47 protein-coding genes and 1 riboswitch are annotated in these 57671 nt (G+C 38.1%); of the genes, 19 read left to right on the forward strand and 28 right to left on the reverse strand.

Annotated elements, in window-relative coordinates:
* The first annotated feature begins 32 nt into the window (after positions 1 to 32).
* Positions 33 to 356: a hypothetical protein gene (locus ACFCYJ_RS12865; RefSeq protein WP_376074331.1), complete on the forward strand. Its 324-nt coding sequence runs from the start codon at positions 33 to 35 to the stop codon at positions 354 to 356.
* 77 nt (positions 357 to 433) lie between these two features.
* Here ACFCYJ_RS12865 and nadD read toward each other — a convergent pair whose 3' ends face one another.
* The 4 genes from nadD to ACFCYJ_RS12885 all read right to left on the reverse strand — a co-directional run bounded on the left by nadD (position 434) and on the right by ACFCYJ_RS12885 (position 4000).
* On the reverse strand, positions 434 to 1048 hold the full coding sequence (gene nadD / locus ACFCYJ_RS12870; RefSeq protein WP_376074332.1) for a nicotinate-nucleotide adenylyltransferase: 615 nt from the start codon (positions 1046 to 1048) through the stop codon (positions 434 to 436).
* Between the two features lie 27 nt (positions 1049 to 1075).
* Positions 1076 to 2545 (reverse strand): nicotinate phosphoribosyltransferase, encoded by a 1470-nt coding sequence (locus ACFCYJ_RS12875; RefSeq protein WP_376074333.1) that lies wholly within the window; start codon positions 2543 to 2545, stop codon positions 1076 to 1078.
* Positions 2546 to 2560: 15 nt separating this feature from the next.
* The gene (locus ACFCYJ_RS12880; protein WP_376074334.1) at positions 2561 to 3112 is read right to left on the reverse strand and encodes a cysteine hydrolase family protein; all 552 of its coding nucleotides are present in this window, start codon (positions 3110 to 3112) and stop codon (positions 2561 to 2563) included.
* Between the two features lie 87 nt (positions 3113 to 3199).
* Complete coding sequence (locus tag ACFCYJ_RS12885) at positions 3200 to 4000, reverse strand: NUDIX domain-containing protein (protein ID WP_376074335.1); 801 nt, start codon at positions 3998 to 4000, stop codon at positions 3200 to 3202.
* 259 nt (positions 4001 to 4259) lie between these two features.
* On the opposite strand from ACFCYJ_RS12885, the gene ACFCYJ_RS12890 reads away from it, so the two are divergent.
* The gene (locus ACFCYJ_RS12890) at positions 4260 to 4505 is read left to right on the forward strand and encodes a hypothetical protein (protein ID WP_376074336.1); all 246 of its coding nucleotides are present in this window, start codon (positions 4260 to 4262) and stop codon (positions 4503 to 4505) included.
* Positions 4506 to 4630: 125 nt separating this feature from the next.
* On the opposite strand, the gene hutI is transcribed toward ACFCYJ_RS12890, so the two are convergent.
* The 4 genes from hutI to hutH all read right to left on the reverse strand — a co-directional run bounded on the left by hutI (position 4631) and on the right by hutH (position 10548).
* Positions 4631 to 5917 (reverse strand): imidazolonepropionase, encoded by a 1287-nt coding sequence (hutI, locus tag ACFCYJ_RS12895; protein ID WP_376074337.1) that lies wholly within the window; start codon positions 5915 to 5917, stop codon positions 4631 to 4633.
* A complete protein-coding gene (hutU, locus tag ACFCYJ_RS12900) occupies positions 5914 to 7584 on the reverse strand; it encodes a urocanate hydratase (RefSeq protein ID WP_376074338.1) in 1671 nt (556 codons plus the stop codon). Before hutU ends, hutI begins: the two co-directional genes overlap by 4 nt.
* A 15-nt stretch (positions 7585 to 7599) precedes the next feature.
* Entirely contained in the window at positions 7600 to 8928 is a 1329-nt protein-coding gene (locus ACFCYJ_RS12905; RefSeq protein ID WP_376074339.1) for a YjiH family protein, read from the reverse strand.
* Between the two features lie 105 nt (positions 8929 to 9033).
* Positions 9034 to 10548, reverse strand: a complete 1515-nt coding sequence (gene hutH / locus ACFCYJ_RS12910) for a histidine ammonia-lyase (protein ID WP_376074340.1) — start codon at positions 10546 to 10548, stop codon at positions 9034 to 9036.
* Between the two features lie 233 nt (positions 10549 to 10781).
* Between hutH and ACFCYJ_RS12915 the strand changes: the two genes are divergently transcribed.
* Positions 10782 to 12227, forward strand: coding sequence for a helix-turn-helix domain-containing protein (locus tag ACFCYJ_RS12915; RefSeq protein WP_376074341.1), 1446 nt, complete (start codon positions 10782 to 10784; stop codon positions 12225 to 12227).
* A 462-nt stretch (positions 12228 to 12689) separates the two neighbouring features.
* Positions 12690 to 14195 carry a catalase gene (locus tag ACFCYJ_RS12920; RefSeq protein WP_376074342.1) on the forward strand — a complete coding sequence of 502 codons (1506 nt, stop codon included), beginning with the start codon at positions 12690 to 12692 and terminating at the stop codon, positions 14193 to 14195.
* A gap of 126 nt (positions 14196 to 14321) precedes the next feature.
* On the opposite strand, the gene thiC is transcribed toward ACFCYJ_RS12920, so the two are convergent.
* The 3 genes from thiC to ACFCYJ_RS12935 form a co-directional block, all read right to left on the reverse strand.
* A complete protein-coding gene (gene thiC, locus ACFCYJ_RS12925) occupies positions 14322 to 16100 on the reverse strand; it encodes a phosphomethylpyrimidine synthase ThiC (RefSeq protein ID WP_376074343.1) in 1779 nt (592 codons plus the stop codon).
* A gap of 132 nt (positions 16101 to 16232) precedes the next feature.
* Positions 16233 to 16347: riboswitch (TPP riboswitch) on the reverse strand.
* Between the two features lie 56 nt (positions 16348 to 16403).
* Positions 16404 to 16667 (reverse strand): hypothetical protein, encoded by a 264-nt coding sequence (locus ACFCYJ_RS12930; protein WP_376074344.1) that lies wholly within the window; start codon positions 16665 to 16667, stop codon positions 16404 to 16406.
* Positions 16668 to 16814: 147 nt separating this feature from the next.
* A complete protein-coding gene (locus ACFCYJ_RS12935; protein ID WP_376074345.1) occupies positions 16815 to 17744 on the reverse strand; it encodes an AEC family transporter in 930 nt (309 codons plus the stop codon).
* A gap of 391 nt (positions 17745 to 18135) precedes the next feature.
* On the opposite strand from ACFCYJ_RS12935, the gene ACFCYJ_RS12940 reads away from it, so the two are divergent.
* Positions 18136 to 20040 carry an S-layer protein gene (locus ACFCYJ_RS12940; RefSeq protein WP_376074346.1) on the forward strand — a complete coding sequence of 635 codons (1905 nt, stop codon included), beginning with the start codon at positions 18136 to 18138 and terminating at the stop codon, positions 20038 to 20040.
* A 245-nt stretch (positions 20041 to 20285) separates the two neighbouring features.
* On the opposite strand, the gene hepT is transcribed toward ACFCYJ_RS12940, so the two are convergent.
* The gene (hepT, locus tag ACFCYJ_RS12945) at positions 20286 to 20663 is read right to left on the reverse strand and encodes a type VII toxin-antitoxin system HepT family RNase toxin (RefSeq protein WP_483869482.1); all 378 of its coding nucleotides are present in this window, start codon (positions 20661 to 20663) and stop codon (positions 20286 to 20288) included.
* 214 nt (positions 20664 to 20877) lie between these two features.
* Positions 20878 to 21282: a type VII toxin-antitoxin system MntA family adenylyltransferase antitoxin gene (gene mntA, locus ACFCYJ_RS12950; RefSeq protein WP_376074348.1), complete on the reverse strand. Its 405-nt coding sequence runs from the start codon at positions 21280 to 21282 to the stop codon at positions 20878 to 20880.
* Between the two features lie 410 nt (positions 21283 to 21692).
* Here mntA and ACFCYJ_RS12955 point away from each other — a divergent pair, with 410 nt between their 5' ends.
* From ACFCYJ_RS12955 to ACFCYJ_RS12970, 4 genes are all read left to right on the forward strand, one after another.
* Entirely contained in the window at positions 21693 to 22991 is a 1299-nt protein-coding gene (locus tag ACFCYJ_RS12955) for a hypothetical protein (RefSeq protein WP_376074349.1), read from the forward strand.
* Between the two features lie 412 nt (positions 22992 to 23403).
* A complete protein-coding gene (locus ACFCYJ_RS12960) occupies positions 23404 to 23661 on the forward strand; it encodes a FeoA family protein (RefSeq protein WP_079562812.1) in 258 nt (85 codons plus the stop codon).
* The gene (locus tag ACFCYJ_RS12965; protein WP_376074350.1) at positions 23658 to 24383 is read left to right on the forward strand and encodes a FeoB small GTPase domain-containing protein; all 726 of its coding nucleotides are present in this window, start codon (positions 23658 to 23660) and stop codon (positions 24381 to 24383) included. The genes ACFCYJ_RS12960 and ACFCYJ_RS12965 overlap by 4 nt, the downstream gene beginning before the upstream one ends.
* The gene (locus ACFCYJ_RS12970) at positions 24355 to 25749 is read left to right on the forward strand and encodes a nucleoside recognition domain-containing protein (protein ID WP_376074351.1); all 1395 of its coding nucleotides are present in this window, start codon (positions 24355 to 24357) and stop codon (positions 25747 to 25749) included. The genes ACFCYJ_RS12965 and ACFCYJ_RS12970 overlap by 29 nt, the downstream gene beginning before the upstream one ends.
* Positions 25750 to 25806: 57 nt before the next feature.
* On the opposite strand, the gene ACFCYJ_RS12975 is transcribed toward ACFCYJ_RS12970, so the two are convergent.
* Both ACFCYJ_RS12975 and ACFCYJ_RS12980 read right to left on the reverse strand, forming a co-directional pair.
* A complete protein-coding gene (locus ACFCYJ_RS12975) occupies positions 25807 to 26622 on the reverse strand; it encodes a DeoR/GlpR family DNA-binding transcription regulator (protein WP_376074352.1) in 816 nt (271 codons plus the stop codon).
* A 360-nt stretch (positions 26623 to 26982) separates the two neighbouring features.
* Positions 26983 to 28410: a rhamnulokinase gene (locus ACFCYJ_RS12980; RefSeq protein ID WP_376074353.1), complete on the reverse strand. Its 1428-nt coding sequence runs from the start codon at positions 28408 to 28410 to the stop codon at positions 26983 to 26985.
* 158 nt (positions 28411 to 28568) lie between these two features.
* On the opposite strand from ACFCYJ_RS12980, the gene ACFCYJ_RS12985 reads away from it, so the two are divergent.
* The 5 genes from ACFCYJ_RS12985 (at position 28569) to ACFCYJ_RS13005 (ending at position 34469) form a co-directional block, all read left to right on the forward strand.
* Positions 28569 to 29246, forward strand: coding sequence for a class II aldolase/adducin family protein (locus tag ACFCYJ_RS12985; RefSeq protein ID WP_376074354.1), 678 nt, complete (start codon positions 28569 to 28571; stop codon positions 29244 to 29246).
* A gap of 198 nt (positions 29247 to 29444) precedes the next feature.
* On the forward strand, positions 29445 to 30884 hold the full coding sequence (gene aldA / locus ACFCYJ_RS12990) for an aldehyde dehydrogenase (protein WP_376074355.1): 1440 nt from the start codon (positions 29445 to 29447) through the stop codon (positions 30882 to 30884).
* A gap of 58 nt (positions 30885 to 30942) precedes the next feature.
* A complete protein-coding gene (locus ACFCYJ_RS12995; protein ID WP_376074356.1) occupies positions 30943 to 32019 on the forward strand; it encodes an alcohol dehydrogenase catalytic domain-containing protein in 1077 nt (358 codons plus the stop codon).
* A 321-nt stretch (positions 32020 to 32340) separates the two neighbouring features.
* Entirely contained in the window at positions 32341 to 33630 is a 1290-nt protein-coding gene (locus ACFCYJ_RS13000) for an MFS transporter (RefSeq protein WP_376074357.1), read from the forward strand.
* Positions 33631 to 33689: 59 nt separating this feature from the next.
* Positions 33690 to 34469 carry an SDR family NAD(P)-dependent oxidoreductase gene (locus ACFCYJ_RS13005; protein ID WP_376074358.1) on the forward strand — a complete coding sequence of 260 codons (780 nt, stop codon included), beginning with the start codon at positions 33690 to 33692 and terminating at the stop codon, positions 34467 to 34469.
* A gap of 66 nt (positions 34470 to 34535) precedes the next feature.
* Here the strand turns inward: ACFCYJ_RS13005 and ACFCYJ_RS13010 are convergent, their stop codons facing one another.
* Positions 34536 to 38945: an S-layer homology domain-containing protein gene (locus tag ACFCYJ_RS13010; protein WP_376074359.1), complete on the reverse strand. Its 4410-nt coding sequence runs from the start codon at positions 38943 to 38945 to the stop codon at positions 34536 to 34538.
* 627 nt (positions 38946 to 39572) lie between these two features.
* The gene (locus tag ACFCYJ_RS13015) at positions 39573 to 41153 is read right to left on the reverse strand and encodes a sensor domain-containing diguanylate cyclase (RefSeq protein WP_376074360.1); all 1581 of its coding nucleotides are present in this window, start codon (positions 41151 to 41153) and stop codon (positions 39573 to 39575) included.
* Positions 41154 to 41367: 214 nt separating this feature from the next.
* Between ACFCYJ_RS13015 and ACFCYJ_RS13020 the strand changes: the two genes are divergently transcribed.
* Together ACFCYJ_RS13020 and ACFCYJ_RS13025 are read left to right on the forward strand one after the other, a co-directional pair.
* On the forward strand, positions 41368 to 41643 hold the full coding sequence (locus tag ACFCYJ_RS13020; RefSeq protein ID WP_376074361.1) for a hypothetical protein: 276 nt from the start codon (positions 41368 to 41370) through the stop codon (positions 41641 to 41643).
* Between the two features lie 107 nt (positions 41644 to 41750).
* Positions 41751 to 42662: a CAP domain-containing protein gene (locus ACFCYJ_RS13025; protein ID WP_376074362.1), complete on the forward strand. Its 912-nt coding sequence runs from the start codon at positions 41751 to 41753 to the stop codon at positions 42660 to 42662.
* Positions 42663 to 42799: 137 nt separating this feature from the next.
* On the opposite strand, the gene ACFCYJ_RS13030 is transcribed toward ACFCYJ_RS13025, so the two are convergent.
* Positions 42800 to 42988, reverse strand: a complete 189-nt coding sequence (locus tag ACFCYJ_RS13030; protein ID WP_376074363.1) for a hypothetical protein — start codon at positions 42986 to 42988, stop codon at positions 42800 to 42802.
* A gap of 349 nt (positions 42989 to 43337) precedes the next feature.
* Between ACFCYJ_RS13030 and ACFCYJ_RS13035 the strand changes: the two genes are divergently transcribed.
* Entirely contained in the window at positions 43338 to 44522 is a 1185-nt protein-coding gene (locus ACFCYJ_RS13035) for a CaiB/BaiF CoA transferase family protein (protein ID WP_376074364.1), read from the forward strand.
* A 118-nt stretch (positions 44523 to 44640) separates the two neighbouring features.
* Here ACFCYJ_RS13035 and ACFCYJ_RS13040 read toward each other — a convergent pair whose 3' ends face one another.
* The 7 genes from ACFCYJ_RS13040 to ACFCYJ_RS13070 all read right to left on the reverse strand — a co-directional run bounded on the left by ACFCYJ_RS13040 (position 44641) and on the right by ACFCYJ_RS13070 (position 51851).
* The gene (locus ACFCYJ_RS13040; protein ID WP_376074365.1) at positions 44641 to 46116 is read right to left on the reverse strand and encodes a hypothetical protein; all 1476 of its coding nucleotides are present in this window, start codon (positions 46114 to 46116) and stop codon (positions 44641 to 44643) included.
* 567 nt (positions 46117 to 46683) lie between these two features.
* Positions 46684 to 46908 (reverse strand): HPP family protein, encoded by a 225-nt coding sequence (locus tag ACFCYJ_RS13045; protein ID WP_376074366.1) that lies wholly within the window; start codon positions 46906 to 46908, stop codon positions 46684 to 46686.
* A 227-nt stretch (positions 46909 to 47135) separates the two neighbouring features.
* Complete coding sequence (locus ACFCYJ_RS13050; protein WP_376074367.1) at positions 47136 to 48494, reverse strand: acetamidase/formamidase family protein; 1359 nt, start codon at positions 48492 to 48494, stop codon at positions 47136 to 47138.
* Between the two features lie 152 nt (positions 48495 to 48646).
* On the reverse strand, positions 48647 to 48835 hold the full coding sequence (locus ACFCYJ_RS13055; RefSeq protein WP_376074368.1) for a hypothetical protein: 189 nt from the start codon (positions 48833 to 48835) through the stop codon (positions 48647 to 48649).
* A gap of 336 nt (positions 48836 to 49171) precedes the next feature.
* Positions 49172 to 49387, reverse strand: a complete 216-nt coding sequence (locus ACFCYJ_RS13060) for a hypothetical protein (protein WP_376074369.1) — start codon at positions 49385 to 49387, stop codon at positions 49172 to 49174.
* Positions 49388 to 50253: 866 nt separating this feature from the next.
* The gene (locus ACFCYJ_RS13065) at positions 50254 to 51288 is read right to left on the reverse strand and encodes a DUF4179 domain-containing protein (RefSeq protein ID WP_376074370.1); all 1035 of its coding nucleotides are present in this window, start codon (positions 51286 to 51288) and stop codon (positions 50254 to 50256) included.
* Positions 51285 to 51851, reverse strand: coding sequence for a sigma-70 family RNA polymerase sigma factor (locus tag ACFCYJ_RS13070; protein ID WP_376074371.1), 567 nt, complete (start codon positions 51849 to 51851; stop codon positions 51285 to 51287). Before ACFCYJ_RS13070 ends, ACFCYJ_RS13065 begins: the two co-directional genes overlap by 4 nt.
* 615 nt (positions 51852 to 52466) lie before the next feature.
* On the opposite strand from ACFCYJ_RS13070, the gene ACFCYJ_RS13075 reads away from it, so the two are divergent.
* The gene (locus ACFCYJ_RS13075) at positions 52467 to 53189 is read left to right on the forward strand and encodes a response regulator transcription factor (protein WP_376074372.1); all 723 of its coding nucleotides are present in this window, start codon (positions 52467 to 52469) and stop codon (positions 53187 to 53189) included.
* A complete protein-coding gene (locus tag ACFCYJ_RS13080; protein WP_376074373.1) occupies positions 53186 to 54577 on the forward strand; it encodes a sensor histidine kinase in 1392 nt (463 codons plus the stop codon). Before ACFCYJ_RS13075 ends, ACFCYJ_RS13080 begins: the two co-directional genes overlap by 4 nt.
* A gap of 27 nt (positions 54578 to 54604) precedes the next feature.
* Here the strand turns inward: ACFCYJ_RS13080 and ACFCYJ_RS13085 are convergent, their stop codons facing one another.
* From ACFCYJ_RS13085 to ACFCYJ_RS13095, 3 genes are read right to left on the reverse strand one after another with little or no spacing between them, the layout of a single operon-like run.
* Complete coding sequence (locus ACFCYJ_RS13085; RefSeq protein ID WP_376074374.1) at positions 54605 to 54967, reverse strand: YxeA family protein; 363 nt, start codon at positions 54965 to 54967, stop codon at positions 54605 to 54607.
* 1 nt (position 54968) lies between these two features.
* On the reverse strand, positions 54969 to 56837 hold the full coding sequence (locus tag ACFCYJ_RS13090; RefSeq protein WP_376074375.1) for an FtsX-like permease family protein: 1869 nt from the start codon (positions 56835 to 56837) through the stop codon (positions 54969 to 54971).
* Positions 56824 to 57591 carry an ABC transporter ATP-binding protein gene (locus ACFCYJ_RS13095; RefSeq protein WP_376074376.1) on the reverse strand — a complete coding sequence of 256 codons (768 nt, stop codon included), beginning with the start codon at positions 57589 to 57591 and terminating at the stop codon, positions 56824 to 56826. The genes ACFCYJ_RS13090 and ACFCYJ_RS13095 overlap by 14 nt, the downstream gene beginning before the upstream one ends.
* Positions 57592 to 57671: the final 80 nt, after the last annotated feature.

A 57671-nucleotide genomic window follows, 5' to 3' on the forward strand; every position in this document is an offset into this window, starting at 1 on the left:
TCGCGCAGAGCAAAGCTTCCTGGGGGCGTCCGATGAGCCGCTTGGGCCAACAGATGTTTTTTGCGCGAAAGCGTAGTGCTAACGCAGCGTCAGCAAAGTGTTTTTGTCTGTGCGAAAGCGTAGTGCAACGTAGCGACAGCAACAGCACCGATGTTGGTCACGAAGGCGTTATCACAGGACGTGATGGTTTTAGCCTTCGTTCCTCTATTGCTGATCCCCAAGGAGTCACCCAGCCTCCACTCCAATCAACTTATATAAGTAGAATGCGTTTTAACAATTGTTATCCCCAACTTTTGATGATAATCCCAATAAAAATAAGTATGGTATTGATCTACACCCCAACTTTTCGAACATGACGGGGTCTACCGATTAAATCACCAAATAATGTCGGTATTATGCTGCACTCCACTATCATGTATCGGCCTTACCTAGACTATTTTTGATAAAGATTATGCTCTTTAATATAGTCATAACAAGCATCAGGGAGTAGATATCTTGGTTCACCACCCATTGCAAATTCTTCTCGAATATAGGTAGAGCTAATTTCCATCGCTAACCCTTTGTCAATTAAGTGGAATCTTCCATCATCATGATTCCTCAAAATAGGGGAACGGCTAATTGTTGATAACATATCAATTCCATGCCTTGCCATTACAATAAATTTATTCTCAGCTACTAATGCATCTCCCTTTTTCCACAACCCTGCACCAATATCGACTAATAAATCAGCGCCCATAATAAAATGAATGTCATCGTTCGGGTGTTGTTCTCTAAAATATTTCATCGTATCATATGTGTAAATATTCCAGCCCTCTTGCTCCATTTCATATGAATCTGCAATAAAACGCTCATCCTTAGTAATAGCCAGCTGCAGCATATTCCATCGATGCGTATTCTTTGTTTTTATCTCCTTGTCTTTTCGTTTATTTGAGCAAGGTAAAAAAATCACTTTATCTAATTTGCAACGATGTGCGACTGTGCTTGCTGTCCAAAGGTGAACATTTGTAATTGGATCAAAGGATGATCCGTAAATCCCTATTTTCGCCATTCCCTATCCCTCCATTCCTCTTCTCTATTAGTTTCTCCCATTCATCATCTTCGTGACTTTTTCTTTAATTTCTTTAATTCTTGTCATTTTGTTATCCCAGCATGCTTGACTTAAATCGACGGGATACTCTTCTGGATTCATTGTTCGTTTATACTCACTCCATAGTAGATGTAAATTTTCTTCTACATATACTTGAATTTCTTGAAGTGTTGGTTCCTTATAAAGAATAGATCCATTTACTACAATGTCTTGATGTAGTTCTTTCGCTGTAAAACTCGTCACAAATTTACTGATATAAGTATGAACAGGGTGAAACATTTTCAAGCGCGTTTCCTCTTGCGGGTTTTCGTAGTCCAATGCAATATAATCCCCTTCAGCATGACCATTGTCTGTATTAATAATTCGATAGATACGCTTGCGGCCTGGAGTCGTTACTTTTTCAGGATTTCCGGAAATTTTGATGGTATCGACCATTTTCCCGTTTTCATCTTCAATAGATACTAATTTGTATACGCCCCCAAGAGCTGCTTGATCGTAGGCTGTAATAAGCTTAGTGCCGATTCCCCATGTATCAATTTTAGCCCCTTGTGATTTCAAATTTATAATCGTGTATTCATCCAAATCATTAGATGCTATAATTTTTGCATCCGTGAAGCCTGCTTCATCTAGCATTTTTCTCGCCTTTTTTGAAAGATATGCTAAGTCCCCACTGTCCAGTCGGATTCCTACAAAATTGATTTTATCTCCGAACTCCTTTGCGACCCGAATTGCAGTAGGGACACCAGAACGCAACGTATCATACGTATCTACTAAAAAAACGCAATCTCTATGCGTACTTGCATACTTTGTAAATGCAGTATATTCATCACGATATGCCTGTATCATGGCATGTGCATGAGTACCTGATACAGGGATGCCAAATAATTTTCCAGCTCTTACATTGCTAGTTGCAGAAAATCCACCAATATAAGCTGCACGTGTTCCCCAAATCGCTGCATCAAATTCATGCGCTCGACGCGTACCAAATTCCATCGCCACATCCTTACTAATCACTTGTTTAATGCGCGAAGCCTTCGTAGCAATAAGAGTTTGGTAATTAATGATATTCAATAAAGGTGTCTCCATTAATTGAGCTTCTGCCAATGGCGCTTCAATTCGTAAAATAGGTTCATTGGCAAATACCAATTCACCTTCCTTCATTGCAGAAATAGTGCCTGTAAATTTTAGACTTTGAAGGTATTTAAGAAATTCCTCTGAGTATTTTCCTCCCTCGCGTAAATATTGAATATCACTATTAGAAAAACCAAAGTTTTTAATAAACTCCATCATCTTTTTTAAGCCTGCAAATATCGCATAGCCATTCCCGAACGGAAGTTGTCGAAAGTACAATTCAAAAACCGCTGTTCGATTTTGAGTACCATCACTCCAGTAAGTTTCCACCATATTTATTTGATATAAATCCGTGTGCAACATGAAGCTATCGTCTGCATATTTCATACCCCGTTCCTCCGTTTACATAATAGTAGCTCCGAGAGAATGCTCGAAATGCCCTAACGCCCACTCATGCCCCGTTTGATTAAAAGACGCTACTGCATTTTTATGAATAACTATGTTAAATCCTTTATTATAGGCATCTACCGCTGTATGAAGAACGCAAATATCCGTACATACACCTATTAAATGCAGTTCTGTAATGCCTCTTTCGCGCAATTTAATCTCTAAATCCGTACCTGCAAAAGCAGAATATCTGGTTTTATCCAAGTAGTAGACATGCCCTAACTCTTTATTGCCTTCATATAGTTCTTTTAAAGAGCCATATAGTTCTCTCCCCCTTGTATCTCGAATATTGTGAGGAGGAAAAAGCTTTGTTTCTGGGTGATAGCTATCTTCTTTTTCATGAACATCAATAGCGAAAACTACAAAATCGCCGTTTGACATAAATCCCTTTGTTAATTGTGTATTTACCTCTTCCAATAGTTGCCCCGGTTTTCCGCAAGTTAGAGCTCCATCTGGTGCTACAAAATCCACTGTATAATCAATATTAATCAATGCACGTTTTGGCATTTCCATCACTCCATTTTCTTTTTAATTAGTAATTAAAGGATTACAAATTACTATATTGAAAAATTATCAGGAAAGACAGATGCTTTCCTAATGATAAATTGACTCTACAGTTTCGAAATCATTAAAAGAATATAATTGCGACGGTCTAAATGAATTTCTTTTCGTTTTCTTCGGTTTCCCTTCTTCATCTAAAACTTTTTCAATAAAAGGCAACTTGGGCGCTTTTGTAAAGAACACAGAATCATTTGAAATGCGTGGATCATCTCCCACTGTCAATAAAACCCTCTGTAGCTCAGATAACGTAAATTCTTCTGGTAAAAAGTTTTTAGCAACCGTTGTTTGTATCATATCTTTCTTAATAAATTCTAAAGCGTCTGAAATAATTTTTCGATGATCAAAGGCTAATTCGAGTTTGAACACTTCATTTATATCGAATAACTCCACTTCTGCGGCATCATCATTGGCTTGACGCTGGTCAATGTACACTTCCGGAACGATTGCATAAAAGGCATTTGAAATCATCCAGCCTCGAGGATCACGATCTATGTCATCGTAGACACCAAAGTGCTTAATGTGTAGACCGTCTACATTCGTTTCCTCCTTCAATTCTCTTTTAGCAGCCATATAAGCGGTTTCCCTTTTTGTCGCATCTACAAATCCACCTGGAAGCGCCCATTTCCCACCTTCGATATTCGGATTTCCTTCATGATCTTTTTCAGCCCGTTTAATCAACATGATTTTAAGCGTCATCATCGGAGGTGCTTTTTCCTCTACTTTTTCTGATGTTATTGTAAAAATTGCGATATCTGACGTATACCCATCAGGTGTTATATATTTAGAAGAATCATAATTCGCCAGAACTTCTTCTTGTGAACGATATTTTGTCATTTTAATAAAACTCCTTTGATACCATGTTTTGCAGGAATGATGATGAAGGTTTAGATAAAGCGTAATACTTCAACTATATACGACTCCATTAGAGAGCGAGTATTTGTTTTACTTCTTATGGTTTTCTCCTGCTCACACGGGTGTATAGGTAAAATTTTAGATCATCATCATAACCTGTGTGGTCGATTTCCGTTCCGGCTGGGCGCTTTGTTGCTGTCGCTTCGCTTTCGCACAGAGCAAAGCTTCCTGGGGGCGTCCGATGAGCCGCTTCACTCGCGGTGCTCGCTCCAGGGTCTCGGGCCAACATGATGTTGGTCACGAAGGCGTTATCACAGGACGTGATGGTTTTAGCCTTCGTTCCTCTATTGCTAATCCCCAAGGAGTCGCCCAGCCTTCACTCCAATCAACTTATATATGGCATATGTTTACCAAATGTCATCTGGAAATTTGGACACTACTACATTATATTTTCTATAAATCGCTATCAGTAATTTGCAATTCTTGAATTACTATTTAATAACATGATAACTTTTCCAGTTAACAATTTCAACTCTTTTAATAAAAAAAGAAAAAATTCATTAAAAAAGCATAAATAAAGCATCTCTGCCTTATTTATGCCTTTCGTATTATTTAATTTACTAGTTGATTTTTCAAAAGGATTCCATCCTGTACGACAACTCGCCCATTCTTAATGACAGTATTCGTATGATTCATGCCATAAAAATACTGTAATTGCTTGTAATTGGCAACATCCAATATAATGACGTCAGCTTGTTTGCCCGCTTCAAGGGAGCCAATTTGATGTCCGCGGTTAAGTGCATACGCTGCATTAACGGTTGTCGCCGTTAACACTTCCTCTAATGTCATACCCATATGCATACAAGCTAAATTCATGATAAATGGCAGACTCATCGTCGGGGATGAGCCAGGGTTAAAGTCAGTTGATATAGCTACAGGTACCCCTTCATCAATCATTAGACGTCCTCTCGCAAATGGTGCTCGTAAGAAGAATGCTGTTCCAGGTAGCAACACGGCAATCGTGCCAGCTTCAGCCATTTTTTGTATACCTTCATCAGAAGCAACTAGTAAGTGCTCCGCCGAAATGGCTCCTACTTCCGCAGCAAGTTCCGCTCCCTTATAAGGCTCAATTTCATCTGCATGAATTTTCGGTGTTAACCCCAATGCTTTTCCAGCCTCTAAAATGCGTTGTGATTGCTCTGGCGTAAATACTCCTTTTTCACAAAATACATCATTGAATTCTGCAAGGTTTAGCTCAGCTACTTTTGGCAGCATGTCATGAATGACTACATCCACAAATTCATCCTCACGTCCTTTATAGTCACGTGGCACCGCATGCGCCCCCATAAAGGTACTAACGACATCAATGTCATGTGTGGCTTGCAATTCCTTAGCTACTTCAAGCTGCTTCTTTTCAGTTTCCCAATCCAAACCATAGCCTGATTTTGCCTCAACCGTTGTGACACCATGCTTTAAAAACACATCTAAATGATTCATAGTTTTTCCATATAAATCACCAAAGCTAGTTTCTCGAGTCCGCTTTGTTGTGGCATGAATCCCGCCACCCGCATTCATAATTTCCATATATGTGGCACCGTTGAGTCGCATATTAAACTCCTGCTCACGTGTACCTCCATGAACTAAATGCGTATGACAATCAACGAGACCTGGCATAACAACCTTACCTGAGGCGTCAATAACCTCAGCCACCTTTATAAGATCAGGGAAATCCGCTTCTAGCTGGGCAATGGGCCCTACTGCTATAATGCTATTTCCCTCCATTAAAACACTGCCATTTTCCAGCACCGCAATGTCACGCATTTGTTCTTTTGTACGAGGACCTTGAACGGTACTTTTTAACGTGATCACTTCGTTGGCGTTTTTGATTAAAATAGTCACTTCACATCATCCTTTAGCATCGGTATATGCACACCTTTGTTCTTCGCTGTATTAATGGCAATTTCATAGCCAGCATCTGCGTGACGCACAACACCCATTCCTGGATCCGAAATTAACACTCGTGCAATCTTCTCAGCAGCTAGTTCAGAACCATCCGCTACTAGCACTTGGCCAGCATGTTGAGAATAACCCATGCCTACACCACCACCATGATGCACACTTACCCAACTTGCACCACTTGCTGTATTGACAAGTGCATTTAGAATTGGCCAATCTGATACTGCATCAGTGCCATCAAGCATGCCCTCTGTTTCACGGTTTGGTGATGCAACTGAACCTGAGTCTAGGTGATCTCGACCAAAGACGATCGGTGCCGATAGCTCCCCATTGGCAACCATTTCATTAACCTTCAATGCAAAACGATGACGATCACCATAGCCTAACCAGCAAATTCGTGCCGGTAACCCTTGCCATTTCACCATTTTTTGCGCCATATCAATCCAATTCACAAGACCTGCATCTTCAGCAAACATTTCTTTTGCAAGTGCATCTGTTTTATAAATGTCCTCAGGGTTACCTGAAAGTGCAGCCCAACGGAATGGCCCTTTCCCCTCACAGAATAATGGACGAATGTACGCCGGAACAAAGCCAGGGAAGTCAAAGGCATTCGTTACACCCATCTCTTTGGCATAAGCACGAATATTATTACCGTAATCAAATACTTCTGCACCTGCCTGTTGGAATTCAAGCATTGTTCGAACATGCTCAGCCATCGTCTCTTTTGCTCTTCGCTCATACGTTTTTACATCGCTTTTACGCAGTTCAAGCGCTTCCTCAAACGACATACCATTTGGTACATAGCCATTGATCGGATCATGAGCAGATGTTTGGTCCGTTACAAAATCAGGGATAATTCCACGGTTCAATAACTCACGATTCACGTCTGCACAGTTGCCGACAAGACCAATTGACGCAGACTCTTTTTTATCACGTAGTTTATCGACTAATTCAATCGCTTCATCTACTGTCTCTACAAGATAATCACAGTAGCCCTCATTAATTTTACGTTCAATTCGAGCACGTTCCACTTCGACTACTAAAATGACAGCGCCAGCCATTTTCCCAGCTAAAGGCTGTGCACCACTCATACCACCCATACCACCTGTAAGGATGAATTTGCCGCGTAAATCTGCCGTGCCAAATACTTTTTTGCCTGCCTCTACGAATGATAAATACGTTCCTTGTAAAATACCTTGTGCGCCAATATAAATCCAGCTACCAGCCGTCATTTGACCGTACATCATTAAATCGCGGTCCTCTAACTCATAAAAATGCTCCCAATTTGCCCATGCTGGCACTAAATTAGAATTTGCAATTAATACACGTGGCGCATGTTCATGTGTACGGAATACAGCTACCGGTTTTCCTGATTGAATAAGAAGTGTTTCATCATTCTCTAATTCTTTTAATGACGCAATAATTTGCTCATAGCTCTCCCAATTACGCGCTGCCTTCCCGATACCACCGTAAACGATTAGTTCATCTGGATTTTCTGCTACCTCAGGATCTAGATTGTTCATTAACATACGCATTGCAGCTTCCTGCGTCCAACCTTTACAAGATAATTCATTCCCACGTGGTGCACGGATATTTGTTTTGACTACCATAAAAAACACGCTCCTTTAAAATAGTAAAAATGCTATTGGTGTTACGATGATTAACGTTAATACGACACGTTCAAACCAAATGATTATAATTTGGCGCAATGTCACTGGAATTTCAGTTGATAAAATAAGTGGTATGACAGCCGAAAAGAACAAAATTGCTGAAATCGATACAACTGCCACAATAAATTTCGTCACAAGTGCTGCTTGTGTGACAACAAGTGCCGGTAAAAATACTTCTGCTAAAGATAATGACAGCGCTTTTGCCGCTAAAAATGGTTCTGGAATTTGCAGTACATATGTGAATGGTACAAAAATATACGAAAGCCAATCAAAAATTGGTGTATATGTTGCAAGTACAATCCCCAAAAGACCAACCGATAGAATCGATGGCATAACCCCCATCGTCATGATGAAGCCATCCTTTAGATTCGCCCATAAAATTTTAGACATAGGCGGATTCTGCTCAACCGCCTCCATCGCTTGACGCCACGCTTCTTTAAAATGCCCCTTCTTCACAATCTTTTCTGGCTGCGGCGTCGCGCCCTCGTAGTATTCATCCTTCATTGTACGAATTGGATAAATGCGCACTGTTAAGGCTGTGACCAAAAATGTTACAACGAGCGACACCCAAAAAAATGCATTCCAATGCTGCATCATATCCAGCGTACCGGCAATGACAACCATAAACGTTACAGATACAGTCGAGAAGCCTGTTCCAATAATCACAGCCTCCTTCGCTGTGTAGCGACCTTCCGTATAAAGACGGTTTGTTAACAGCAATCCAACCGAATAACTCCCGACAAATGAGGCTACTGCATCCACCGCTGAACGTCCTGATGTTTTAAAAACAGGTTTCATAAATGGCTGTGCTAAAACACCGATATATTCAAGCAATCCGTAGCTAACTAGAAGTGCTAAAAACAAAGACCCGATCGGAATTAGTATTCCCACTGGCTTAACAAGCTTCTCCAGTAAATACGGGCCAATGCTTTCATCCGCTAACCATGCAGGGGCTATATTGAAAATTAACAAAATCCCCGCAATCATACCGCCCACTTTAAGGATTGACATCACAATATTCACTGTCGACTTATTCCATTTCTTTGTCAGGAATGGATGAATCGCTCCACCTACAAGCATTATGAGTACATATGCAGTTACAAGCAGTGGCGCTTCGGTGCGAATAAAATTTACGATGTGATCAATTAAAATGGAATTCTTACCCCGCCATTCAAAAGATACGAAAAAACTGAATATTCCGACTATACTACAGATAAACATCTTAATAGCGGAGGAGATTCGAAATTGCGAATCTCGCTCCAGCTCTCGTTGATGATATGCCATATTACTCCCTCCGATGTAAGTGCTTTTTCTGAAAGAAATTTCGAGGTCATCCAAACAAGCTGAAAGATTTTTTGGATTTTCTCTAGGAAGCGATCGTCTTAAAGTTTACATATACTCATTTAATAGAACATCACTCGTTAATAAATACTCTGAAAGCGCTTCAATTTCATCGCCGATAGGTTGATCCGCTAACAGTGGCGGACAAAACTCACGCACTTTTTCTAAAAACTTTCGCGTTGTTGGAGATAACTGCTCCTCTGCCTTATCTAAATGGATAGCCTGCGATGCACAAATCATTTCTATTGCAATGACACGAGCGGCATTGTGTACGATTTGACGTACTTGACGGGCTGATGTTGTACCCATGCTCACATGATCTTCTTGGTTACCTGATGTCGGTATGGAATCCACACTTGAAGGATGTGCCAATACTTTATTTTCAGATACGATAGAGGCTGCTGTATATTGAGCAATCATCAGCCCACACTCAATACCAGGATTTGTCGCTAAAAACGGTGGCAAACCTTCATTAAGTTGTGGATTAACCATGCGTTCTGTACGTCTCTCCGAAATATTAGCCCATTCACATACGCCGACTTTTAAAAAGTCCATTGCTAATGCAATTGGTTGACCGTGGAAATGACCCCCAGACAATACTTCTCCATTTTCTAAAACAATTGGATTATCTGTCGTTGCATTCATTTCAATTTGCACGCGGTCCTCCGCATAGAAAAATGATTGCCATGAAGCACCATGTACTTGCGGAATGCAACGTAATGAATAGGCATCTTGCATACGGATTTCACCCTGCTTTGTCACACGTTTACTTCCATTAAGCCACTTGCGGATTCGTCCACCAACAAGCTCTAGTTCTGGGTGTGGTCTTACCGCCAAAAGTGCTGGATCAAATGCTGACGTAATGCCCTTCAGTGCCTCAAGTGTTAAACTTGCTGCCATATCTGCCGCTAGCCCCATACGCTCTGCCTCGTTCACTGTTAACACTCCGATACCCGTCATTGCTTGTGTACCATTTACAAGTGCTAGCCCTTCCTTAGCTTGTAGTCGGACAGGTTTTAGCCCAGCTTGCTGTAACGCCGCACTGCCACTCATCATCTCTCCATTAAACTCCGCCTTCCCTTCACCTATTAGCACTAAAGCCAAATGCGATAACGGCGCTAAATCTCCACTTGCTCCTACTGAACCTTGAGAAGGTACAATCGGATGGACTCCCTTATTTATAAGATTCAATAGCAGCTCCACTGTTTCCAGACGAATTCCTGAAAAACCTCGAGCTAAAGCATTGGCACGTAAAACCATCATGGCACGTACAACATCTGTCGGGAACGGTACACCAACACCTGTTGCATCTGAGCGTAATAAATTCAACTGTAAAAGCTCAATGTCTTCCTCTTCAATCTTTATATTACTTAGCTTTCCAAAGCCTGTATTCACACCATAAATGGTTTGACCCTCAGCTAAGCGTTTTTCAATTCGCTCCCTACTTAAACGGATACGCTCCACACTGTCTGCAGATAGCGAAACCGTAGCAAGGCCATTTACAATTCCCCCTATTTGCTGCCTTGTTAATGTCTTGCCATCAAGCTCGATAATAGACTTCATACTGCCATCCCCCTGTTTCCTTTATAACTATGTAAAAATGCTCTTAATCCATTTCGCTATCGCTACAAAAGATAAATAACAATTACTCTAACTACATTGTACTAACTACTTTTTTCAGAAAATAGGGAATTTTAAAAGAGAATACATGAATTATTTCAGATTTTTTGTTATTTTAACAATATAATCGTATTTTTTTACGAAACCAGATAATTTTAAGGGGTGGGTTTGTAGTTATGAAATTGTTATTAATTGATAGAGACTCCGCTGATCTTTCAGGTATTCGTTGGTTTTTACATACATATTTTCCTGGCGATGTAGCCATCGAAATAAGTACAACTATTAATGAGGCACTTCAAAGTATCCAGCAATTCGAGCCTGAAGTGATACTACTAAACATTGACCTATTCTCAAATAATCGCTTAACTGCGCTTTATCGTGTTTTACAAAAACATTCAGGAACTATTTTAGCTATGACAACGGAGCCATTATTTAAAAATGCATTAAGGGCAATCGATTTACAGGTCGCACATCTCTTCGTTAAACCAATTGATTTAGAAGTATTAAAGCAAAAACTCACTGTTATTTCCCTTCAAACACCAAAGGCAGAAGCAGTGTATCCAGAAGCTACAGATGAATCTTTTTACGATCAACTATTTTTAGATAGTAAAACTAGTACCCTAGAGACAAATATACACTTCACCATGATCGAGCCTGAGCATTCCGATATGTTTAACAAACTGTACAACTGGCTTCAGCAAACGCCTATTTATACTAGTATGAGGATTTATCCTTTATCAGAGAGAATTGTTTGCTTATTCCAAACAAATGATTTAGAGAAAGATGTTCGTACATTAATCAAGGAATGGCGATTGACAAATAATAGCTCTTTAAATATTGGGATATACGATGGGGAACCTACAACTATGAAGAATATGTATACCTTAACGAAGCGTGCACTTCGTCAAAGCTTTTACGAAGGCTATGGGCACATTTTTTATACGAGTAAACAGTTGAAGACACAGCCCTTCGATCCTTTACTAACACCTGAAGAGCAACAATTGTTGATAAGTAGTTTAGAGGACGGGAATATTGAAGCTGTCAAAGCATTTTTATATCGACTATCTAATGAAGGAATTTATTACGAGCAAGATGACTTACGTATTCATCTAACAAGTGTTTTGGCGCAAATCCGCCGCTTTATGCTGAAGTATAAATTACACGAGAAAGCTGCCATTGAGCAAAATTATCGTCAGCTTTTTCATTTAATTATTGAGCATCCTATATTTTATACCATTCAAAATGGCATCATATCATTTACACAAAAACTGATTGAATTGGCCCGTGAGGCACGAATGGAGAAACGGGCCGACTATGTAGAACTGGCCATAGAAATTATCGACCAACAATTTCAGGATAGCGGGTTATCTTTACCTTACGTTGCCCATAAATTGGGTATTAGCCCCAATTATTTAAGTACGATTTTTTCAAAGAAGCAAGGCTTGCCACTTAAACGCTACCTGCAACAGGTCCGAATTCATAATGCTTCAAAAATGCTTGTAGAAACTGATTTTGCCATTAGTGAAATTGCCTATTTAAATGGTTTTGAAGACTCGAATTATTTCATTAAAATTTTTAAACAGCACATCGGAATTACTCCTCATCGTTATCGTAAAGCTTAAAAGGGCTTATCATCGTAACATGGAGTTGATTTACGTTCCAACTAGGAGTTTGTAAAGAATAGCGGATAGAGGCTTTATCTTCGCGGGATCTCATCGATATCTGATCCCCAAGAAGTGAAATGCCCAACCTTAACTGTAATCAAGTGTTATTTTCAATTATCATATTCTATTTTCAATAAGAATAAATAAACAAAAGAGTTCATTTTAATTTCTTTTAATCTTGAGCTATCTCTTCTTTATAACTAAATTTCAAATAATTCTCGAAAATGTTTAAAAAGACTAAATTTGTGGTAAAACCTATTCATAACCTCTTTAAATCCGGCATATATTTATAGTCTATACTTTAATGTAAAAATTCTTTAACAATAATAATTATAATTTACTAGCAATTCTAGTTTGTATTTGTTATAGTTATTGATGAAGAGTTTGACTCACAATTTTTTCTTCAGGAGGTAAACTAATATGACAAACCAAAATGATCGTAGCCGTCGTTTTACAACAGCAGGTGGCGCTCCAGTAGTAAGCAACCACGATTCAATGTCAGCAGGTCCTCGTGGTCCTCTATTACTTCAGGATGTATGGCTAGTTGAGAAATTAGCAAACTTCAACCGTGAAGTTATTCCTGAACGTCGTATGCACGCTAAAGGTTCAGGTGCATTCGGTACTTTCACTGTAACGCATGATATTACTAAATATACAAAAGCAAAAATCTTCTCAGAAGTTGGGAAAAAGACAGAGATGTTTGCACGCTTCTCCACAGTTGCAGGTGAGCGTGGTGCAGCGGATGCTGAGCGCGATATTCGTGGATTTGCACTTAAGTTCTATACTGAAGAAGGTAACTGGGATTTAGTTGGTAACAACACACCTGTATTCTTCTTCCGTGATCCTTTACACTTCACAGATTTAAACCACGTGGTAAAACGTGACCCACGTACAAATATGAAAAACGCGAATTCAAACTGGGATTTCTGGACTTCATTGCCAGAGGCGCTTCACCAAGTAACAATCGTTATGTCTGATCGTGGTATTCCGTCAGGTTACCGCAATATGCATGGTTTCGGTTCTCACACTTATAGCTTTATTAATGAAGAAAATGAGCGCGTATGGGTTAAATTCCACTTTACTACAGAGCAAGGCATTAAAAACTTAACTGGTGCCGAGGCTGCTGAAGTGATTAGTAATGACCGTGAATCTTCACAACGCGATCTATATGAGGCAATTGAAAATAGCGATTTCCCTAAATGGAAAATGTCCATTCAAGTAATGACAGAGGAACAAGCTCGCAAATTACCATATAACCCATTTGATTTAACGAAAGTATGGTATAAAAAAGACTTCCCATTAATTCCTGTGGGTGAATTCGAGTTAAACAAAAACGCGGACAACTACTTTGCGGAAGTTGAGCAAGCTGCATTTGCACCATCTAACATTATTCCTGGCATTAGCTTCTCGCCAGACAAAATGTTACAGGCTCGTATCTTTGCATATGGAGATGCACAGCGCTACCGTTTAGGAGTGAACCACTACTCGCTTCCTGTAAACGCACCAAAATGTCCATTCCGTACGTTCCACCGTGATGGTGCTATGCGTTTCGATGGTAATCTTGGTTCAACTTTAGGCTATGAACCAAATAGCTATGGTGAATGGGAACATAATTTAGACTACAAAGAGCCTGAATTACGTATTGATGGTAATGCTGGTATCCATGACTTCCGTGAAGATGATAACAACTACTTTGAGCAGCCAGGTAAATTATTCCGACTAATGACTGCTGAACAACAACAACGCCTATTCGAAAATACTGCTAATGATATGGCGCCAGTTGAAGAGTTCATCAAACGCCGTCATATCCTTCACTGCTATCTAGCTGATCCAGCATATGGTGAAGGTGTAGCAAAAGCTATGGGTCTTTCATTAGAAGGTATAGATCTTTCAAACCCATACGAAAAACAAGCAACAAACGTTTAACTTTTCATTATTATTGATATCCAATCCAACTTTGTACTCCATGTGAAGGGCAACTTCACATGGATTTTTTTTATCTTAATGACCAAAAAAGGCTTGTGTCTGGTAGACACAAGCCCGCTCTAATAATTATTGATAAATCTGACTGCCTGCCTTTTTAAATTCCTTCGCCTTCTCCTGCATACCTTGGTGAATCGCTTCAGTCGTATTTAAGTCTTTTTCTTTTGCATAAGTACGAATATCCTGTGAGATTCTCATACTACAAAACTTAGGTCCACACATTGAACAGAAGTGCGCAGTTTTTGCCCCTTCTGCAGGCAATGTTTCATCATGGTATTCGACTGCACGCTCTGGATCTAACGAAAGATTGAATTGATCGCGCCAGCGGAATTCAAATCGCGCCTTAGATAGTGCATCGTCACGCTTCTGTGCTCCCGGATGCCCTTTCGCTAAATCTGCAGCGTGTGCAGCAATTTTATACGTAATAACCCCTACGCGAACATCCTCACGATTGGGTAAGCCGAGATGCTCTTTAGGCGTCACATAACATAACATTGCCGTACCATACCAACCGATCATCGCAGCACCGATGGCCGATGTAATATGGTCATAGCCAGGAGCAATATCTGTTGTCAGTGGCCCTAAAGTATAGAAAGGAGCTTCCTTACACACCTCTAACTGTTTGTCCATATTTTCTTTAATAAGATGCATCGGCACATGCCCTGGTCCTTCTACCATCACTTGTACATCATGCTCCCAGGCAATTTGCGTTAATTCCCCTAGCGTTTCCAGCTCCGCAAACTGAGCCTCATCATTTGCATCTGCAATAGAACCCGGACGTAAACCATCACCTAAAGAGAAAGCAACATCATAGGCTTTCATAATTTCACAGATTTCTTCAAAATGAGTATATAAGAAGCTCTCTTGATGGTGATATAAACACCACTGCGCCATAATCGAGCCTCCTCGAGACACTATGCCTGTTACACGATTAGCCGTTAATGGCACATAGCGTAGTAATACCCCTGCATGAATCGTGAAGTAATCAACACCTTGCTCTGCCTGTTCGATTAACGTATCACGATACACTTCCCACGTTAAATCCTCTGCCACACCATTTACTTTTTCTAGCGCTTGATAAATCGGCACCGTTCCTACTGGCACCGCGGCATTACGGATAATCCATTCACGTGTCGTATGAATATGCTTACCAGTAGATAAATCCATAATGTTATCAGCACCCCAGCGTGTAGCCCACGTCATTTTTTCTACCTCTTCTGCAATAGAGGATGACACCGCTGAATTGCCAATATTGGCGTTAATTTTTACGTGGAAGTTACGTCCAATAATCATCGGCTCTGCCTCAGGGTGATTAATATTAGATGGCAAAATAGCACGTCCTGCCGCGATCTCTGAGCGCACAAATTCTGGGTCCATATTTTCGCGTATCGCTACAAATTCCATTTCTGGAGTAATAATTCCCTTTCGTGCATAGTGAAGCTGTGTTACATTTTTACCTTTCTTCGCGCGTAAAGGCTTTCTAGATAATTCCGGAAAAACATTTTCATTCATTCGCGGATCATCAGCTTTACGGAATCCATTATCTTCTGGCTTGATAGTACGACCTTCGTATTCTTCAACGTCACCGCGTTCTTTGATCCATGCACTACATAAAGCTGGCAATCCTTTCGTAATATCCACCTTATACGCAGGATCAGTGTACGGGCCACTCGTATCATAAACACGTACTGGCGCGTTTTCTTCTTCACCAAAGCTTCCTGTCGTTGGACTTAGAGCAATCTCACGCATTGCCACTAAAATATCTGGTCGAGAACCTTCTACGTAAACTTTTTTACTTCCTTCAAAACTAGACATAATCGTAATATTCTTGTCGCTAACTTTTGTCATAAACTACTTCGCTCCCTTTTACATTTATACAAGGACCGAATCTAGCTCACCCCACAAAAACAAAAAGCCGAATCCAAAAAAATTTGGATCCGGCTAAGAATGTAAAGGTATATTATTGCAAATAACATAGAGTGCAATAATGGTTAACTTTCCCACGCTGGTATGAGCCAGATCAGGTCCAAAGGGTCAAGAAACCTCTAAGCGTTTCCCTCTCAGCCTGACTCATCAGACTCCCCTAGTTAGTACTTATTAAGTTTGATGCTAGTGTAGCAGATATTGCTAATAGATGGAAGCTTCATTTGATTATTTTTGGATTATCATCATAACATGTGGTTGATTTCCGTTCCGGCTGGGCGCTTTGTTGCTGTCGCTTCGCTTTCGCACAGATAAAACATTTGCCGCTAACGCTTCGCTTTCGCGCAGAGCAGAGCTTCCTGGGGGCGTCCGATGAGCCGCTTCACTCGCGTTGCTCGCTCCAGGGTCTCGGGCCAACATGATGTTGGTCACGAAGGCGTTATCACAGGACGTGATGGTTTTAGCCTTCGTTCCTCTATTGCTAATCCCCAAGGAGTCGCCCAGCCTCCACTCCAATCAACTTCTATACATGGATATGTTTTTAACAAATATAAATCCCTAGCTTTTAATTCAGAAGAAAAGCTCCTAACTCCTGAAAAGCTTTCTACCCTATCTTTTATACTGTATAGCACCCAACTGTTAGGTAAACAACAGTTCCGCTACATAAATGACAATCGTCACTGTAATACAGCTCACAATCGTTGAAAATAATACTGTTTGTGCAGCAGTTGCCGATTCTACGTCATATTCTAATGCCAGACTAGAGCTATTTCGCGAAGTCGGGAACGAACTAGCTATAAAAAGGGATTGTGCCACGACACCGTCAAGACCAAGCGCAAAAATGATAAGCAAAGCTACGGCTGGCCCTATGATTAGTCGTGTAAAACAGCTAATGTATACCATCTTATTGAACATGGATTTGATTTCAAGCTGTGATAGTTGTGCCCCTAAAGTTATTAATGCTACAGCGATAAAGCCATCTGCCACATGGTCTATCGGAATTTTTACGAACTGCGGAATAGGAATATTAAAATAGTTCATAGTAACGCCAATAATAAGTGCATGAATAATAGGCATTTTGAGGAAGTCCTTCAAAATTGACATGCCTGATTTTGTTGAAGAAATTAAATTGTACAAGCCGTAAGTATACGTCGTCATATTTTGAAAAATAACGAGAATAACCTGAATCGCTACCCCAATTGGCTGGGTCACGAAAATCATTTGCGCAACTGGAATACCGTAGTTGCCTGAATTAATGAGGACAACGCTATTTTTAAACACCGCAGCCTCTGTTTTTACTAAACCGAGCCCCTTTGTTAGAAAGTGACTAAGCATCATTTGGCTTCCAATAAAGAGTAGAATAAAAAACGCAACTTCCCCAAGCACAGACAGCTCAATACTCGTTTCATATAAATTCACAAAAACAGCTGCTGGCATAAAGCAATATGTAATAAGTTGAGATAGCGCCTTTAAATTAAAACGAAATTTCCTTTGTAAAACTGCGCCAAGTACTAGAAGCACTAAAATCGGAGCTACAATTTGAAAGAAAATCATGCCGAGATACATCATAGCGATGTCCCCCTTTCCTCTCCTATAGTAGTGCTGTTTGTATGCTTGGTCAATGTACCTCACCGTTAACTCATCACTCATAATAAGGTATTTTTTCTGACCACACGAAACTCATTAGGTGTCTTTAATATCGTTAAAATTAAATAGTAAAGGTAATCCTTTTGAATATTGTGGAGCTTTAAATAAGGGTGATTTCCGTCCCAAGCCATCCAGTTTTGCACAAAAAATCTGCCACCCCGCTTTTAGATTTACTGAGATAATTTAGGTTTTTTTGATACCGAAAGAGGGACTATGACTTTATGTAATAAATAGTAAATTACAAACCAACGGTACTAAATAAGGTAAATATATGATATATTACCCAATAAATACAATGATCGGGGTGACTAAAATGAAGAATAAAGTATTAACTACTTTTATGGCTACTGCTATTACAGCAACCTTAGTGCTGCCAGTGTCAACTGCAAATGCCGCTTCTAATGATTCATCTTTAAACCACTCAATTCACATGGATGGGCAGGTAGCTGCAGCCAAAGCAAAGGGGCAAAGTGTGACCATTACCAATATTACTAATGATAAAGTACGTACATCCATTGGCCAATTTAACATTAGTAAGTCATTAAAGCCCCTCTTAAAAGCATCTAATAATGCTGCGTTGGCAAATGCTGAAGCTACTATAGTCGTAAAGAACGGGGAAATTACAAGTATTTCATCGCTAACACTAACTAAAGCTGGAACAAAAAATAAAGCGGTAGATTTTGATGGCGGTGATGCGCAAATTGATGGAAGCCTAACTGTAAATGCTGATTATGTAAAAGTTCAAAATGTCACTATTAAAGATGAGCTTATTGTCACTAATCGTGTAAAGAAGGCAATTACAATTGATGACGTTACTATTGGGGATACAATTACTTTTAGACCTTTATTGACTAAAAATAGTAATTGGTTAAATGCTTCTCTAAAAGATATTAAATCTCCAAACATTAACTTAAAGCGCACTAAAGTAAGTGTGACTTCTAACAAAACTATTTCGAAAGTCGAGGTAGTTGGTAAAGTTACTGCATTTGAAGTAACGGCCAATGTTGATAAACTTATTATCGATGTTGAGAAAGATTTCAGCCTTTACGGCAAAGGTAAAATTGAGCAAGTGGTTGTCAAGCATGGGGCAAAGGTGGCGTTAAATTCAGGGCATCTAATTAACAAAGTACAGGTGGATGATAAAAAAGCCTCTGTGGCATTACCAGTTTTGAATAAAACGGAGCTAAGTAATTTAGTAGCTTCACCTCCGTACGTTACAGTATCTGCTAATGGGTATGACGTTTCAACAACTGAGAAATGGACAACGCAGGCTGAACGTACAACATTCGAATCTGCCGTAAGTAGCGCAAGAGCAGTAGTTAATAATTCTTACGCTTCTCAGGAACAAGTAAACAATGCTATTACACAGTACAAAACTGCATTAAGCGTTTATCAATCTGTGCAAAAATATGGAACAAAATATGTCTATGGTGATAAGTCTTCACTACAATCGCTAATCTATTCTGTTCAGTATGTAACGGTTTCTTGGAACAATGGTAATGATATAGCATCCTATGTTCCTTGGACGACTCAAAGTGAGAAGGACGCTCTATCCTCTACCGTTTCATCTGCTCAGTATGTTGTCAATAATAACTATGCAACACAGTCTGATATCACAAACGCTATTAACAATTTAAACTACGCTATCACCGTTTATAAGAATGCGCAAAAATATGGTACTTATCAAACGAATGCCGATCGATCTGCCCTTATATCACTTATTAACTCTGTTCAGTATGTAACCGTTTCTGTGAATGGCTCTGAATTATCCTCCAATGTAGTTTGGACGACGCAAAGTGAAAAAGATGCTCTAGTTTCTGCTGTTTCATATGCACAAGGTATTGCAAATAACGGCTCCTCGTCTCAGTCAGAGATTTCGTCTGCCTATAATTATTTATATAATGCCATTTCAACCTATAGGAGTAATTATAAATCCGGTGTGAATTCCTGGCATTACGTTGATAAATCTTGGCTAGCATCACTCATTAATTCTGTTCAGTACGTAAAAGTTTCTGCGAATGGAGATGGCTCTGATATCCCCTACTATGAACTATGGACAACAGAAAGAGAAAAACGTAGTCTAGAAAAAGCAGTTCAACACGCTCAATCCGTGGTCAATAACGTCTATGCTTCTGCGTACGACGTGACAGATGCTATTAACAAATTAAACAAGGCCATCGACATCTATAAAGATGCTCAACGTTCAGGTAAACAATAAAAATTGAAAAGGGCTCGGCACAAAGCCAAGTCCTTTTCAAACTCAAAAAAATCAATTATGCCTTGGGAATCGTGACGTCGGCTTCGATAACACCGGTTCTAAAAAAGCAAACAAGCGTCAGTCTCGTTAATACCGAGTAACGCCTAAAGCAATTGTTCGGTGATTAAGTCCGTCATTTCGGCGGTTCTATCCGTTTTACACTACATAACAACAGGCTAGAAAGTTTCTATAGCCTGTTGTTTCTTTTATAAAAGCAATATTGCCTCTGTATAGGTTTTAAAATCACTTAAATGATTCTCAATAATTGCTTGAAGTATATCTAAATCGATAGCTTGATAATCGTGCACAGCAATATTTCGGAACCCAACCATATTAATTATTGTTTTAGCCAATGCATGGTCAATAATTTCATTTTCCTCAAGATACTTGAATGCTTCGCGACTCGTTTTAGGCAAACCAAACGTTAAATCACTAACAATATGCATTGCCAAATCAATACTAGCTTCACACGCACGTTGAATATTCAAAATGATACTATCCTGTTTCGTAATGTCTTGCAAATTCTCAAGATTATCACAATACACCTCGTTGACACGGTTCACACAGCGTTCGATTGTTGCAATTTTATTTAACTTCTTTCAGCGGGTGTCCAAACATCCGCTGAAAGAAGGGAACTCAGGCTAATACCTTCACATCCTGTGAAAACGCCTGAGTGACCAACATCGTGTTGGCCCAAAGCCTCCGGCGGATGTCACGCAATCAGAAAGGAGTTCTTTGTGCATGCACAAAGCCGATTCCGGACGCAATTATGCCGAGGCATAATTGATAACAACATCATTATTCACCATAGACATTACCCCTCTCTTCAATTGCTTTCAGAATTCCTGCACGTTGTTCATTTAATGTCACATACATTGATAGAGCTTTCATTCGTTCCTTCACAAAGGTGCTTTCATCTTGGCAATCAATGACTCTACCACTCGAAAAAATTTGTGCTGCAAACACTGTATCAATTGATTTCATATCAACTAAATCGACATCCACATTACAAGACTGTGCAATTTCTCCAGCTAACAGAAAACGTTCATAACCTGAGAGCGGTTTATCTGCAAAATATGCAATATCCAAATCACTATCTTCACGTGCCAAACCCTGCGCATAAGAACCAAAAACAATAACAAACGCTGGATTAACAGCCAAGGCTAGCTTTTCAACAACTACCTTCTGCCAGCTTTGTTGCAAATAAAACACCCCCGCTCCTTATTAGATTCATTATAACAAACTCTCCCCTTCGTATAAGGTTTCTAACCGTCTGTTCCAGGAGTTTATCCATTAGTTGGTAGGTCCTATCCCTCTCTCTTAAAATAGCTACTTGCTTTCTATTCATATTTTTCATAAGTACATAAGACACAAAGTATTTAAAAAATATACAACCAATTTACCTATTCACTTAAAATATACATAAAAGAATCTCGGGATATGATAAAATTGGTTTGCCAACATATATTAGGAAATTCCTGTCTAGACACGACTCTTTTCGGCAGGTAAATAATAAACCATTTCACAAGACAATCAAAGGTTTCAACCAGGGTAAAAGACCTACATATTACCCATCACACTTATCCAAAACCAAATAGGAGGTTTCCCGTATTATGAAAAACAAAAGAAAATTAGCCTTACTAGCCCTAGTTGCGGTCCCTTCACTAATCTATACTGCACCTACTACGTCAGCATCAGCTGCTAATATTACTGGCCATTCAAAAACTGCTTACATATACGATTATACTTATTACTACAACGCTAACGTTTCGAATGTTGTTCGACTTATTTCAAACATTAATGATACAACAGCTTCGTTCCAAACAAGTTTAGAAGCAGCCAATAAAGCCTACGATGAGTTAACTGAAACGGAAAAACAATATGTTACGAATTATTCTACGTTGTCAAATCATCGTCAGACAAAAGTTGCGTACCGTAAGCTTGCTGACCAAATTGAAGAGAAATTAGCTTCAGTGGAGTCAACTTCTGTTAATTACTACCAAAACGTTATGGAAACGAAGGATTGGTACAATACGTTAAATGCAGCCCAAAAGTCCTTTGTGAGTGCGGAATCACAAAAAATACTGACATCCTATATCACGCCTAATACATCTATCGATAAAGTGGTCAATAAAATCCAATTATTAAACTCTTCTCGCATTACCTTCCATCAAGATGTTGCTGATGCTAGAGCTGAGCTTAATGCACTTCGCAGATTTACATACGTCTATTTACCTGCTGGTATCGAAAAAATGTTATTAGATGCTGAACAGCTTGTTGCGAAGGATAAGGCGGCAGCTAAGGAAGTAGAAAACGCTATTGCAGCTTTATCGCCTAAAACGTCTACTGCTCTAGATGTACAGGCAGCGAAAACAGCCTTCGAGGCTTTAACACCCGTGCAGCAGCAGCTTGTACCAAACGTCTGGACTTTAGTAGATTTTGTTAATGGAAAATATGATTTACCTAAAGGGCACGGGTCAAAAAAGCCAATTTTATCGGATACAGCAGCCGTACCAGGTAAAACTACAGCTATGACTAAAAACAAAAATACCTATACAGCAAAAATAAACGTTGCCGACACGGAAAATACTACAGATCGCTTCGTTTTAACAACGAAATCCAATATGACTGTTATTATTCCACCACTAGGAACTCTTCTTAATGAGGATACTGGTGTTATGGAAATTAACATTACAAAAAATTCGAATCGTATCACATTCCAGGCAACATTAAATAAAAAACCAGTTGAATTTGAGGCGAATATGGAGATCATTATCAATAATTTGTCACCGAATGCCTCCATCGTTCGTACCAATACCTTTGGCAAACCAGTACCAGCTGATTATACAGTAGAAGGAAATCGTCATTTCATTCAAACAAATACCTCTGCTTCATTCCAAATCCAAGACTGATCTCCAAATAAAGAAAAAATCATGACCCTCTGCCAATTAGCAGAGGGTTTTATGTTTTATTGCTCTGCTATTACTTCTTCAAGATCCCCTCTTATGTTAAAAATTACATAGGCACCTGTAACGAAAACCCACTTTCATTAATACATCATAATAAGGACCTTTTCATAGCATTACATCAAAAACTTTGCCCGCTTTGTATGCTAAACAACTCCCCTTTTTCAACATTTCTTTGTCCAACAAAAATGAGCCATTATTCCCTTCATTAGTACGCTCTTTTATCGCGTTATTTCATAAAATTTTCAGAAAACCATTGACAATTGTCATAAAACAGGGATAATCATTAATAAAGTTTCCTTAGAGAAACAATATGAAGTTCGGGAAATATTATTATAGAGAGGAACAAAAAATTCATATGGAAAAAACATCATTGAAACCACTTTCTGAATGCTCGTTTGGAGATTGCTTTTTAATAAAAGAAATAAACATTAAGGGTCCTTTAAGAAGAAGATTATTGGATTTAGGCTTTGTAAAAGGCGCAGAAATCTCTGTTCTTCGTAAAAGCCCTTTAGGAGACCCTGTTGCTTATCGCGTAAGCAATACGACGATTGCGTTACGGAATGATGAAAGCTCAATGATTTTGGGCGAAATTGTTAGGGGGAATACAAAATGAGCATAAATAGAATTGCTTTAGCAGGTAATCCAAATACCGGTAAAAGTACATTGTTTAATACATTAACAGGATTGAAGCAACATACTGGGAACTGGCCAGGGAAAACGGTTGTTCATGCGGAAGGATCTTTTGAACACAAAGGAGAGCAATATGTACTCGTGGATTTACCCGGGACCTATTCTCTATTTTCCAATTCAGCAGATGAAGAAGTTGCAAGAGACCATATTGTTTTTGACCAGCCGGATGCAACGATTGTTGTGCTTGATGCAACATCATTAGAGAGAAATTTAAATCTTGCGCTCCAAGTTTTAGAAATGACTGATAATGTCATCATTTGTATCAATTTAATTGATGAAGCGGAGAAAAAAGGTATCCGAATTGATGAAAAGAGATTAGCTCGTGAACTAGGAGTCCCAGTCGTAAAAATATCGGCAAGAAATAAAAAAGGTATTAATCAGTTGTTGGATACATTAAGTCAACTGGTGAATGGGACAATTGTGACAACTCCATATCGCATGAAATATTCGAAAGATATAGAGGAAGCCATTACAAAGATAGAATCGAAATTAGAAGGTTATTTTGATGATAAATATCCATCGAGATGGGTAGCCCTTCGCTTACTTGATGGTGATGAGGAATTGATCTTAAAACTGCAAAATCATAAGAATAATAAACAGCACGAGGTGAGAACGAATGGAGTCCCAGTCAGTGTTAAATCATAATTCACTTAAGGGCATTTTAGCTGAAGTGAACGAGGTTTCGAATGAGGATATTCGAGATGAAATCGTTAGTGATATTTATACTAAAAGCAAATCTTTATGTAAAAAAGTAGTATCGCAGCAACCTGCAATGTACAGATCTGATAAATTAGATGAAATTTTCACATCCCGCATTTGGGGATTCCCTATTATGCTTATCTTGCTTGGGACTGTCTTTTACATTACTATTGCTGGCGCAAACGTACCATCTGATATGTTAGCAAACTTATTTGGCTATTTAGAGGGTAAGCTAACCATTCTTTTTGAAGCAATGCACGCACCAGAATGGCTACATGGTATTTTAATACTCGGGCTATTTAGAGGTACCGGCTGGGTTATTAGTGTTATGCTACCGCCAATGGCTATATTCTTCCCTATGTTCGCTCTATTAGAAAACTACGGTTACCTACCGCGAGTAGCATTTAATATGGACCGTTTATTCAAACGAGCAGGTGGACACGGGAAGCAGTCATTAACAATGGCAATGGGCTTTGGCTGTAATGCGGCTGCTATTCTGTCTACGAGAATTATAGAATCTCCTCGTGAACGAATGTTAGCCATTTTAACGAACAATTTTGTTCCTTGTAACGGGAGATGGCCAACACTTATTTTATTAGCATCCTTATTTATGGTAACTGGTTTTTCAGGTGCAACAAGTACACTTGTAACATCGGCCATTTTAATAGGATTTGTTATGTTGGGCGTCGTTGTAACATTATCTGTTTCATGGGTCCTTTCTAAAACAGCTTTAAAGGGTGTACCAACCCATTACACATTAGAGCTTCCACCATTCCGAAAACCAAAGTTCTGGGATACAATTTTAAGAGCAAGTATTGATAAAGCATGGAATGTATTAAAAAGAGCGGTTATCGTTGCAGCGCCTGCCTCTATTTTGACTTGGGTATTCGCCAATATTTACGTTGGTGATACGAGTATTCTAATGCATTTTGTTAACTTTTTAGAGCCGTTTGGTCACGCTCTTGGTATGGATGGCTTTATAATGGCTGCATTTATTCTTGGGCTCCCAGCCAATGAAATTGTTATCCCTATCCTAATTATGGCGTATTTATCGCAAGGAGCTATGCTAGAAATTGAGGATTTATCGAAGCTAAAACAAGTGTTTATTGACCAAGGCTGGACTTGGCTCACAGCTTTAAATATGATGTTATTCTCACTGCTACACTTCCCTTGCGGAACGACTTTAGTCAATATTTATAAAGAAACAAAAAGTCCAAAATGGACATTTATGTCATTTTTAATTCCAACGGTTATTGCTATTGGCGTAACCTGGTTGACGGCGACAGTTGCTCGAGCGTTTGGTTGGGTGTAATGATGGGAGGGGCTGCTTAAAAGCCCCTCTTTTTTATTCTTGAATACACTAAGGTATTCAATATATTAGCTGGACATGATCTGTTTTTAGTCTCTCTATCCATTCCGCGGATGGTTTTTTGTCTGTTACAAGAACATCGATATCACTAAGATCAAATAGTTTTAAAAATGCTGCTTTATTAAATTTAGTGTGATCTACTAGTAAAAGATTGACCTTAGAATTTTTAAGCATACATTTTTTTAATTCCGCTTCAGGCTCATTAGATTCTGTAATACCATGTTCCAGCGATATCCCCTTACAGCTAAATACATGGATATCTGCAAAATATCTATTAACGGTAGCTTCTGCAGCAGGGCCTACTAAGGAAAGTGATTTTTTTCGTAACTCTCCCCCTGTTGAAATAATTTGAAAGTGTGAATCGCTAAACTCATTTAATATTTTTATGGAATTAGTAATTAACGTTAAATCTTGTTTGTCATATAATGCTTTGACCAATTCTAACGCTGTTGAGCTAGGGTCAACCATTAATTTATCTCCATCTTTAATCAGATGATGTATTTTCGAAACTATTGATTTTTTTAAATCTATATTAAGAGAAGTCCTTGTATTAAAAGGTAAATCCTCTGAGCCGTTTCGGTTTATTACTGCCCCTCCGTAAGTTCTTGATACAATTCCCTTTTTATCTAATTTTTCAAGATCTCTTCGAATGGTTTCCTCTGTGACTGAAAATTTTTGGCTTAGTTCAGAGACATAAACTTTCTTTTCAATTTGGATTAAATCTATTATTTTTTGCAATCGTTCTTTTGGTAACATAATAAATCCCCATTTTTTCTTTTTATTTTCCCCTTCAAAAGTCGAAACTATAATTTCCAAGCAAGAGCGAAGGAAATATGCTCGTTTTGATATGATTATTTCACTAGTACATCTGATAATTTTCGCTTTGTTTAAATTGTACTTGGGAAAGAAGACAATTACAAAAATTAGTAACAATACTCGATTAGACAAGTGAAGAAGACAAAGCGAAAACTCCATATCGTATCATTACCTAGGTAACAATAACGATACGTGAATTTTCGCTTTTTCATAGTGTATTCTTCTATTTAAACTATTCAACTTCCATTCTTCCGTAAATATTTTTGTGAGAGAAAGTGTCTCTCTATACTAAGCAGAGCAGAGGGACGTTAATTGATTTAGTGGTACGTATGCTAAGAACGCAATGACTAATTACTACCTTCAAGATTGTGGTTCATATACCTTTAAGGAAACAGACCTTTTTATGATCTGTCTTATTTCTGAAAGAGTTGAGACCTCTCCTAAAGCAAATAGTTGAATCATAATATTTCCTAGAACACTAGATTCAACGGGACCAGCTATCACTTTCTTGTTTGTTACATTGGCAGTCATTTGGCATAATAATTCGTCTTGAATACCGCCTCCAACCATATGAATCTGTTTTATCTTTTTACCAGTAATATTCTCAAGGTTAAGTAATTGATTTTTAAATTCTTGTGTTAATCCGTTATAGATAGCAATTGCCCACTCACCTAGATTATCAGGTTTGCCTTGTTTTGTAGAAATGCAATAGGCATTAATAGCTTCCATAACATTATCCGGCGATAAAAATAAAGAGTGATTTGGATTAATAGAAAAGCTTTTATTCGATAATTTCGCAGCGTTAATAATATCAACAAAATCTATTTTTTTTGTAAATATTTCATTATAGTGTTTTTTTAATTGTTGCAATAAAAACATACCATTAATATTTTTAAGAAATCTGATTGTATTTAATACCCCACCCTCATTGCTGAAAGACTCTTTCAAAGATTGTTCATTAACTATAGGATTTTGAATTTCAAGTCCTAACAAAGACCAAGATCCACAAATTAAATAGGCGCTATCTTCATGTTCTAAAGGTATTCCAGCAACAGCACTAGCAGTATCATGACTTCCTACTGAAATAACTGGAACTGAATTACTCATACCGATTTTTCTCCTATGTTTTTTATCTAACATTCCGTAAATCTCGCCAGGAAAAATGATTTCCTGAAAAAGGCGTTTAGGAAATCCTAATCGCTTAATGATGTCAAAGTCCCATTGCTTGCCCTCTACATTCAATAGTTGACTAGTTGATGCAATTGTATATTCCGTCTTTTTGTTTCCTGTTAAAAAATGATTAAATAAATCAGGCATAAACAATAAGTGTTCAGCCTGTTGATTTAGTTCTGGGTTATTTTGGAATTCAACAAATAATTGATAAACTGTATTAAAGGGTAAAAATTGTATGCCCGTTTTAGAATAGAATTCTTCAAATTGAATTGGTGATTTTGAAGAAACACCTTCTGTCCTAGTATCCCGATAATGGAATGGCCAGTGAATAGGGTTTCCTTCTTTATCTAAAAGACAGTAATCAACTCCCCAAGTATCAATTCCGATACTATCAAACTCCAACCTATCCTTTGAAGCTACTTCTAATCCACTTAGTATGTGTTTATACAAAAGTTCAAGATTCCAATGTAAATGATTTTTTATTGTAACTGGTTCATTTTCAAAACGATAAATCTCTTCTAAGATGATCTTTTCTCCATCGTAAACCCCCGCTATTAGTCTTCCGCTAGATGCGCCAAAATCAAAAGCTAAACATTTTCTGTATTTAGTCATCATAATCTCACCATCCCTATTTCATTTTACTCCACTCCCTATCTTCAAAACAACACAAACAGACTTAAATAAAGAATTATATTTTTGTTTATGTTGACAAAGAAGAATTAAAAACATAGAATCTAATCTAAGATTTAGAAATTAGTAAGGAGAGGTTTTTAATGAATGTTTCAGAACAAGTATTGAAAGAGCAAATATGCGACTTAGGAAAAAGAATGTATATGAAAGACATGGGGGCTGCAAATGATGGAAACATTTCTGTTAAAATTTCAGAAAATTCTTTCTTATGTACCCCAACAGGAGTTTCTAAAGGGTTTATGACCCCAGATATGATATGCAAGATTAATAGTAAAGGAGAGGTAATTGAGGACAATCTATTAAACACAAAGCCATCCTCAGAAATTAAGATGCATTTACGTGTTTATGAGGAACGTTCCGACGTAACAGCAGTTGTGCACGCTCATCCCTTATATGCCACAGCCTTCGCTATTTGTGGTATACCGCTTAATAAACAAATAATGCCTGAATCGACTATTTTTTTAGGAGAAGTTCCTATAGCAGAATATGGGACTCCCTCCACAGAAGAGTTACCTAATTCAATCGTTCCTTACCTTCAAAATCATGATGCCATTTTATTAGCCAATCATGGTGCACTAACTTGTGGGATCGACTTAATGAGTGCTTATTTCAAAATGGAGTCCATGGAATTTTATGCGAAGCTTCTTTATCTAACTTCAGCAATCGGAGAACCAAAGGAGTTAACAAAAGAACAGGTAACAACATTGGTTCAATTACGTGAGGAAAAATTCAAAGTTCCTGGTCGTTTTCCTAATCTCTAGGGGTACACAAATAACTAGTTTTTTATTTATCAATTAGGCCTCAGCATAATTGCGTCCGGAATCGGCTTTGTGCTAGCACAAAGAACTCCTTTCCGATTTCTGTGACATCCGCCGGAGGCTTTAATTTATTTCAGCGGATGTTTGGACACCCGCTGAAATAAATTAAAAAATACATTTTTGCGAGGAGATGTAAAGATTATGAGAAAATATCAAATGTACATTAATGGGCGATTTGTTAGTTCTAGCTCAGGTGAGCAAACACAAGTCATTAATCCAGCAACGGAAGAAATTATTTCAGAGGTTCCTAAAGGGACTGTGGAAGATGTACGACTAGCTATTTATTCCGCTGAGAAAGCACAAAAGGATTGGGCCAAGCTTCCGTCTATTGAGAGAGGACGGTACTTGCAAGCAATTTCTAAAGAAATACGTGAAAATGCTCCAATTTTAGCACGCACAATATCAGAGGAGATGGGAAAGACTCTTTCCCTTGCTGAAACAGAGGTTAACTTTACTGCGGATTATATAGATTATATGGCAGGCTGGGCAAGACGCTATGAAGGAGAAATCGTACAAAGTGATCGACCAAATGAGCAAATTTTTATTCATAAAGAACCGATTGGCGTTATAGCTGGTATTTTACCATGGAATTTCCCATTTTTCTTAATTGCTCGTAAAGCAGCACCTGCTTTAATCACAGGTAATACGATTGTTCTAAAGCCAAGTGATTTATCCCCTAATAATGCACTAGAGTTTGCAAAAATCATTGATAAAGTAGGCTTGCCTAAAGGGGTTATCAATATCGTAACTGGTAGCGGAACGACCCTTGGACAAGAGTTGGCTGGCAATTCAAAGGTAGGAATGGTCAGTTTAACAGGAAGCTATAATGCTGGTGCTGCTGTTATGCGGGCAGCGGCAGAAAATATTACAAAAGTATCTTTGGAATTGGGAGGAAAAGCACCTGCTATCGTTATGGATGATGCAGATATAGATTTAGCAGTACGTTCGATTGTCGCTTCTCGTGTCATTAATACAGGACAAGTATGTAACTGCACAGAACGTGTTTATGTTCATAAAAACATTGCAGATGATTTTATTAAAAAAATAACAAAGGCAATGTCCGAGGTAACCTATGGAGATCCATTAATGAATAAAGAGATTGATATGGGACCTCTTTCTAGTAAAGAGGCACTTGAATCGGTAGAGAAAATGGTACAAGAAGCAGTTGCTAATGGGGCTACGCTCTTAACAGGTGGTAAGCGCTCTTCACAAGACAAGGGTTATTTTTATGAACCAACCGTACTTGTAAATGTAAATAATGAAATGGAAATTATGCGCCAAGAAATTTTCGGTCCTGTACTTCCGATCGCTACTTTCAATGACTTAGATGAAGCACTTGAACTAGCTAATGATTGTGAGTATGGCCTAACATCCTCTATTTTCACTCAAAATATAGATGTGACAATGCGTGCAAGTAAAGAATTAGAGTTTGGGGAAACATATGTTAATCGTGAAAACTTTGAAGCTATACAAGGTTTCCATGCAGGATGGAAAAAGTCAGGTATCGGTGGTGCCGATGGAAGACATGGCCTAGAAGAATATTTGCAAACCCATGTTGTCTATCTTCAAAGTAATCTTTAAATATAACAATAGATACTCAATTTTCAGAAAATACAGATAACTAACGAGGAGGATACTCATGTCAAATGTAGCTAGTAAAATGAAAGCGGTTGTATGCCATGGTCCCGGTGAATATTTACTTGAATCTGTGGATGTACCTTCTCCAGAAGCAGGTGAAGTCCTGATTAAGGTAGAGGCCTGTGGCATTTGTGCAGGTGATGTAAAAGCTTGGGATGGAGCACCAATGTTTTGGGGCGGAGAGGATGGTCAGCCTAGTTATGTAAAAACTCCAGTCATCCCGGGACATGAATTTGTAGGAACTGTTATCAAAGTGGGCAATGGCGTGACAGAGTTTTCTGTTGGAGATCGCCTTATTTCAGAACAAATTGTACCTTGTAATACTTGTCGATATTGTAAGCGCGGTCAATACTGGATGTGTGAAAAGCATGATATATACGGCTTTCAGTACAATGTGAACGGTGGAATGGCCGAATATATGAAGTTTCCAGTAAACGCTATTAACCATAAAGTACCTCATGATTTATCTATTGAAAAAGCTATTCTAATTGAACCTTATGCTTGTTCTATGCATGCAGTAAATCGAGCTAATATTCAAATAGGAGATTTTGTTGTCATCTCAGGTGCTGGAACGCTTGGACTAGGAATGGTAGCAGCTGCGAAACTACGAAGTCCTGGTACATTAGTAGTTTTAGATATACGAGACGATCGCTTGGAACTTGCCAAACAATTTGGAGCAGATATTGTTCTCAACCCTTCAAAGGTCGATGTAGTGGAGGAAATTAAAAATATGACAGAGGGTTATGGATGTGATGTTTATATAGAAGCAACTGGTGCACCCGCTAGTGTTATTCAGGGTTTACACGCCATCCGGAAGCTTGGGCGCTTTGTGGAGTTTAGTGTATTTTCAAGTCCAGTAACTGTCGATTGGAGTATTATCGGTGATCGTAAAGAGCTTGATATTTTAGGTGCGCACTTAGGACCTTACTGTTATCCAAATGTTATTAATGGAATCGCATCTGGTGCCCTCCCTACTGAGGGGGTAGTTACTCATAAACTCCCTCTAGAAGAGTTTCAGAAGGGTTTTGAAATGGTAAAAAGCGGAGCCGGCTCTTTAAAAGTTATTTTAATACCATAGATCAAAATTGGGTTCCTAAAAAAAATTACACTCAAAGGTTAGGAACCCTTGTCATTCTCGCATAGTTTTGTAGCGGAGCGACTACCATCGAATACTCCCCTCTTACAGGGGCGAGATAAATACGATTGTAGAAGCCTTTTTTGTAAGCAGACGGTAACTAAATTAAAGGTATTAAACTAAAGCGGCAATTAATCTGTCTGAAGTCAAATCGACTTAAAACAATAGCTAACTCCCCTGCCCCCTGCAGGTTCATGGCACAGTTCAAAACCGTGAGACACTAATCAAGGCGTAATGATAAAAAGGATTAAGGAGGGAAACATTATGAATCGTAGCTTAACTGCATCTCCATCAAAGAAGCAAGTCTTTGGTTTACCAATAGCATTAATTTGGGGATATATTGCCATTGCTTTCTTTATGACAGGAGACGGAATTGAACAAGCATTTTTATCAAAGTATATAGTTGATTTAGGGTTTTCTACACAGCAGGCCTCATTAGTCTTTACAGTATATGGACTCACTGTTGCCATAGCTTCTTGGCTTTCAGGAGTACTGGCAGAAATAACTGGGCCACGTCGTACTATGATCATCGGTTTTGTACTTTGGATTATTTTCCATATTGGCTTTTTAACATTAGGCCTTGAACCAAAAAACTATGCTATGATGCTTATCATGTATGGGATTCGAGGGATTGCCTATCCGATGTTTATTTACGGCTTTGTAGTTTGGATTGCATATGCTGCTCCAAAACAAAGATTAGCTTCTGCAATGGGTTGGTTTTGGTGTATGTATTCAGTGGGAGTAGGAGTCTTTGGTACATACCTACCAAGCTTTTCAATTCCTGCAATCGGATTTATGGGTACATTATGGTCGGCAATTCTCTTTATTGCCATCGGCGGCTTGATGGCGATGTTTTTAATAAAGGATGACTTCAATAGTTATAAAGAAAATACGACAAATGAAGGACCACTGCAAGAATTACTAAGAGGGATTACAATCGCGAAAAACCCACAAATCGTTATCGCTTCAGCTGTACGTATTATTAATCAAATCTCGCTCTTTGGTTTTGTCGTTATACTACCGATTGTTTTTACAGAGCAAATCGGATTTACGATGTCCGAATGGCTACGTATTTGGGGAGCTGTCTATGCAACAACTATTTTCACGAACCTAATGTGGGGTATTCTTGGAGATAAACTTGGATGGGTTAGACAGGTAAGATGGTTTGGTTGTATAGGTATGGCCATCGCTACATTAATTTTTTACTATTTACCGATATCCTTTGGACCAAATATTTGGGTTGGATTATTTGTAGCTGTATTCTTTGGATTTGCCATTGCTGCGTTCGTACCAATGTCGGCTATTTTCCCAACACTGGAACCATCTCATAAAGGTGCAGCAGTGTCCATGCACAATTTATCAGCAGGTTTAAGTAACTTTGTTGGACCAGCAATTGTAACAGCAATTGTGCCGATCGCTGGTGTTGAAGGGGCTATATGGACACTTACTATATTATATATAGTTGGCTTTATACTGACATTCTTTATGAAAGTCGATCAAAACATCAGTAAACCAGCTACAGATGACAATCAATCAATCGAAATTGCACATTAAATTTAGATGTATCCCTATTAATGAAAGCGGTAACATCAAATAAAAGGAAGTGTAAATATATGAGTATTTTAAATAGATTTAGTCTTAAAGATACGGTGTCTATTGTAACTGGAGGAGCAATGGGATTAGGAAAAGCAATGGCACTTGCTTTAGCACAAGCTGGTTCTCATATTGTCATAGCCGATTTAAATCTAGAGGAAGCCCAGAAAACAGCTAATCAATTCAAGCGTGATGAAGGAATAGACACTCTTGCGATCAAAATGGATGTAACCAATGAACAACAAGTCAATGATATGGTAACCAAGGTGTTGAAGCATTTCGGTAAAATAGATGTTTTATTTAATAACGCTGGCATCACAATTCATGAAAAAGCCGAAGAGATGTCATTTGAAAATTGGAATAAAGTCATCAATATCAATTTAAATGGAGTTTTTCTAGTATCAAAAGCTGTTGGCAAAGTAATGATTGACCAAAAACGAGGATCTATCGTGAATATCTCCTCTATGTCTGGCGTCATTGCTAATACTCCACAATGCCAATCTTCTTATAACGCATCAAAAGCCGGCGTGATTATGCTTACGAAAAGTTTAGCAATGGAATGGGCAAAGCATAATATCAAAGTGAATACAATTGCTCCAGGATACATGAAAACAGAGCTGACAAAGCCGTATTTTGAACAAGGTGGAGACATGATTGATACTTGGATGAGCCTTACCCCTATGGGCAGACCCGGAACACCGGATGAACTAGGTGGTATTGCGTTATACCTAGCTTCGGAGGCTTCGTCTTTTGTTACAGGAGGCGTGTTTACTGTGGATGGTGGGTATACTGCTTTGTAGTTGTTAATATTTGATGAAAAAAAGCTAGAGAATTCAACATAAGAATTCTCTAGCTTTGCTTCTTTTTTATGGTTTAGGTGAATACTGAATTTCCACATATTGTTGTGGGGTATGGCCTGTACCATTTGTCTCTTTTTGATAAGCCCAAACAATATTTCCATATTGATCTTTTGTGAATAAGAATACTCTTTGACCCGTTTTAAACACATTCTTAATCCCTGGATCAGTAGATGGATTAGCTACAAGAGGTAAAATTGCACTTCCATCTGCTGCTTTTTTTACTGATCCTTTACCAAATGATAATATTCCATTATCGGCTGGTTTATTATTTTTAACACTATCTAATATTAATTGTGGATCTAATGTTGTTTTATTCGCAGCAGTAACCGCATAGAAGTATTCTTGGTTTAATTCAAGCAGTGTCAGAATGTTTACAGAAACATCCATTGTTGTTGAATTATATTCTGCTGGTACGCCGCCAATATTTCCTGTTAAGTTAGCATAACTCATCGTGTTATATGCATCTTTACCTTGATATACATACTTACCGAAGTCAGCTATATCAAACTTATTACCCTTATTATCTGAAATAATGTAGTCACGTGCTTCATCTTTCATCTTAACGGTAAATGTTCTATCCGCTGTACCTGAGGCAGTTGGTTTAATAATTAACTGACTCTCCTCTGTTGTTGCTGTACCCTGTGTATACTTAACAAATTGATATTGTGAGGTAATATCTTTGTTATCTTCGTCTGTAATTGTTAATAAACTTAGATCTTTAATTGAAGAATCGCCATTTTCATCACGCATGATGGCTTCACTGAATGTAATCGTAAACGTATCATCTGGATTACGATATACAATATTACGTTTCTTTTCTTTATCAACTGTCATTTCGAAACGTGGTGGTGTGCCATCGGAATAGAAGTCTTGTTTCATCCAACCAGCATTTGTTTCATCGTGATTGTCTCCGTCTTCATTGGCTTTATACACAGTAAAGTTACCATACGTATCCTGTGCACCTAAATAAACAACATATTCGGTATGTGGTGTTAAAGTAACTCCTGGCATATCTAAAGTTCCCGACGCACCTTTTCCACTTTTTGTGACTGAAGGACTTGATTTAAGTTTGTCTTCTAATGTTTTTCTTTCTGCTGCCGTGTTAATAGTTAGCTTTGCATCTGGATTATCTGTTCCATCCGCGTTTTTCTTTGGTACGAACCAGTAATGAAGCTTTGTTGTCTCATCTGTACTGAAACTTACAGTGGCTTTCGTATCATCATAACCTTTAGTAGTACCAGACTTCACTGCTATCTCGGTAACTAATGGTGCTCTTGAGTCCCCAAATATTTCTTTAGAAGTTATTTTAGAAAGTTCGCCGCCACGGTCTTTTAATATCATATGAACCGAATAGCTTATAAATGGATTTAGTTTATCTTTATCAATAACAATCGGGAATTTCTTTGTATCAGCTTCTAAGTCGGCTGGACCAGAACCAATTTCAATATATATATCTTTTCCACCTATTTGGAAGTACCCTGATTTTAATGATGCTTCATTCGCAAATTCATTATAGAAATCTCTCTCCGTGATACCTTTATCTTTTAAATATTGCTCAAATGTTTTTGTTTCTCCATTGTCTTCGACTGTATCAGGTAACACCATGTAATAGTACGTCCCTGCTTTATTTGGCTTAAATTCTACCTCAGCTCGTTTATATTTTTCATCTTGATCTGGCTTCCCAATAACGTTTAATTCTAGAATCTTTGGTGGAACATAATTTTCATGCACATATTCTGCAAAGTTCCGAACAGTTTTACCAGGTTCAACAGTATTGGCATTTTCAAATTCATTGTCTGCTAAATCCTTAACACCAGGTAATACTGTTACACGTAATGTATCTCCATAAACAAAACCTGTTTCTGATGGAATGGTTAATAATACTTTTTTATCGCCTTCTTTATATTCTACAGCAGAAGGTTTAATTTTTTTCTGTCCTGTCGTATTGACGATAACTGTTCCTGATAAATCGTAGTTATTTACATTTCGTGCGCTTTCAGGGTCTAATGCTTCATTTAAATAAATGTAGAATTGATTTTCCTTTCCAGCGGCAGGTTCAAGCTTCGTCTTCTCAACGTATGGATTGATATTATCAAGTTCTAGCGTTGTAAATTTCTCCACTGCAGCAGGATCTTTTGAATAATTACCTGAATCATCCTTCATCACTACATAAAGTTGATACTTTGTTTCAGCCTCTAAACCCGTTAGAATTTCAGTAATTCCAAGTTTCCCTGCAACTGCCTTACCCTTACCTGTTGGTTTAGCAACAATATCTGCAGTAGTTGGATCAGCTGCAGTCGTCTCTTTACGAACGTAGTAGTAATAGTCTCCTGGTTCACTCGCTGTAAATGTAAACTCTGCACGTTTTCCTCCATGTAGAGGTTTAACTGTTAAAGATTTAACAACTGGCGGTGTTCCATCTTTCATTTGGAATGATTGTGATTTAATATCCGAAACATTTTTCGCTCCATCAACGACCATCACATAAACAACATATTCTTTTTTCTCACCTAAATTAGAGATTTTAATAGTGTTTTTGCCATTCACTGCTGCGCTTGTTCCATTTGCAACATTGTCAGTAGAAATGCGATTTACCATTTCTTTTTTCGTTGGTGCATCGGCTTCTTTTTCGCGAACAATATAGTAGTAGGTTCCAACTTTATCTGAAGTGAAGTCTACCTGAACATCACTACCATTTAAAACTGTTACATTCGTAATGTCGATTAACGGTTTTGTTTTATCAGCTGGATCCTGTTTATCAATATCGTCTTTATCGACTGGTTTACCGTCTTCATCTACAATATTGCCGATATTATCTTTATCCTCTAAGAAGTCGTCGAAGATATTATTCGGTCCCTCGCCCTTCGGTATAATCACTTTGTCAATATACGTGTAATCTCCAATATCAACCCAACCGTATACATTATCAACATACAGAACACCTACACGACCATCTAGATATAGCTCTAAATCTGTATAGCTATTGTAGTTAATCCAGTCGATATTGCCATCTCCGTAAATTGTTAGCTTCGTTTCTGTATCAAGGTTTAGTGTGCCGATATTTCCTTGAATCTCAAATTCACGAACAGTCCCGATGATGTCTACTCGTGGTAGCTTCATATTTGTTTCGATTTTTGTACCGCTTTGAGAGACAACTAGGCGTGATACAGTGCTGTTATAAAATTCAATATGTTTTTCAACATTTTTCATCGTCACTTTATCTTTAGACCAGTTCTCAAATGGCTTGTTTTTATCAGGATTTTTGTCGGAATTCTGATCTGTCCAATCTTGAAGATCTTTTGCTGGACCATTATTGGATGAGGACGAGCCTTCATCATTTGGATTATCTGGATTCGACCAGTTGATAAATGCAGTATTGGTGCTTGCTATACGGCCAAGAGATAATGGCTTATAGTAGGAAACGCCTAATTGTAAAGGTGGACGGACCGTTTCGTTGACAAGCATAGTGCCAGTCAGTGTAACATTTGAGAATTCAATATAGTTCCCATTAACAACGATTGTCGCGCCGAAGGACTTATGATCGCCATCGAACTCTAGAAATCTTGAGCTTGTCCCACTTGCATTCAATGTAAGCTTTGATACAGAGCGAAGAGTTTTGCCTGAAAAATCCCCTTCAATAAGCGCACCTTTTAATACCGGTGCATTATCTTCGTTAAAAATATGCGAGAGACTTTTTGGTACCGAGTATGGATCGCCATTTATGTAGACAGTATTGTCTTCAACATCTGTAATTTTGAAAGATGTGGCATTACCTTTTTTCTCTTGTGAACGCACAATAAAAGATGCGAATTGTCCACGTGTAACCGCATTATGTGGTGAGAAAGTGACAGGCGTTGTCCCTTCCGTAATCTTTAAATCTACTAAACTTTGGATATAGATAGCGTTGCTTGTTTCGCTAGTTACATCTTTGAAACTATTGTTGTAATTAGAGGCTACCTCAAATTTAAAGCCAAGCACTAAAATTTTCGCTAATTGCCCACGTGTCATCACTTCATTCGGCATAAATGTTCCGTTTGAATAGCCAGACATGATTCCTGCATTTTGTAAGGCAGCTATATACTTGTAATATTCACTATTTTTTGGAACGTCTTTTAAATATGGATCTTGTACATTTTTCAAATCTAATTTTAAAACAGTCGCCAGCATTTTTGCCGCCTGACCACGTGTTACACTTTGATTTGGTCGAAAAGTTTTGTCTGCATACCCATCAATCGCACCTTGAGTGTATAATTTTAAAATATCGTCATAATGACTTGAATATGGGTCAACATCCGTAAATGGTGAAGAAGCTGCAGCTGCCTTTTGTGGTGGTGGCACTACAACAGCAATCCCACTAGTAGCAAATACAGTTGCTATAAGTGCTTTGTTCACTTTTTGGATTTTTGTTTTATCCATCCCATTCTTCCTTTCATCTATGTATTTGATACGTTCAAAATATCATTTTCATCATACCCTTTATATCGACAGGTAGATAGTGAACCTTCATAGATAAACCTAAATTAATGGAAGATAATCGTTGGAAAAATTCAGCAATAACATAAAAAAGTTCATTATCAAAAGTTAGAGATGACATTTGTTTAATCGATTGGAGTGGTGGAGACTGGTCGCCCCCTTGGGGATTAGCGTTACAGATGAGACCCTGGAGCGCATGAATTCATTTTTATATGAATACTTTGAAGATTTATCGGAACAATTTTAGCTTTTATCGGAATATTTTCTCGTTTTATCGGAACAATTTCAGTTTTTATTCCTTTCATCGGACGCACACATAAAAAAGCCAAGGAGCATCGGTGCTCACTTGGCTTTTAACGATATATAGGCATACATCTAGACGTACTTGTGATGTCATAAGGGAAAGGGGGATAACCTTGCATCTTGTCAAGTCGATCGAGAGATGTGTCCCGAATTTACGTATCATTTGAACATGTTTGATAAGTCATATGGGGAATGACTTAAAAGTAGTTTGCCCAAATGATCGTTGCATTAATCATGTACCCCAAAAATTAGAAATGTATGCTTATTTCAAAAAAAATTTTTATTTTTTTCTTGCTCTGCTACTATGACTTGATTTCGTCCTGCTTGTTTTGCAAGATAGAGCGCACCATCTGCTGCTTCAATTAACTCTTCCGTCGTGTCGGCCATTTGCGGATATACAGCAACACCTGCAGATAATGTAACTGGACGACCACAAGGACTTATAGTATGCGCCAAAATATCGCTTAGTTGCTCCGCCACCTGTGCCGCTTCCTCAGCTGTAGTAGTTGGCAATAACATCACAAATTCCTCACCACCGTAGCGACAGCAAACATCTCCCTCACGAGCAACAGCTTTCATATTTTGAGCTAAAAATTGTAAAACCTTATCACCTACTGCATGACCATACGTATCATTAACACTTTTAAAATGATCTAAATCAAGCAGAATGAGGGCATGTGGCAACTTGTTCTCAAGCCACTCCGCTAGCATCGCATCCATTGTGCGACGATTGGTTACACCTGTTAACGGATCTGTTGTAGATTGATCTTTAAAAAAGGACACCTGTCCCTGTAAAAATGTTAAACTCCGAATGAGAGCACTTTTAAGATAATGCGCTTCAAAATACCAACTACGTACAGAGTTCAAGCCTTCTACATTTTTCGATTCCATGCTCTCCTCTGTTAAAGTAGCTAATTGTTGTAAGGGATTTGCAATACGTGCTGCAGCCCAAAGGACAATTAAAATTGAAACTAGCATAAGCGGAATGGATTTTATAGCAACTTCCTGTACTCTATCAAACGAAGGAGCTAATGCTACATCTAACGGTCTTTGAGCAACTACTCCCCAGTTTGTTAAAGGTACAGCGCTATAACCAGCAAGCATTTCTACTCCTTTAGTATTCATTACTTGCTGAGTTCCGCTTTTTCCAGAAATCACTGCTTTGACTACTTTATTACCAATAGCAATTTCATTAACGAGATTTGGGTCCTGATGATAGATAACACGCCCATCTGAATCAACTACGTACACATATGAACCATCATGATAATAATGCTCTCCGAGTAATTCATTAAAAACATTTCGTTCCTTTAAATAAATTGTCCCAGCTACCATTCCTAAATATTCATTTGTCTCTGAAAATATAGGATATGATATAAAAATAAGGAGACGCCCCGTGATTCCTTTATAAGGCTTTGAGACAAGAGGTTCCCTTTTAGATAAAGCCTCTTTCGCTCCAATAGATGTTAACACCGCACCTTGTACCTCTTCAGATGGTGGTGAAATAGATAATACAAGGCCTTCTGCATTTGTGATCAGCACAGAGTTAAACATGTCATTTTGCATTTTCAAACGCTCAGTTTCCTGAATCAATGCATTGTTATCATGCATTTTCGTTTTTATCGTGCTGGCGCTATATCCTAAAATCTGAAAAGATTCTTCAAGATAGGAACTTGCTGTTGTTGCTAATTTTTGTGCATATACTCGATTCGTTTCAAGCGTATTTTCTTTAATCGAAGCAACATTCATACGGTAACCACTCCAAATGCTACCAATGCCTGTTAAGAAAAAAGCAGCCATGGCAACACCCATGATTAAATACTTTAACTTTATCTGTTTTGATTTCATTTTCTGTCTTTTACCCCTAGTTTATAATTTCCTCTATTATTCTATTAAAGCACAAAAAAATTCCTTATTAAGAAAATATCTTATATTGAGAGAAAAGTATTTGTAAAAATAATTCCCTCATATAACAAAAATAAAATAGTAGACTCACCATAAAAATTCGAAATGAAAATTTACCTTGTATATAAGTTGATTGGAGTGGAGGCTGGGCGACTCCTTGGGGATCAGCAATAGAGGAACGAAGGCTAAAAGCATCACGTCCTGTGATAACGCCTTCGTGACTAACATCGTGTTAGCCCGACGCCCCCAGGAAGCTTTGCTCTGTGCGAAAGCGAAGCGGCAGCAACAAATATTTTATCTGTGCGAAAGCGAAGCGGCAGCAACAAATATTTTATCTGTGCGAAAGCGAAGCGGCAGCAACAAAGCGCCCAGCCGGAACGGAAATCAACCCCACGTTTTGATGGTTAGCCATATAGTAGAGAAAGTTCCATAATTTTAGCATCGTTAACCGAACAAAAATATAGTAACTTTATATCTATAGAACTTTTATTATTTTGATAGATTTTTATTATAAATTTATTATTAGAAGAGGTTTTAAATATGTTGTTACGTAAAGTAGCTCCAATAATGGTTGGTTTTAGTATGGCTCTTTGGACGAATACTTCTCTCAATCCAAATAAGTCAGCTCGTACAAAAATAACAAATACGCAAAAAACTTTGTCACTATCCAGCTTTCAAAGTGAATATAAAATGAAATGGCATCGAGTAGAGACGGACTACTCCCAATTTTCCCTCGTAGGAAAGCATAATTCCAATGAGGTTGGAGGATATGAAACACGTACTGGGCATAACGTATTTGGTATTCGTATCGGTGCTAATCGAATAGATGTAAATAGAAAATACAGTCTTCCGCTAAGATCCATTCACTATGAAAATACAAGCTATTTGCTCGATTACAATGATTGTGAAGGTAATACTACACATGGGACCTATTTCATTGATGGTCACTATGTTACTTTTTTCTATGATTTACACAAAAACAATATTGTTCGTTCTATTATTTGGATTAATGCCAAAACAGAATTAAGTAAACGTGGTTATTATGGTAAGCCATCCAACGAACTACGAACAGGGCTTGAAGATTTAATGGTTGACCTTATTAACCATGAGCGAGTTATAGAAGGCTTGCAACCACTCATTTATGACAAAGGGTCTAATCCTATTGCTCGGAAGCATAGTAGCAATATGATCACACATCAATTTTTTAGTCATGAAGATCATAAAGGTAATCATTCCAACGACCGCCTCTCTGCTGGTGGAGTTAATCACTATTGGTATGGCGAAAATATAGCACAAGGTCAGCACAATAGTATATTTGCTCATGAAGCACTGATGAATTCAAAAGGACATCGTATAAATATTTTAAGGAAAGAGTTTACACATATTTTTGTTGGTGTTTGCTTTAAAGATAACGGTGCCCCCTATTATACGGTTAACTTTTATTCTAAGTAGTTGAACGGTTGAAATTGATCAACGATATATACACAAAAACCTCTATGCAGAACTTATTGCATAGAGATTTTTTGTCTTCTTATTACAACAGAACCTTCTGATAAACCGATTACTATAATTTCACTTATAATCTCTATTCAGCACATCACAGAAAATTGACGATGACATTTGTTAAATCGTATACCACATATAAGTTGATTGGGGTGGATACTAACTCCTTGGGGATTAGCAATAGAGGAGCGCAGGCTAAAAACATCACGTCCTGTGATAACACCTTCGTGACCAATCTCGTGTTGCTGCCACTTCGTTGCACTGCGCTTTCGCACAGAAAACAATTGCCGCTGTCGCGCAATAAACATTCGTTGCCCCAACGCCCCCAGAAAAGCGCCCATTCGGGATAGAAATAAACCCTACGTTATGAAAAGGAGTCTATATTCTAAATTTTTTTACTTTTTTTGTTATTCTGACATATAATTTTTTGACTAATTATTTTATAATAAAATTTAACATAGTCAAGCCATCAATTCTTCTGTTATAATACTGATAATTTACATTCACTCTGTATTAATACAGCGCGAATAAATGCTTTTCACAAAATGGGGATTATGAGAAAAGCGCTGCAATGCAATCTTGAATAGATGACAATGTAGCCTACACAAAAAGGGGTTGGGAGATTTGGGTATTTTAAAGGGGTTAAAAATTCTCGATTTTTCTGCATTACTACCGGGGCCAATGGCGACAATGATATTTGCTGATTTAGGCGCAGAGGTTATTCACGTTGAATCCTCAAAGCGCGTAGATTTAACGCGTATTATGCCTCCTTACGACGATGATCATGAGGCGTATATTCATCAACATTTGAATCGCTCTAAAAAGTCATTAACATTAAATTTAAAATCGCCTGAAGCTATAGAAATTGTGAAGTCACTCATTAAAGAGTACGACATAATTATCGAAGGATTTCGACCTGGTGTCATGCAGCGGCTTGGCATTGGCTACGAAGCTCTAAAAGAAGTAAATCCTAAAGTTATATATTGTGCTATTACAGGCTATGGGCAAACTGGACCATTTAGCAATCGGCCAGGACATGACAATAACTATTTATCATTAGCTGGCTTGCTCGACTATTCACGCCATAAAGATAAAAAACCAGTCTCCATGGGTATTCAGCTCGCTGATATTGCTGGGGGCACGATGCATGCGGCAATTGGAGTACTCGCTGCTGCTTTACATCGTGAAAAAACAGGTGAAGGACAATATATTGATATAAGTATGACCGATGCTGTATTTTCGCTCAATGCTATGTATGGGTCTGCCTATATTGGCGGCGGTCGCGTGCCTCAGCCCGAGCAAGAAATTTTAAACGGTGGCAGCTACTACGACTTTTACAAAACAAAAGATGGTCGATTTTTCTCGGTAGGAAGTCTCGAGCCTCAATTCCGCAAATTGCTTTGTGAAGCGCTTGATATTCCCGAGCTCATTGATAATACTTTTAATGATTCATACTATACACAAATTCGTTTTAAAGAAGCCGTCCATGACGCATTCTTATCAAAGACTTACGAAGAATTGCTCGAAGTGTTTAACGAGAATTTCGAGGGATGTGTCGAACCAGTATTAACGTTTCCAGAAGCATGCGAGCATCCTCAACTCAAGGCTCGTGACATGATTGTTGATATTCCCAAAAGCGACGGTACTACGCAAAAACAAATTGCATCTGCGTTTAAGTTTGACGGTGTTAAACCGCAGTACAAGCATGTCGGTGCTAAGCTTGGAGAGCATAATGAGGAAGTGTTGTCTTCACTTGGCTATAGTGCCGAGCAAATTGCAGACTTAAAGGACAAAGGGGTTTTAGAATAATATCCACACAAAATTAAAAGAGTGTCTAATGCTGCATTTAACACACACATTAGACACTTTTTGTATTTCTAATCAATTATGCCTCGGCATAATTGCGTCCGTAATCGGCTGAAAGAAGTTAAACGTATGCACTTATAAAGACCCGTAACTTTTCGAAATGATCGTCAATGAGTAAATATTTTTTATATATTTCCATTAATTTTTCAAAAAGCTCGTACTGCTCCGTCACAAATAACACCTTTAAAATATTGAGCATATGCAAGGATGCGCTCTGCACCACCAAAGAATAAGGCGCTTCTGGCTGACGATAATGTTGGCGCCACTCTTCCACAGACAAGCCAATATGCTGTAATGAATTATTAACATGAAGAGCAATATCCTGCTGAACTGACGCTTCCATCGCAATAAATTGCTCATTACTATAGTTTTTCTGTACTAAAGCGGCATGTATTTTTTTATTGGATGCTAGTACATGTTCCTTTAAAAGCTGAAGCCCCTCTTGATAACGCCCCATTTTTACGTAATGATCAAGTAATACTGCATACAAGTTTTCTAAAAAATTTAGTTCATAATTTTTAATAATAGCAGGAGGCGTTGGCTTACGATTCGGCAACAATTCCTTATATTCCAATAAAATCTCTATCGCGTAATTATTAAGTCGTTCATCTTCTAATAAATACTCACCGAAGTGAATAACAGTTTCAGGATTCTTCTCCTTGTGCGCTATATGAAACAGAAGGTAGGCAATCAGAACTTTTTCTTTCTCTGTCATTGCATACATCGAATAACGCCAATCTGCTTCAAAGGAAGTAATGAGAGCTTTAACGCATGAATAATCTCCTTCAGATAGACGATAATGCGTTACAATTTGGTAAAGATGTAACTGCTTTTTTGCTAAACAAGTAGCATTATAGTTATCCACGTAAGTTATACACTTATCCAGAGTCCCTCTATAATTATTCACAAAGTTATCCACATATCCACAGATTTTTTTTGTAGATTGTTCAATATGACCCATCATTTCATGGATAAATGTGAATTGTTCTAATGGTTTGTGGATAAACAGTGAATAAACTTTTTTCATGAAAAGCCAATGCCAAAATTGAGCATCTTCTTTATAAATCATATGCACTAAATATTCATTTTCAAATTTATATAAAAATATAGTTTGTAGTTCGTTGACTGGCATTGTAATTTGCATTCGCTTCCCGAAAATTAGCCAGATTAATCGCTCTAAGTCCATTGTATGCTGTGCAAAAAGCTGATCAAAAAAGGTCTCCTTGCCTTTTTGCGTATAAAAAAAAGCATTGAGACGTTCATTCACAAATTCAGTATCCAAACCATACTTGTTAAAAAAAGTTTGCATATCTATCGTTACACGACCCCAATATTTTCGCGCAGTTGAAAACGCAATATTCATCGCAGTTTCCTCATTCACTAAAAATAATTTCGGTGAAAGTGCAGTACCTAGAATTTTCGGGTCTGCCGGTGAATCACTTTCTGCCTCTAACCATTTTGAAAGTAATTTTTCAGCACCCTTTTCACCACTTTGTTTATATGTCATGAATAACTGCTCATCACAATCCAACAGCATGCAACTGGAGCCCCCCATCAAATTCAACCAACAACGATCTTCCCCTATTCTGTAAAATACTTGCCAAATTTTTTAACACTCTTTCTTCAATATAACAAATCTTATCCATCATATGCTAAAGAAATCGAAATATGTATAAAAGAAGTCAACAAATGTATTCGTGCAAAATCGACAACTTCAGCTACAGCAGCATAAAAAAAGCCATCTATAAAGGGCAACTGTCTCATAGATGGGTTAAAAGATTAAGTTTACGGTTTAACAGAAGAACAGCAAATGAGCTCATCGGACAATCACTCATAAGTTGGTAGCCCATTTTCACAAATAGCTCATTGCTAACGCTAATCAAAGCTAGCGCCATAGTATACATAATTAAAGAAAAGCTATGCATCATTCACTAATACAATCGAGAAAAAAGCAATCTCACAACAGAAGACGAGCGACTAACAAAATAGTTACAAGAAAGCGGAGCGACAGATGCAAGAGGTCTTCAAATCCTTCAAATTTTTTGAGGGATGTTTCTCTGCATCGAAAGCGTAACATTTTACCGCAACTTGCTTAATTTAATCCTCACCAAAACAAAGGATACTTCCGCGTTTCTCGTAGATTATTTATCATAAGACCAAAGAAAACGATTATGAGAGCGCCAATAAGAACGGGCATTACTAGATAGTTCCATCCATAGCCTCCTAAAATAATAATAATCGGATTTGCTCCTGCTGGTGGATGAATGATTCCTAATAAGGCCATTAAAAAAATGGTTAAAAGGGTAAATCTGCCATGAGTACCTTCCATTCTATTGAAAATTCTATAGAACCGTATCGATTTTTTGTATACCCTAAGCTTGTTCTATTATAACACCACTAAATAGAATTCAATTTCGAAACGTCAAATTTTGGACATAATTTCAAATGGTCTCGGACTTTCTCCATACAAAAATCCGTTGTTTTCCCCCATTAACACAAAAAAGCAAACTATGAAATGTTCTAGTTTGCTTTCTTTTTGGACTTCACCGTATGCATTTAATCATATTGCTTTTTCACTGGTTTATAAATTCGTGCTTTTTTCAGTACTGTTTTAGGTACTTGGAGAGTTGCGGTTACGACGCCTGGATGACGACCAATTTCAATTGAACCTGTAATTGTCGCTCGATTCATAATCTCTGGCTCGCTCATTTCAAAAAGCCTTGCAGCACGGCTGATAGCATTAGCCGTTGCTTCATTTAATGATGTTCCAGAGCCGACAATTGATACAGGAAATGCTTCCTCCACTTGCTTAACGCCAAATTCCTCTGCAAGCTCACGTGCACGACGTTTTTCTTCCTTTGTAAAAGGTTTAGCCGTATAAGGTAAATCCTCTAAATTTGGCAATAAAATAGGGCCATCCAAAGCAACTTTTTTCAATACACTTACCTGAAGCTGAACAATACCAGCAACATCCGTTGTATGTCCCGCAATTTCACCATCCCCTTGCATTGCGTGCATATCACCAATATACACACCGCCACCTGGAACCTTTACTGGGCAAATAATAGTTGCCCCCTCACGAACGCGGCTTATATCCATATGTCCATCTGTACGATGTGTATCTAATTCAGTCTGCGTAAATGAATACTCATGGGGTGCACCGATTAAAAACGAGCCAAAATCACCAGCATTGTGGGAGTCTGGCATTGCCTTTGAGGGTGTTGTTCCAAGCTGCCCTAAAAATGGTCGCATTCTTGCCATAACACCAATCAAATCACTTGGCGCTAACGCAACTACAGGATTTTGCACAGAATTTTCAGGTGTACGCATATAATTTTTCGCATCAAGTGCAATACGACGAGCCCCTTCTCGTCCAACAGTGACACCAATATTGCCCTTATGATCTAACGCCATAGTATAACCATTCGTCATGTTAAATGGTGATGTTTCAGTATCACATGTCGAACAGCGAATAGCCTGCCGACCTATCCCTTTGACAACTGTATTAGGATGAAGCTTACCACAGCCTGGGCATTTTACTGATACGAACGGATCCCCAATGAATCGATCTACAATTACCTCATCGTGCCCAGATGCTGTTGCTACGGATGTTACCTGTAGTGATTTAATCTTGATAACAATGGCGTCTCCTACCTCTGCCCCTTCTACAAATACAGGCTTTGTTACTTCATGTCCACCACGAATCGTGGGTGTGAGCATCGGGCCCCAACATCCTGGTGTCGTATTAGCAATGATTGTTCCACCGTCTTTGACAGGTCCAAGCATTTTCCGTTGTGGATCTAAAATACCATCTATGAACTCATTTACGAATAATGTTTCGACGGCTTGCGGCTGCTGTACAAGATCTTCCCTTTGTATTTCTTCTTTTTCTAGCACTGGCAATTCGCTTGTCATTTTTTCGTCACGCTCCTAGTTTTTATTTTATGTATATTGATTTTTGATCAACTATGCCTTGGTATAATTGCGTCCGGAATCGGCTTTGTTCTTGCACAAAGCCGATTCTGTGACATCCGCCGGAGGCTTTGGGCCAACGTGATGTTGGTCACTCAGTCGCGTGTTGTTGTTGTTGTTGTTGTTGTTGTTGCTGTCGCTTCGCTTTCGCACAGATAAAACCGTGTTGCTGTCGCTTCGCTTTCGCACAGATAAATTGCCACAGGACGTGGCGTTCTTAGACTGAGTTCCTCTTTCTCAGCGGGTGTTTGGACACCTGTACCTGTCGCTACGCTTTCGGTCAAAAGACATTTGCTGAAAGAAGTTAAATTTGATTTCAACGCTTGATATATCTCTTTGTAGTAAATTGCCGCTTGTAAAACTTAATTTCGACATCAAGTTCGATAATTCCTTCCATTTCGAGGGAAATATCACTAATCGTATGTATTGAATAATTACAGTAGCGTTGAAATCTTTTTTCTTCGTGCATGATTTTCATCCAGTAGAATTGTTATAGAACATATGGAAAATTATGACGTTCATTTTATATATTTTCAACCATTTATACATAAAAAAGCACAGACTCGTACAAATGCAATGTAAAAGTCTGTGCTTTTATTGTTTAATAAACACAAGCATCTTCATTTCTTTTTAGGTGTAGGCAGTTTTAGTACTATGAAAATGAGTATAGTTAATAATAATAGAGCTAGAGCAATATTGATTGTATTAGATGGACCAAGAACTCTGTAAAGTAATTGAGCAAAAGTTGGTATCCCTAACCACTTGAGTATACCAGGAAGCACCAATATTCCAGATAAGAGTCCTAAAATCATCGGTGTCCAATACTTCCGAGCCAATACTTTCATCCCCTTTTGGTTATTTGATATCATCTACTAATTTACTTAAATTAGTTAGACAATATTTTTGAAGTCATTTATCAATAAACAAAATATTCTGTTTATTTCTATTCTACATCACAATTCCAGCTATTTCAAGAATTTCGCTATTATGTATTGGGTAATAAAAACGCTCCAGCGATCAGTAGTCGAACACTGGAGCTAGTTAGTGCTAATTTCCAGGATGAATTGTGGTGCTAATCCAACAAGAAATGTTAAAAACAAGAACATCATTGACAAATATGTAAAAATTTTTATTCGCAAATAACACCGCCCCCTTCTTTACCCATATGTAAAGTATAAAAGTTGAATACTAATTTACATAAATAGCTTATACAAAATCAAACCTTAACATGATTCATGTTAAGGTTTGATTTCACAACAATTATACCGAACATGTTATTTATTTATAGTTCTCGTCACATCGAACCAACCATTCCTTACCTGTTTTGGAATTGTAGCCAAATTAGGCAGGGCATCCCTTAAAGTAGCAACAACTTGTATGCTTTGAACAAAATGGAACATAAGTAATTATTTTTCCTGCAAAGGTATTTACGGGTTACTACCTTAAGAATTTTAATTCAAGTAATGAATGTATCCACCTTTTTTGAAATAATAAAGAAATGGTTATCGCGCCACAACTAAACATATAGCTATACGCTATTCTTAAAACTCTAGTGACGATTTACAATAAAAAGGGTCTTTGTGCTTGTTGATTGCACAAAAACCCTTTCGTTATCTTCCCTAGGTTATTATTTTTTGTGGATATTTAATCTCTTAGTGCGAATTTCACATGGTTGGTCTTCACACGCTTTCCACGGGTACTGTTATTTTAATGGAATTGTCACAGGATCCATCTCTTTTAATTCCGTGCCTTTTCCTGAGCCCAAGGAGAAATAAATAACAGGGACAAATGTAATGGATGTAGCAGTTGGATTGATAGCCTGGACAGTAGCACTTGATTTATAAGAAATACCACCGTCGCGACTTGAAGCACCATTTCCATTTACCACATACGTATTGCCTAAATTATCTCGTAGTTCATCAAATTGAACTGTAACTTCCGGCCACTTTTTTATCACTTCTGGGTTTGCTTCATAATCAAAATTAATAACAGTAGACATATCATTTTTTTCAAGGGCTGTAAATCGAGCTGTGACATCATAGTTTGAAACAGTTTCATTGACTAGCTGTAGCTCACCTGCTAGCTTAGAGACCTTAAAATTAAATGCCCAATCCCCCTCCACTTTTGTATCGTTATCCGTGTTGAGAAAAGCTTCTGGTTTCCACGTCATTTCTAATTCATCTGGAGCTTCTTTATCAAAATCAGGTGTTATTTTTGCTAATCCAACATATTTATTATCACTTATCTTTTCCAGTCGACTACTTCCTACCGCACCTACAGCATCCTTAATATCAATGAACTCACCTTCTATAAATGGAAAAGTGCCTAAATCTATATCTGTTTCAAGTGCATAAGAAATTGTCAGTGATGTACCGTCATACACAGCATTTTCTATCATCATAGATAAGCCATTACTAGAATGAACCTGTCCAATTTCCGTTGCATAACTATCAAAATTCTCAAGCATAGTATTTTTATTATCAAAATAGCTAGCGATGTTTTTCATAAACGGAATTTGTGAAGCAAATGTTGGAAAAGCAATACTTACGGTAGTTACCATGCTGATGCCAATTATTGCTGCCGCTGCTATATGACGCACCCATTTTGGCATACGCTTTCTTGTTGCTTGCTTCTTTAAAACCGTTTGTTTAAGGTTCATTTTTCGTTGTGCAGATAATTCGATTGGTTCAATTTGATCCACATCCAGGTCCAGCCACTCTTTATAACTTTTAGTCATATAAATGCCTCCTTCAACTGTATTGTTGATGCTAGCTTCTTCTTCCCTCGATAAAGTCGGTTTTCTACGGCTGCTTTTGATAAATGTAGCGCTTCTGCTATCTCAGGATTCGTTAATTGCAAATAAAACTTCATCATAAAAATATCTCGATCAATATTTTCCAAATGACTAATAGCCATTAGTAAATCGTTTCGTTGCTCCTTTTTCAAAAGCTCCTGCTGTATATCTTTTATATCAGGCTTTTGCAAGAGCTCCTCGTCTCCTTTTTCTCTTTGCTGTTGTTTTTCAAGCTTACGGAATAAATCTATGGCTTTATATTTTGTCAGCATCCCTATCCATTTTTTGAAATCCTCTGATTCGCCCTTAAATTGCTTTGCATTTTGCCAAATGGCTAGGAATACATCATTAACACAGTCATCAATAGAATCTTTATTAATACCGGAAAGAATTTTATATGCTATCGCATGTACGAAGCCAGAATAATGTTCAATTACATACTCAAGCGCATCTTCTTTTTGGCTTTGTAAACGGCTTATGAAGTTTTTAGATGTGCATCTCACCATTTCGCCCCCTTTATGTTTATTTGAAAAAGCTTCTTCACTAACTATATCGAAACTCAGTCACTAAAACTCTCAACTATTTCTGTGAAGAATGATGATTCCTTAAAAAACCTTCAGTAATGTTTCAATCTCCTCTTTCAAGCAAGTTTCATTTATAATGAGTCACATAAGGAACTTCAATCTGTTTGAAGATCCCAAGCTAAGATGGCCACTTCTTAAGGAAATTTATCACCCACGACTCTATTCTGATTAGTTAGATCAAACTTCTTTAGGACTCATCACAAAAAATCAGGGATGAAATTTGTTAAAACATGTACCATCTATATGAGTTGATTGGAGTGAAGACTTGGCGACCAGTGTCACAAATGAGATCCTGGAGCGAGCAAGTAGAGGAACGAAGGCTAAGAAGATTACGTCCTGTGATAACGCCTTCGTGACCAACATCTTTTTGATCCAAGTGCTCAGTCGGAACGGTAATCAACTCCACGTTATATTGAAGAATCTTTTTAGGGTTATAAGGAATTGTTTATCGCGATACTGCTAAACTTATTAGCTATACACTATTCTTAAAATTCTAATGACGATTTACAATAATAAAAAAGAAAGGACGTGTGAACAATGCAAGAACCAACTATTCTAGTGGTGGATGATGAGGCAGATTTAGCAAACCTTCTAAAAGTCAGCCTACAAAAAGAAGGTTATAAGCAAATTCATACAGCTGGCTCCATTCAAGAAGCTTGGACGAGCTTTCAACAGACACAACCCGATATTGTACTTCTTGATGTGATGCTTCCTGATGGCGAGGGCTACGATTTATGTCGACGTATTCGAGAAGTGTCGCATGTGCCGGTGCTTTTCATGTCAGCGAAAAATGAGGAAATTGATAAAATTTTAGGACTTGCGATCGGAGGGGACGATTATATTACGAAACCTTTTAGTCCTAAAGAGGTCGCCTATCGTGTGAAAGCACAGCTTCGCAGAGCTGGTTATCAAACGCAGGAAGCAGCGCCAGTAACTTCCGCGAAATCGATTCAAGTTGGTCCATTCTTGCTTAATGGGGATGAAACGGAAGTACATAAAGACGGCATTTTATTAGAGCTAACGGCGAAGGAAATCGGCTTGATGGCTTGCTTTATGAACAATCCTAATCGAATTTTAAGTAAAGAAACGCTGTTTGAACGTGTATGGGGAGAGGACTTTTTCGGCTCAGACAACACTGTTATGGTGCATATTCGACGTCTGCGTGAAAAGGTTGAAAATGATGCATCAAAACCTATGTATATTACAACTGTAAAAGGGCTTGGCTATAAATTTGTCGTTCCAAAAGAGGAGCAAGTATGAAATGGAAATTAACAGCTAGATTCCTTCTTTCTGTGCTGTCGATTGTTATTATTGTTATTTTCTTGAATACAGCCATTTTAATTGGGTTTTTCATTTTTCAACAGGTAAAAGATTACGATCATACAACTTCGTATTCAGAGGAAAACTTCGTGCGCGAGTTCCAGCAATATATTGATATAAGTAATGGAACGCCAGCAATAAGCAAGGATGGACTTCAACAATTGCATCAGCGAAATGCCTGGATTCAATTACTTGATAGTAATGGACAGGTCGTTGAAGCCCATTTTGCTCCAGATAAAGCTCCTTCACACTATGCGCCGATTGACTTAATTCAAGTTTATAAATATAAAGAATTCGATGTGGATACTACCGTGTATGTGGGAAGTAAAGAAAGTATTAGTTATCTTATCGGCATCGAGGAAAGTGGCGTTACTAGATATGTCACTCATTTTTCTGGCTCATCAGTCTTACAGTTTATTGGCAAGTTTGGTTTGCTTATTGTCATTGCTGATTTATTAGTAGCTACACTCGTTGGGTGGCTTTTCGGTCGAACATTGACCAAACCTCTACATGCAATGATTGAACGTATTCGTCATTTAAAGAATCATGAGCATGTGACTAGTAAAGTGCCAGGTGGTGTGTACAAACCTGTTTTCGAGAATTTAAATGAGGTATCAAGAGAACTAGCTGCACACGAGCAGGAACGCAAACGACTTGAGATGATGCGTGAGGAATGGATTAGCAATGTATCACACGATATGAAAACACCACTTGCCTCGATTCGTGGGTATGCGGAGCTACTGAATGATGGAAAATTAACTACTGATGAACAAACAGAATACGTTCAGATTATCGAAAAACAATCATTGCATATGCAAGATTTACTGGATGATTTAAATTTAACTATGCGATTAAGACATCAGCAGCTGCCACTCAGCTTAACCGAAGTAAATATGGTGCAATTTATTCGTGAAATCGTTATTGATACACTCAATACTCCTCAATATGAGCAGGCCAATATTGAATTTAATGCAACTAAAGATGTCATCAAGCATCTCATTGACGAGCACTTTATGCGACGAGCGGTAATGAATTTTTTACACAATGCATTGCTTCATAATCCTTCCGACGTATCAGTTAATATTCTTGTTGAAGATCATTCAATTACGATTTCTGATAACGGTAATGGCATTTCTGCCGAAGATCTTGAACATATTTTCGAGCGCTATTATCGAGGGACAAATACTGAGCAAACACATGGTACTGGTTTAGGTACTGCTATTGCTAGAGATATTATTGAAGCGCACGGAGGAACTGTAACGATTACCTCTGAAGAACAACAAGGTACAACTGTCAGCATTCAATTACAAGAAGAAAAAAAGGAGTAGCCCGATACAAGGGACTACTCCTTCATCTTATTTCTTAAATTGATCTTGTACTTTTTTAGGTAGCTCATGGAATTTTACTTCATCATATGATGTAACTTCCGTTTCTTTTTTTACATAAAGCTTCAAGTATGCATCGTGGCGTAAATTTTTCTGAGCTGAAAACTTTAATGTTTGCTCTTCACCGTTTTTGTCATAAGCAGGTACCTCATACCAATATGACTTCGATATTTCGCCGTTGCTTGCCTTGAATTCCTCTACTTCACCGTCAGTAGTGATATGAACATAGTATGCTTCTTTATTTAAACGGTTAAAATCTACGGTCATTAGAACGACAAGACCTGCTACGAACAATAAAAACAATGCTCCTATACCTAAGAAGACTTTTTTCATATTAATTCCCCTGTCTAACAATTTTATAGAATGAACGAACTGTAAAGATATAATATACGCCGTAAATTGCAGAATAAGCAATCATCCACAGTATTACTGGTTTCGTTATATCCATACCAAATAGTTGTGAAAAGGCTAGCAGCGCAAATGCACTATGTGCGATACCAACAACAAGTGGTGCACTAAAGATAACGGCAACCTGCCCTGCAACTGTTTTTAATATCTGTTTTTTATTAACACCGATTTTATTTAAAATCGCATATTTAGACTGATCTTCCTCTGCCTCAGTTAAAATTTTGAAGTAAATAATACTTCCTGTCGCTGCTAAAAATACTAATCCTAAAAAGCTTCCTACAAACAATAGTGATCCTACAGTAGCTAAACTAGCCTCATAACTTTGTGGAACACTTGAGAATCCTTCCTGCTGTTCAGTAGCTAGTTGATTGGAAATCTCCTTTGAAATAGCTTGTTGCTTCAAGTCATTATCCATACCGACTACCTGCATTTTAACACTTTCTGCATTTGTTGCAGCGAATACTTTATCATTAACAACGAGCACTGTACCAGCTGCAATAAAGTTTAATACACTCTCTGTATACATTTTATCAACATGGAATGATTCCCCGTTCTCCAATTTAAACCCTTCACCCGTAAAATCATGTGAAAAACGTTCATCGAAGCTTGCATCAAGTAAAACGGTTGAACCATTTGCAATGTGCAGTTCTTCATCTTTCCCCTGCAATTTTGCTAAACGATTATAGTCAGATTCCTTTAATAATGTATATTCAAAAAACGAAAATTCATTATCCACGCGTAAATTTTTCACAGAAAGCGATTCGTTGTACAAGACGTCTTCTTGAGAAAATTTTACCGTATTGCCCTTCCACATAAATGTGTTAGGTAGCATATGACGTACGCTGGCTTCTGCATTGTAATACATTCCGAAAACGCCGCCACCAGCTGTGATTGTTGTCGCACTTAAAATAGCGATGATCGAAAGCGATTTAGCATTTGCTCGAATACGGTACAATAATTGTGATACACCAATTAAATTCAAGCCTTTCCATGACCAAGAAGTTGCTTTTTTCAACGCCGTTAATACAAATACGCTAACACTATGAAATAATAGATATGTCCCTGCAATCGTTACACCTATAACCATTAGTGGAGTACCTAGCACTGTGAAAAATCGCCAAATATTGCTCGTAAATATATCTTCAGAGGCTGTATAATATCCAAATGCAATTAGCGCTGTCCCAAGAATAGCTGCTAAGAATGATGCACGTGGAATTTTCTCTCCTTGCTTCTCAGCATGGAACAGGTCAATCAATTTAAATTGATAGATGACACGATAGCCCTGTAAAGATGTGAATAAAAATAGTAGTGTAAAAATTCCTGCTGTATTTACTAGAGCCTCAGTAGAAAATGTTAAACTTCCTACAACATCATAGCCCATCAAACGTACCAAAATCATTAATAAACCTTGTGACATAAAGAATCCAAGAACAATTCCTAGTACTAGAGAGACAAGCCCAATCACTAAATTCTCGAAAAAGAGCATTAAGCCAATTTTTTGCTTACGCACACCAAGTAGAGAGTAAAGTGCTACTTCTTTTTTTCGTCTCTTCATAAAAAACGAATTAGAATACGCCATAAAGATGATAATAAAGAATAATAGCACAACGGATGATGCACTCATCAATCCTTTAATTTGCTGCGATGATTGTTTTAAGGCTGAAAGATCATCATTATATTTCAATGTCACAAACGTAAAGTAGATGACGATACTAAAGACCATCGAAGCGATATACAAAAAGTAATTCGACAAATTGCGCTGAATATTTTTACGCGCTAAACTAAATAACGTCATTTACTCCACCTCCGATGCCAGCAAGCACCTGTAATATCTCTTGGAAGAATTGCTTCCTTGTTTGAGTACCACGATGAATTTCCTTAGAAAGCTGTCCATCCTGAATGAATAGAATACGCTGGCAGAAGCTTGCTGCAAATGCATCATGCGTAACCATCATAATCGTGGCAGCTTGTGAATTATTTAAATCACTTAAACTTTCAAGCAAGTCTGTTGCTGATTTTGAATCAAGAGCACCAGTCGGCTCATCCGCAAAAATTAATTTCGGCTCTGTAACTAACGCACGTGATGAGGCTGTACGTTGCTTTTGCCCACCAGAAATTTGATATGGGTATTTATCGAGTAACTCTTTTATCCCAAACAGTGTAGCTATGCGTTCTACCCTTGCGTTAATTGCCTTTGTTGGCACTTTTGCAATCGCAAGCGGCAGTACGATATTTTCACGAACTGTTAAAGAATCGAGTAAGTTATAGTCTTGGAAGATAAAACCTAGATTGTCGCGACGGAAATCTGCTAACTCCGCATCCTTCATGCGCGCTAAGTTTGTATCACCAATAATAATTTCACCAGTCGTTGGCGTATCAATTGTGGCTAACACATTAAGTAGCGTCGATTTCCCAGCCCCTGAAGGCCCCATTACACCAACAAACTCTCCTTTTTCTACTTCAAATGATATATTCGATAGCGCTGTAAATGTATTTGCGCCTTTGCCGTAAGTTTTTTCTACATTTTGTACCTTTAATAATGGCGTCATAAACGCTCACCTCTTCTTTCTGACTTTAGTATACGCCCTCAAACTTACAGCAAATTTGTCGCAAGCTTACAACAACCTTA

This window comes from Lysinibacillus sp. NPDC056232 (genome assembly GCF_042267565.1).
GTDB lineage: Bacteria > Bacillota > Bacilli > Bacillales_A > Planococcaceae > Lysinibacillus.

Coding starts and splice junctions, on each gene's coding strand:
- ACFCYJ_RS12865 (WP_376074331.1), top strand. CDS start 33: ATGAGCCGCTTGGGCCAACAGATGTTTTTTGCGCGAAAGCGTAGTGCT.
- nadD (WP_376074332.1), bottom strand. CDS start 1,048: ATGGCGAAAATAGGGATTTACGGATCATCCTTTGATCCAATTACAAAT.
- ACFCYJ_RS12875 (WP_376074333.1), bottom strand. CDS start 2,545: ATGAAATATGCAGACGATAGCTTCATGTTGCACACGGATTTATATCAA.
- ACFCYJ_RS12880 (WP_376074334.1), bottom strand. CDS start 3,112: ATGCCAAAACGTGCATTGATTAATATTGATTATACAGTGGATTTTGTA.
- ACFCYJ_RS12885 (WP_376074335.1), bottom strand. CDS start 4,000: ATGACAAAATATCGTTCACAAGAAGAAGTTCTGGCGAATTATGATTCT.
- ACFCYJ_RS12890 (WP_376074336.1), top strand. CDS start 4,260: ATGAGCCGCTTCACTCGCGGTGCTCGCTCCAGGGTCTCGGGCCAACAT.
- hutU (WP_376074338.1), bottom strand. CDS start 7,584: ATGGTAGTCAAAACAAATATCCGTGCACCACGTGGGAATGAATTATCT.
- ACFCYJ_RS12905 (WP_376074339.1), bottom strand. CDS start 8,928: ATGGCATATCATCAACGAGAGCTGGAGCGAGATTCGCAATTTCGAATC.
- hutH (WP_376074340.1), bottom strand. CDS start 10,548: ATGAAGTCTATTATCGAGCTTGATGGCAAGACATTAACAAGGCAGCAA.
- ACFCYJ_RS12915 (WP_376074341.1), top strand. CDS start 10,782: ATGAAATTGTTATTAATTGATAGAGACTCCGCTGATCTTTCAGGTATT.
- ACFCYJ_RS12920 (WP_376074342.1), top strand. CDS start 12,690: ATGACAAACCAAAATGATCGTAGCCGTCGTTTTACAACAGCAGGTGGC.
- thiC (WP_376074343.1), bottom strand. CDS start 16,100: ATGACAAAAGTTAGCGACAAGAATATTACGATTATGTCTAGTTTTGAA.
- ACFCYJ_RS12935 (WP_376074345.1), bottom strand. CDS start 17,744: ATGATGTATCTCGGCATGATTTTCTTTCAAATTGTAGCTCCGATTTTA.
- ACFCYJ_RS12940 (WP_376074346.1), top strand. CDS start 18,136: ATGAAGAATAAAGTATTAACTACTTTTATGGCTACTGCTATTACAGCA.
- ACFCYJ_RS12955 (WP_376074349.1), top strand. CDS start 21,693: ATGAAAAACAAAAGAAAATTAGCCTTACTAGCCCTAGTTGCGGTCCCT.
- ACFCYJ_RS12960 (WP_079562812.1), top strand. CDS start 23,404: ATGGAAAAAACATCATTGAAACCACTTTCTGAATGCTCGTTTGGAGAT.
- ACFCYJ_RS12965 (WP_376074350.1), top strand. CDS start 23,658: ATGAGCATAAATAGAATTGCTTTAGCAGGTAATCCAAATACCGGTAAA.
- ACFCYJ_RS12970 (WP_376074351.1), top strand. CDS start 24,355: ATGGAGTCCCAGTCAGTGTTAAATCATAATTCACTTAAGGGCATTTTA.
- ACFCYJ_RS12980 (WP_376074353.1), bottom strand. CDS start 28,410: ATGATGACTAAATACAGAAAATGTTTAGCTTTTGATTTTGGCGCATCT.
- ACFCYJ_RS12985 (WP_376074354.1), top strand. CDS start 28,569: ATGAATGTTTCAGAACAAGTATTGAAAGAGCAAATATGCGACTTAGGA.
- aldA (WP_376074355.1), top strand. CDS start 29,445: ATGAGAAAATATCAAATGTACATTAATGGGCGATTTGTTAGTTCTAGC.
- ACFCYJ_RS12995 (WP_376074356.1), top strand. CDS start 30,943: ATGTCAAATGTAGCTAGTAAAATGAAAGCGGTTGTATGCCATGGTCCC.
- ACFCYJ_RS13000 (WP_376074357.1), top strand. CDS start 32,341: ATGAATCGTAGCTTAACTGCATCTCCATCAAAGAAGCAAGTCTTTGGT.
- ACFCYJ_RS13005 (WP_376074358.1), top strand. CDS start 33,690: ATGAGTATTTTAAATAGATTTAGTCTTAAAGATACGGTGTCTATTGTA.
- ACFCYJ_RS13010 (WP_376074359.1), bottom strand. CDS start 38,945: ATGGATAAAACAAAAATCCAAAAAGTGAACAAAGCACTTATAGCAACT.
- ACFCYJ_RS13015 (WP_376074360.1), bottom strand. CDS start 41,153: ATGAAATCAAAACAGATAAAGTTAAAGTATTTAATCATGGGTGTTGCC.
- ACFCYJ_RS13025 (WP_376074362.1), top strand. CDS start 41,751: ATGTTGTTACGTAAAGTAGCTCCAATAATGGTTGGTTTTAGTATGGCT.
- ACFCYJ_RS13040 (WP_376074365.1), bottom strand. CDS start 46,116: ATGCTGTTGGATTGTGATGAGCAGTTATTCATGACATATAAACAAAGT.
- ACFCYJ_RS13045 (WP_376074366.1), bottom strand. CDS start 46,908: ATGGAAGGTACTCATGGCAGATTTACCCTTTTAACCATTTTTTTAATG.
- ACFCYJ_RS13050 (WP_376074367.1), bottom strand. CDS start 48,494: ATGACAAGCGAATTGCCAGTGCTAGAAAAAGAAGAAATACAAAGGGAA.
- ACFCYJ_RS13065 (WP_376074370.1), bottom strand. CDS start 51,288: ATGACTAAAAGTTATAAAGAGTGGCTGGACCTGGATGTGGATCAAATT.
- ACFCYJ_RS13070 (WP_376074371.1), bottom strand. CDS start 51,851: ATGGTGAGATGCACATCTAAAAACTTCATAAGCCGTTTACAAAGCCAA.
- ACFCYJ_RS13075 (WP_376074372.1), top strand. CDS start 52,467: ATGCAAGAACCAACTATTCTAGTGGTGGATGATGAGGCAGATTTAGCA.
- ACFCYJ_RS13080 (WP_376074373.1), top strand. CDS start 53,186: ATGAAATGGAAATTAACAGCTAGATTCCTTCTTTCTGTGCTGTCGATT.
- ACFCYJ_RS13085 (WP_376074374.1), bottom strand. CDS start 54,967: ATGAAAAAAGTCTTCTTAGGTATAGGAGCATTGTTTTTATTGTTCGTA.
- ACFCYJ_RS13090 (WP_376074375.1), bottom strand. CDS start 56,837: ATGACGTTATTTAGTTTAGCGCGTAAAAATATTCAGCGCAATTTGTCG.
- ACFCYJ_RS13095 (WP_376074376.1), bottom strand. CDS start 57,591: ATGACGCCATTATTAAAGGTACAAAATGTAGAAAAAACTTACGGCAAA.